This is a genomic window from Frigoribacterium sp. Leaf172 (assembly GCF_001424285.1).
Lineage (GTDB): Bacteria > Actinomycetota > Actinomycetes > Actinomycetales > Microbacteriaceae > Frigoribacterium.
Genome location: NZ_LMPB01000004.1, coordinates 115,344 through 161,686, shown reverse-complemented (window position 1 = coordinate 161,686; position 46,343 = coordinate 115,344). Strand labels below are relative to the sequence as shown.

51 protein-coding genes (1 of these 51 only partly in view) are annotated in these 46,343 nt (G+C 71.7%); 23 read left to right on the top strand and 28 right to left on the bottom strand.

What is annotated here, in order from left to right; translation table 11 throughout:
* Positions 1-203 precede the first annotated feature (203 nt).
* Positions 204-2,423 carry a choice-of-anchor I family protein gene (locus ASF89_RS13695; protein WP_200937191.1) on the bottom strand — a complete coding sequence of 740 codons (2,220 nt, stop codon included), beginning with the start codon at positions 2,421-2,423 and terminating at the stop codon, positions 204-206.
* Positions 2,424-2,552: 129 nt separating this feature from the next.
* Positions 2,553-3,461, bottom strand: coding sequence for a diacylglycerol kinase family protein (locus ASF89_RS13690; RefSeq protein ID WP_055815846.1), 909 nt, complete (start codon positions 3,459-3,461; stop codon positions 2,553-2,555).
* Positions 3,462-3,635: 174 nt separating this feature from the next.
* On the opposite strand from ASF89_RS13690, the gene ASF89_RS13685 reads away from it, so the two are divergent.
* The 3 genes from ASF89_RS13685 to ASF89_RS13675 all read left to right on the top strand — a co-directional run bounded on the left by ASF89_RS13685 (position 3,636) and on the right by ASF89_RS13675 (position 6,836).
* Positions 3,636-4,061, top strand: a complete 426-nt coding sequence (locus ASF89_RS13685) for a DUF4383 domain-containing protein (protein WP_055800880.1) — start codon at positions 3,636-3,638, stop codon at positions 4,059-4,061.
* A 237-nt stretch (positions 4,062-4,298) separates the two neighbouring features.
* Entirely contained in the window at positions 4,299-5,822 is a 1,524-nt protein-coding gene (locus ASF89_RS13680) for an ice-binding family protein (RefSeq protein WP_055815843.1), read from the top strand.
* 360 nt (positions 5,823-6,182) lie between these two features.
* The gene (locus tag ASF89_RS13675; protein WP_055815839.1) at positions 6,183-6,836 is read left to right on the top strand and encodes a heme oxygenase (biliverdin-producing); all 654 of its coding nucleotides are present in this window, start codon (positions 6,183-6,185) and stop codon (positions 6,834-6,836) included.
* A gap of 84 nt (positions 6,837-6,920) precedes the next feature.
* On the opposite strand, the gene ASF89_RS13670 is transcribed toward ASF89_RS13675, so the two are convergent.
* Complete coding sequence (locus ASF89_RS13670) at positions 6,921-8,249, bottom strand: ATP-dependent RecD-like DNA helicase (protein ID WP_055815836.1); 1,329 nt, start codon at positions 8,247-8,249, stop codon at positions 6,921-6,923.
* A 123-nt stretch (positions 8,250-8,372) separates the two neighbouring features.
* Between ASF89_RS13670 and ASF89_RS13665 the strand changes: the two genes are divergently transcribed.
* On the top strand, positions 8,373-9,374 hold the full coding sequence (locus tag ASF89_RS13665; RefSeq protein WP_156357436.1) for a hypothetical protein: 1,002 nt from the start codon (positions 8,373-8,375) through the stop codon (positions 9,372-9,374).
* Positions 9,375-9,400: 26 nt separating this feature from the next.
* Here ASF89_RS13665 and ASF89_RS13660 read toward each other — a convergent pair whose 3' ends face one another.
* The 3 genes from ASF89_RS13660 to ASF89_RS13650 are packed head-to-tail and all read right to left on the bottom strand — an operon-like array spanning position 9,401 to position 11,447.
* Positions 9,401-10,156 carry a hypothetical protein gene (locus tag ASF89_RS13660; protein WP_055815832.1) on the bottom strand — a complete coding sequence of 252 codons (756 nt, stop codon included), beginning with the start codon at positions 10,154-10,156 and terminating at the stop codon, positions 9,401-9,403.
* Positions 10,153-11,091, bottom strand: coding sequence for an ABC transporter ATP-binding protein (locus ASF89_RS13655; RefSeq protein WP_055815829.1), 939 nt, complete (start codon positions 11,089-11,091; stop codon positions 10,153-10,155). The genes ASF89_RS13660 and ASF89_RS13655 overlap by 4 nt, the downstream gene beginning before the upstream one ends.
* Positions 11,091-11,447, bottom strand: a complete 357-nt coding sequence (locus tag ASF89_RS13650) for a GntR family transcriptional regulator (protein ID WP_055815826.1) — start codon at positions 11,445-11,447, stop codon at positions 11,091-11,093. Before ASF89_RS13650 ends, ASF89_RS13655 begins: the two co-directional genes overlap by 1 nt.
* Positions 11,448-11,879: 432 nt before the next feature.
* Between ASF89_RS13650 and ASF89_RS13645 the strand changes: the two genes are divergently transcribed.
* Positions 11,880-12,614: a hypothetical protein gene (locus ASF89_RS13645; RefSeq protein ID WP_055800898.1), complete on the top strand. Its 735-nt coding sequence runs from the start codon at positions 11,880-11,882 to the stop codon at positions 12,612-12,614.
* Between the two features lies 1 nt (position 12,615).
* Complete coding sequence (locus ASF89_RS13640; RefSeq protein WP_055800901.1) at positions 12,616-13,314, top strand: hypothetical protein; 699 nt, start codon at positions 12,616-12,618, stop codon at positions 13,312-13,314.
* A 102-nt stretch (positions 13,315-13,416) separates the two neighbouring features.
* Here ASF89_RS13640 and ASF89_RS13635 read toward each other — a convergent pair whose 3' ends face one another.
* Complete coding sequence (locus tag ASF89_RS13635) at positions 13,417-14,367, bottom strand: GlxA family transcriptional regulator (RefSeq protein ID WP_055815873.1); 951 nt, start codon at positions 14,365-14,367, stop codon at positions 13,417-13,419.
* A gap of 170 nt (positions 14,368-14,537) precedes the next feature.
* On the opposite strand from ASF89_RS13635, the gene ASF89_RS13630 reads away from it, so the two are divergent.
* Together ASF89_RS13630 and ASF89_RS13625 are read left to right on the top strand one after the other, a co-directional pair.
* Positions 14,538-15,158: an HD domain-containing protein gene (locus tag ASF89_RS13630; RefSeq protein ID WP_055815824.1), complete on the top strand. Its 621-nt coding sequence runs from the start codon at positions 14,538-14,540 to the stop codon at positions 15,156-15,158.
* Positions 15,159-15,216: 58 nt separating this feature from the next.
* On the top strand, positions 15,217-16,035 hold the full coding sequence (locus tag ASF89_RS13625) for an ornithine carbamoyltransferase (protein WP_055815821.1): 819 nt from the start codon (positions 15,217-15,219) through the stop codon (positions 16,033-16,035).
* A gap of 52 nt (positions 16,036-16,087) precedes the next feature.
* Here ASF89_RS13625 and ASF89_RS13620 read toward each other — a convergent pair whose 3' ends face one another.
* From ASF89_RS13620 to ASF89_RS13610, 3 genes are all read right to left on the bottom strand, one after another.
* Positions 16,088-17,026, bottom strand: coding sequence for an NmrA family NAD(P)-binding protein (locus tag ASF89_RS13620; protein WP_055815818.1), 939 nt, complete (start codon positions 17,024-17,026; stop codon positions 16,088-16,090).
* A gap of 85 nt (positions 17,027-17,111) precedes the next feature.
* The gene (locus ASF89_RS13615; protein ID WP_055800915.1) at positions 17,112-18,320 is read right to left on the bottom strand and encodes an alcohol dehydrogenase catalytic domain-containing protein; all 1,209 of its coding nucleotides are present in this window, start codon (positions 18,318-18,320) and stop codon (positions 17,112-17,114) included.
* Between the two features lie 133 nt (positions 18,321-18,453).
* Positions 18,454-19,194: a ZIP family metal transporter gene (locus ASF89_RS13610; RefSeq protein WP_055800918.1), complete on the bottom strand. Its 741-nt coding sequence runs from the start codon at positions 19,192-19,194 to the stop codon at positions 18,454-18,456.
* Between the two features lie 124 nt (positions 19,195-19,318).
* Between ASF89_RS13610 and ASF89_RS13605 the strand changes: the two genes are divergently transcribed.
* A complete protein-coding gene (locus tag ASF89_RS13605) occupies positions 19,319-20,368 on the top strand; it encodes an LLM class flavin-dependent oxidoreductase (protein ID WP_055800922.1) in 1,050 nt (349 codons plus the stop codon).
* Between the two features lie 7 nt (positions 20,369-20,375).
* Here the strand turns inward: ASF89_RS13605 and ASF89_RS13600 are convergent, their stop codons facing one another.
* The 14 genes from ASF89_RS13600 to ASF89_RS13535 form a co-directional block, all read right to left on the bottom strand.
* Positions 20,376-20,702, bottom strand: coding sequence for an excalibur calcium-binding domain-containing protein (locus ASF89_RS13600; RefSeq protein ID WP_055800927.1), 327 nt, complete (start codon positions 20,700-20,702; stop codon positions 20,376-20,378).
* A 120-nt stretch (positions 20,703-20,822) separates the two neighbouring features.
* A complete protein-coding gene (locus ASF89_RS13595) occupies positions 20,823-22,805 on the bottom strand; it encodes a cytochrome c oxidase assembly protein (RefSeq protein WP_200937190.1) in 1,983 nt (660 codons plus the stop codon).
* Positions 22,806-22,990: 185 nt separating this feature from the next.
* Positions 22,991-23,278, bottom strand: a complete 288-nt coding sequence (locus ASF89_RS13590; protein WP_043595940.1) for an HU family DNA-binding protein — start codon at positions 23,276-23,278, stop codon at positions 22,991-22,993.
* 98 nt (positions 23,279-23,376) lie between these two features.
* Positions 23,377-23,682, bottom strand: a complete 306-nt coding sequence (gene rpsN, locus ASF89_RS13585) for a 30S ribosomal protein S14 (RefSeq protein ID WP_055800930.1) — start codon at positions 23,680-23,682, stop codon at positions 23,377-23,379.
* Between the two features lie 2 nt (positions 23,683-23,684).
* Positions 23,685-23,852, bottom strand: coding sequence for a 50S ribosomal protein L33 (gene rpmG, locus ASF89_RS13580; RefSeq protein ID WP_043595944.1), 168 nt, complete (start codon positions 23,850-23,852; stop codon positions 23,685-23,687).
* Complete coding sequence (gene rpmB, locus ASF89_RS13575) at positions 23,852-24,088, bottom strand: 50S ribosomal protein L28 (protein ID WP_022885355.1); 237 nt, start codon at positions 24,086-24,088, stop codon at positions 23,852-23,854. Before rpmB ends, rpmG begins: the two co-directional genes overlap by 1 nt.
* A gap of 240 nt (positions 24,089-24,328) precedes the next feature.
* The gene (locus ASF89_RS13570; protein ID WP_055800933.1) at positions 24,329-24,766 is read right to left on the bottom strand and encodes a Fur family transcriptional regulator; all 438 of its coding nucleotides are present in this window, start codon (positions 24,764-24,766) and stop codon (positions 24,329-24,331) included.
* A gap of 18 nt (positions 24,767-24,784) precedes the next feature.
* On the bottom strand, positions 24,785-25,678 hold the full coding sequence (locus tag ASF89_RS13565; RefSeq protein WP_055815815.1) for a metal ABC transporter permease: 894 nt from the start codon (positions 25,676-25,678) through the stop codon (positions 24,785-24,787).
* The gene (locus ASF89_RS13560) at positions 25,675-26,475 is read right to left on the bottom strand and encodes an ATP-binding cassette domain-containing protein (RefSeq protein ID WP_200913502.1); all 801 of its coding nucleotides are present in this window, start codon (positions 26,473-26,475) and stop codon (positions 25,675-25,677) included. Before ASF89_RS13560 ends, ASF89_RS13565 begins: the two co-directional genes overlap by 4 nt.
* A 74-nt stretch (positions 26,476-26,549) precedes the next feature.
* Positions 26,550-27,560 (bottom strand): metal ABC transporter solute-binding protein, Zn/Mn family, encoded by a 1,011-nt coding sequence (locus ASF89_RS13555; RefSeq protein WP_055815865.1) that lies wholly within the window; start codon positions 27,558-27,560, stop codon positions 26,550-26,552.
* 132 nt (positions 27,561-27,692) lie between these two features.
* Positions 27,693-29,279, bottom strand: coding sequence for a dihydrolipoamide acetyltransferase family protein (locus ASF89_RS13550; RefSeq protein ID WP_055815812.1), 1,587 nt, complete (start codon positions 29,277-29,279; stop codon positions 27,693-27,695).
* A gap of 11 nt (positions 29,280-29,290) precedes the next feature.
* Entirely contained in the window at positions 29,291-30,256 is a 966-nt protein-coding gene (locus ASF89_RS13545) for an alpha-ketoacid dehydrogenase subunit beta (RefSeq protein ID WP_055801264.1), read from the bottom strand.
* Between the two features lie 77 nt (positions 30,257-30,333).
* Positions 30,334-31,500 (bottom strand): thiamine pyrophosphate-dependent dehydrogenase E1 component subunit alpha, encoded by a 1,167-nt coding sequence (locus ASF89_RS13540; protein WP_055815808.1) that lies wholly within the window; start codon positions 31,498-31,500, stop codon positions 30,334-30,336.
* Between the two features lie 30 nt (positions 31,501-31,530).
* Positions 31,531-32,598, bottom strand: a complete 1,068-nt coding sequence (locus ASF89_RS13535; RefSeq protein ID WP_082490043.1) for a histidinol-phosphate transaminase — start codon at positions 32,596-32,598, stop codon at positions 31,531-31,533.
* A gap of 108 nt (positions 32,599-32,706) precedes the next feature.
* Here ASF89_RS13535 and ASF89_RS13530 point away from each other — a divergent pair, with 108 nt between their 5' ends.
* From ASF89_RS13530 to purB, 3 genes are read left to right on the top strand one after another with little or no spacing between them, the layout of a single operon-like run.
* Entirely contained in the window at positions 32,707-33,114 is a 408-nt protein-coding gene (locus tag ASF89_RS13530; RefSeq protein WP_055800945.1) for a phage holin family protein, read from the top strand.
* A complete protein-coding gene (locus ASF89_RS13525) occupies positions 33,111-33,623 on the top strand; it encodes a low molecular weight protein-tyrosine-phosphatase (RefSeq protein WP_255354992.1) in 513 nt (170 codons plus the stop codon). Before ASF89_RS13530 ends, ASF89_RS13525 begins: the two co-directional genes overlap by 4 nt.
* Positions 33,620-35,002 carry an adenylosuccinate lyase gene (gene purB / locus ASF89_RS13520; RefSeq protein WP_055815803.1) on the top strand — a complete coding sequence of 461 codons (1,383 nt, stop codon included), beginning with the start codon at positions 33,620-33,622 and terminating at the stop codon, positions 35,000-35,002. The genes ASF89_RS13525 and purB overlap by 4 nt, the downstream gene beginning before the upstream one ends.
* A 153-nt stretch (positions 35,003-35,155) precedes the next feature.
* On the opposite strand, the gene ASF89_RS13515 is transcribed toward purB, so the two are convergent.
* Together ASF89_RS13515 and ASF89_RS13510 are read right to left on the bottom strand one after the other, a co-directional pair.
* Positions 35,156-35,401 (bottom strand): hypothetical protein, encoded by a 246-nt coding sequence (locus tag ASF89_RS13515; protein WP_055800959.1) that lies wholly within the window; start codon positions 35,399-35,401, stop codon positions 35,156-35,158.
* Complete coding sequence (locus ASF89_RS13510) at positions 35,398-36,057, bottom strand: HdeD family acid-resistance protein (protein WP_055815799.1); 660 nt, start codon at positions 36,055-36,057, stop codon at positions 35,398-35,400. Before ASF89_RS13510 ends, ASF89_RS13515 begins: the two co-directional genes overlap by 4 nt.
* Positions 36,058-36,244: 187 nt before the next feature.
* On the opposite strand from ASF89_RS13510, the gene ASF89_RS13505 reads away from it, so the two are divergent.
* Positions 36,245-37,357, top strand: coding sequence for an acyl-CoA desaturase (locus tag ASF89_RS13505; RefSeq protein ID WP_055800966.1), 1,113 nt, complete (start codon positions 36,245-36,247; stop codon positions 37,355-37,357).
* A gap of 7 nt (positions 37,358-37,364) precedes the next feature.
* Here ASF89_RS13505 and ASF89_RS13500 read toward each other — a convergent pair whose 3' ends face one another.
* Together ASF89_RS13500 and idi are read right to left on the bottom strand one after the other, a co-directional pair.
* Positions 37,365-37,565 carry a hypothetical protein gene (locus tag ASF89_RS13500; protein WP_055800969.1) on the bottom strand — a complete coding sequence of 67 codons (201 nt, stop codon included), beginning with the start codon at positions 37,563-37,565 and terminating at the stop codon, positions 37,365-37,367.
* 153 nt (positions 37,566-37,718) lie between these two features.
* Entirely contained in the window at positions 37,719-38,294 is a 576-nt protein-coding gene (gene idi / locus ASF89_RS13495; RefSeq protein WP_082475383.1) for an isopentenyl-diphosphate Delta-isomerase, read from the bottom strand.
* Between the two features lie 19 nt (positions 38,295-38,313).
* Here idi and ASF89_RS13490 point away from each other — a divergent pair, with 19 nt between their 5' ends.
* The 10 genes from ASF89_RS13490 to ASF89_RS13445 all read left to right on the top strand — a co-directional run.
* Positions 38,314-39,384: a polyprenyl synthetase family protein gene (locus tag ASF89_RS13490; protein WP_055800973.1), complete on the top strand. Its 1,071-nt coding sequence runs from the start codon at positions 38,314-38,316 to the stop codon at positions 39,382-39,384.
* Complete coding sequence (locus ASF89_RS13485; RefSeq protein ID WP_055815795.1) at positions 39,381-40,274, top strand: phytoene/squalene synthase family protein; 894 nt, start codon at positions 39,381-39,383, stop codon at positions 40,272-40,274. Before ASF89_RS13490 ends, ASF89_RS13485 begins: the two co-directional genes overlap by 4 nt.
* Positions 40,271-41,971 carry a phytoene desaturase family protein gene (crtI, locus tag ASF89_RS13480; protein WP_200937188.1) on the top strand — a complete coding sequence of 567 codons (1,701 nt, stop codon included), beginning with the start codon at positions 40,271-40,273 and terminating at the stop codon, positions 41,969-41,971. The genes ASF89_RS13485 and crtI overlap by 4 nt, the downstream gene beginning before the upstream one ends.
* Complete coding sequence (locus ASF89_RS13475) at positions 41,971-42,342, top strand: lycopene cyclase domain-containing protein (protein ID WP_055815792.1); 372 nt, start codon at positions 41,971-41,973, stop codon at positions 42,340-42,342. Before crtI ends, ASF89_RS13475 begins: the two co-directional genes overlap by 1 nt.
* Positions 42,339-42,695 carry a lycopene cyclase domain-containing protein gene (locus ASF89_RS13470; RefSeq protein WP_055800984.1) on the top strand — a complete coding sequence of 119 codons (357 nt, stop codon included), beginning with the start codon at positions 42,339-42,341 and terminating at the stop codon, positions 42,693-42,695. Before ASF89_RS13475 ends, ASF89_RS13470 begins: the two co-directional genes overlap by 4 nt.
* Positions 42,692-43,666 carry a prenyltransferase gene (locus ASF89_RS13465; protein WP_055815789.1) on the top strand — a complete coding sequence of 325 codons (975 nt, stop codon included), beginning with the start codon at positions 42,692-42,694 and terminating at the stop codon, positions 43,664-43,666. Before ASF89_RS13470 ends, ASF89_RS13465 begins: the two co-directional genes overlap by 4 nt.
* A gap of 70 nt (positions 43,667-43,736) precedes the next feature.
* Positions 43,737-45,110: a glycosyltransferase 87 family protein gene (locus ASF89_RS13460; RefSeq protein ID WP_055815786.1), complete on the top strand. Its 1,374-nt coding sequence runs from the start codon at positions 43,737-43,739 to the stop codon at positions 45,108-45,110.
* Between the two features lie 79 nt (positions 45,111-45,189).
* Positions 45,190-45,621: a hypothetical protein gene (locus ASF89_RS13455; RefSeq protein ID WP_055800994.1), complete on the top strand. Its 432-nt coding sequence runs from the start codon at positions 45,190-45,192 to the stop codon at positions 45,619-45,621.
* Positions 45,614-46,042, top strand: coding sequence for a phage holin family protein (locus tag ASF89_RS13450; protein ID WP_055815783.1), 429 nt, complete (start codon positions 45,614-45,616; stop codon positions 46,040-46,042). Before ASF89_RS13455 ends, ASF89_RS13450 begins: the two co-directional genes overlap by 8 nt.
* Positions 46,023-46,343, top strand: the 5' portion of a protein-coding gene (locus ASF89_RS13445; protein WP_055815780.1) for a DUF3618 domain-containing protein. It continues 51 nt past the right edge of the window; the window shows 321 of its 372 coding nt (coding positions 1-321); the start codon lies at positions 46,023-46,025; the stop codon falls past the right edge of the window. The genes ASF89_RS13450 and ASF89_RS13445 overlap by 20 nt, the downstream gene beginning before the upstream one ends.

The following is a 46,343-nucleotide window of genomic DNA, read 5'->3' as shown; positions in this document are numbered from 1 at the left end:
GGCGAGGGAGAACACGAGGCGCCGGAGGCGACGATGCCGAGTCCGACCTTGGTGATCTTCTTGCGGGAGAAAGCGTTCATGATCAGGTCCTTTTCTGTGATTCCCGGTGGGGATGAAAAGGATTCGCCACCCTCGCCCGATCGGATGGGAACCGGATCGGCGAACACAGAAGACACTCAGGTTCGCCGATCCGGTCGACGGGGCTACTTCGAGGAGGCGCGGTGCCGGCGAGCGAGCATCAGCAGCCCGGCTCCGAGGGCGAGCAGCGCGGCGCCGACGCCCGCCGCGAGCCCCGCGGCGTCGGAGCCGGTGAAGGCCAGCGCACCGTCGTCGCCGTCGTCACCCGCGCCTCCTGCGTCCGCCGGGTCGGAGTCCTGCCCCGATCCCGAGTCCGAGCCGCCGATGCCGTCGGCCGAGCCGTCGGCGCCGTCGGTCGGAGCGGGGACCGGCGCGATCGTGCCGCCGTCATCGGGGTCTCCCGGCTGGGCCGTGGGGGTCGCGGTCGGCTCGGTGGTCGGCGGCGTGGTCGGGTCGACCGGCGGCGTGGTCGGCTCGGCCGGCGGGGTGGTCGGCTCGGCCGCGGTCGGCACGGAGATGGCGTACATCGTCGTCGAGCCCGAGACCTCGTTGCCGACGGCCAGCATCGGCTCGCCGGTGGGCGAGTCGTCGGCCGAGATGAAGGCGAGACCCTCGGGGCCGAGGTCGCCGGCGCGGGTCAGCACGTCGGCGGGGTCGGCTCCGGCGTCGATCTCGTCCTCCGCCGAGACGGCGAGGTCGCGGTTGTTGACGTAGGCGGTGAAGGAGGCGCGGGTCGGCTCGGTCACGTCGTACACGGCGATCCCGCCGACGCGCTCGAATCCGATGAACGCGTACGTCCGCCCGTCGATCTCACCCAGGGCGACGCCCTCGGGCTCCGGGCCCTTGTCGTCGCTGCGGCCGTCGACGCCCGTGGAGGAGTGGTTCGAGTTGAACGACTCGGGGGCGACCTCGGCGAGCAGCTGCTCGAACGCGTCGCCGGAGTCGAACACCGAGGCTCCGCCCGCGTCGAGGATGCTGAACGACCGGCCGCCGAACGTGTACAGCGTCTCGTAGCAGCTCTCGTCGGCGGAGAGGCCGTCGGCGGTCGTGATGTTGAGGCGGCCGAGACCGGCGTCGGTCAGCAGCGACGGGTCGATCGAGTCGCAGACGGGGGCGAGACCGTCGTCGCCGAGGTCCTTCACCCGGGCGACCTCGCTGTAGGCCGACCAGTCGCGCGAGTCGCCCTCGTTCGCGGTCACGATGTAGGTCTCGCCGTCGACCTCGTAGCTGTCGATCGTGTCGGGCATGAGGTACCCCTGCACCGGCCAGGTGCCGATCGCGACCGCCGGCCCGCCGTCGACGCCGTCGCGGTCGGACGGGTCGAACGGCACGACCGAGCGGTCGACCGTGCCGAGCGGCACGACGTCGGTGATGGTCGCCGAGGCGACGTCGACGAGGGCGAGCGCGTTCGCCTCCTGCAGCGAGACCCACGCGGTGGCGCCGTCGGCCGAGAACGTGGCGTACTCGGGTTCGAGGTTCTCGGACACGGGGCGCACCAGCGGGTCGGCCGCGGTCACCGTGCCGGCGTCGTCCCGCCCGCCGAAGATGCGCACGGCGGGGTCGACGGGGGTGGCGCCGTCGGCTTCGAACGCATGGAAGTCCGCCGTCCGCACGGCGGTCTGGGCCGGGACCGCCACGGTGGCGGGGACGTCGATCAGGCTGACGGCGCCCTCGGGGTCGGCCGAGTAGTCGTCGGCCGGCTCGCCCTCGTTCGCGACGATCACGCGGGTGCCGTCGGGCGAGAAGGCGACCATGTCGGGCAGGGCGCCGACGCGCACGGCTCCGAGGGCGTCGCCGTCGCCCGCGGCGTCGAAGAAGACGATCCAGCCGGCGTCGGTCTTGGGGCTCGACTCGACGGCGACGACGCCGAGTCCGTCGGCCCGCACCGCCACGGAGTTCGCGACGGCGTCGGCGGGCACGACCGAGCCGTCGGCGGCGAGCACGCCGGTGGTCTGCAGGTCGAAGAGCTTCGTCGGGGTGGTCGGATCGGCGACGTCGAGCACCTCGACGCGAGCGGCCGCGGCGTTGACGACCAGCAGACGCTGCCCGGCGGCGTAGTGGGCGACGATCTCGGCGGCGCTCTCGTCGAAGACGCCCGTCTCGTAACCGCCGACCGGCGCCATCGAGAACGCGTCGGCGTCGGCGAACGAGCTGATGGGAGCGGCGACGACGGCGGCCGAGGCCGGGGCGGTCGTGGCGCCGGGCCCGACGGCGGCGAGGGCCACGAGGCCGAGCCCCGTCAGACCGGCGGCGCCGGCGAGGGCGGTCCGACGGGTGCGCGGGCTGCGCGGAGCCGAGGAGGCGCGGGTCGCGTCGAGCGGGGAGGGGCGGCGGGCTGGTCGCATGGGAACGGTCCTTCGTCGGGGGTCGCGTCGACGGTAAGGACCACAGGTGTTGCGCACGTGAACCGCCGGTGTCGAGCGGGTGCCGCACCGCGCCTCCCGGCCGGCGCCGCGCCTCCGACCCGTGTCGCGCTAGGCGGGCGCGATGACGCGCAGCGCGCCCGGCACGACCTCGACGGTCACCGGCAGCGACCCCATCCGCTCGCCGTCGGCGAAGGCCGCGACGTCGTCGGAGTGGATCGTGACCCGCCGTGCGCGGTGCACGTGCACGCGCGGATCGGCGAGGTGCGTGCCCCGGGCGACCTGCGCGAACAGCCGCAGGAACCCGAGCCTCCCCAGCCGCTCGACGACCAGCACGTCGAGCAGCCCGTCGTCGACCAGGGCGTCGGGCAGCACGGTGATGCCCCCGCCGAACGAGCGGCCGTTGCCGACGCTGACGAGGGTGCCGTCGAGCTCGAGCGTCTCGCCGTCGATCTCGAGGCGGTACGACAGGTGCTTGAGCCGGATCAGTTCGAGGTACAGGGCGATGGTGTACCGGCTGCGGCCCCGGGGGCGCCGCATGCGGTTGGCGCGCTCGTTGACGACCGCGTCGAACCCGGCCGAGAGCATGCAGGCGAACCAGGTCGTCTCGTCGCCCCGGGTCACGCGCCCGGCGTCGACGACGCGGGCCGGTCGGTCGAGCTGCGAGACGAGGAGGCGCGTGGCCGACTCCGCATCGTCGTGCGGGATCCCCAGGGCCCTGGCCATGTCGTTCCCGGTGCCGGTCGGCACGAGCCCGAGGGGGACGCCGGTGCCGGCGACGAGGTTCGCGCCGAGGTTCATCATGCCGTCGCCGCCGACGACGACGAGGGCGTCGGGCGAGGCGGCGATCTCGCGGCGCGCAGCGGTCACGAGGTCGTCGAACGAGTCCTTCAGCAGCAGCGTGACCTCGTGGCCGGCGGCGGTCAGCGCCGAGACGACCGATGCGCCGACGTCGCTCCGTCGCCCGAACGACGCGGAGGGGTTGACCGCGACGACGAGGCGGAGGGGGGTGGGGCTCATCGTCCGATCATGGCACCTGGTCCGCCCGCGGGCGGGTCGGCGCCCGCGTTCCGGGGCGGATGCCCGCGGGGCCGGGGATGGGGAGGGATCGTGCCCGGCTCGCGCGCGCCTCCCGGGGGTGCTTGGATGGACGCCGGGCGTCCGCCCGAGAAGAGATCCGCAGGAGGCCGCAGCATGACCACCACCAGCACCGTTCCCGCCCCGAGCATCCGCGAGTCGCCGAACCGCGGTCTCACGCTCGCCCTCGGCACGATCGTGCTGCTGCTCGGGGTCTGCGGATTCCTCGCGCCCGACATGGGCTCGTTCTTCGACACGACCGGCGCCTCCCTCTTCGGCGTCTGGAACGTCAACCCGGCGCTCACGGTCATCTGGGTCCTCGCCGGCGCCGCGCTGATCCTCGGCGGGACGTCGGGCGTCTCGGCCGCCCGCTCGCTCGGCGCGGTCGTCGGTCTCGTCTACGTCGTCTTCGGCATCGTCGGCTTCTTCGTCGAGGGCACCGAGGTCAACTACCTCGCCGTGAACCTCGCCGACAACATCACGCACCTCGTGGTCGGCGGGCTGCTGCTCCTGACGGCGATCGGCGCCGACCGCCGCCGCTGAGGCGCGCGGCCGCGACCGCCGGCCCCCGAATCGCCGTGACGGCCCCCGAACGGCCGTGGCGGCCCCTGCTCGGGGGCCGCTCCGCTGGGTGTAGACCTTGAGTAGTCCTCACCCGGTTCGTCTGGTGGACAATGCGTCGACATCCCGGTCGAGACCCCGTAGACCTCAGTTAACGGGGAACACCGACACGGCCCGGTCGTGTGCTCAGGTGCCTCCTCTTCTCAGTCAGGTGCCTCCATGGCCCGCACGACGTCCCTCCTCCCATTCGCCCGGACGGCGCTGGTGCTCGGCGTCGCCGCAGCGCTCACCGTCGCCGGCGGCAGCGCGGCCCAGGCCGACACGATCATCGACGGGCCGGTGAACCTCCGGACGGCCGCGCCGTACGGGGTCCTCGCCGGGTCCACCATCACGAACACGGGCACGAGCGTCGTGCGCGGCAGCATCGGCCTCAGCCCGGGGACGTCCGTCACGGGCTTCTCCGGCGGCCCGGGCGTCATCGTCGGCGGGACGCAGCAGGTGAACAACGCTCCGGCCCGTCAGGCCAAGGCCGATCTCACGAGCGCCTACGGGGTCGCGCGCAGCCTGACCCCGCAGGAGAGCGGCATCTCCGAGCTGAACGGCCGCTCGCTGTCGCCCGGCGTGTACTCGGGAGGCGCGATCAATCTCGCGGACACCGGCGCGTTGGCCTTCGCCGGCGATGAGGAGTCGGTCTTCGTCATCCAGGCGGCGAGCTCGCTGACCATCGGGGCGGCGACCACCATGACCTTCTCCGGCGGCGCCAGCGCCTGCAACGTCTTCTGGCAGGTCGGCAGCTCGGCCACGATCGGCAGCGCCGCGCAGTTCCGCGGCACGGTCCTCGCGCAGCAGTCCATCTCGACGACCACCGGCGCGACCGTCATCGGGCGCCTCCTCGCCCGCACGGGCGCCGTCACGCTCGACACGACCAATATCACCGTCCCCCAGGGCTGCGCCGCTCCCGGCACGCCCTCGGCGACGAACGTCCCCACGATCACCTCCGAGAGCCCGTCCGACGGCACCGTGGGGACTCCGTACTCGTTCGAGGTCACCGCCTCGGGCAACCCGGCGCCCACCTTCACGGTGACGGCCGGCACGCTCCCCGCGGGTCTCACGCTCGACTCGGACTCCGGTGTCATCTCGGGCACGCCGACCACGCCCGGCAGCACCACGGTGACGATCGTCGCCGACAACGGCGAGAACCCGTCCGACAGCGTCGAGTACACGATCGACGTCGACGAGGCGGCGGTCGTGCCGGTGCCCAACCCGAACCCTGGCCCCTCGCCGGCGCCCAGCCCCGCGCCGAGCCCCGGCCCGTCGCCCGCTCCGTCGCCCGCTCCGTCGCCCGCTCCGTCGCCCGCGCCGAGCCCCGCGCCGACGCCCGACGTGCCGGCTCCCTCGCCGACTCCTGACGTGCCGGCTCCGTCCGACTCGCCGACTCCTGACGTGCCGGCTCCGTCCGACTCGCCGACTCCCGTCGTGCCGGCTCCGTCCGACTCGCCGACTCCCGTCGTGCCGGCTCCGTCCGACTCGCCGACCCCCGTCGTGCCCGTGACCGACCGCTTCGACGGCTTCGACGGCGGCTCCGGCTCCGGTTCGGACTCCGGAACGGGCGGCGACCTGGCCTTCACCGGCTCCGAGTCGACGGTGCCTCTGACGATCGGAGGCCTGGCGCTGCTCGCCGGGATCGCGCTCCTCGTCGGCGCCGCGGTGCGTCGACGTCGCGGGATGACGTCCGAGAAGTAGACCGCGCCTCCTCGGAGGGTCGGTGTCGTCGGTCCAGGCCGCCGGCGCCGGCCGCCTCGCAGGCACTCGCCTGGCCCCCTCGGGCCCGGCGGATGTGACCGCGTCAGAACGGCTATCACGCACACATGCGTGATAGCCGTTCGGCGTCGACATCCCCCGCAGCCCGCCACCTGCGCCACCGCCGCCACGCCGGCCACCCCCGCCACCCCACACCGCACCCCCGCACCGCACGCACCGCACCGCCCCGCACCCGTCCGACTCCTCGCCGTCTGCTGACGTTTCGCCGAACCCCATGGCCCTCGCGCGCCTCCCTCGCTATGGTTAGGGTCACCTAACCGACTCACGGAACGGAGGGGCCCGATGTCCGTCGTCATCCCCTTCTCGCAGGCCCTGCGAGAGCGCACCTCGGCGTCGAGCGCCACCGGCGACATCGGCTGCACGTTCATGGCCGACCTCATGACGGGTCGCGGCACGCGTGACGACTACATCGAGATGCTCGCCCAGCACTGGTTCGTGTACGAGGCGCTCGAGACCGCAGCGGCCCGGTTCGCCGGTGACGCCGTCGCCGCACCGTTCCTGTCGCCGGCGCTGACCCGGCTGCCGGCCATCACGGCCGATCTGGAGTTCCTGCTCGGCGACGACTGGCGGTCGCGGATCCGCCCGCTCGAGGTCACGAGCGACTACTGCGCCCGGATCCGCGCGGCGTCCGAGTGGGTCGGCGGATTCATCGCCCATCACTACACGCGGTATCTCGGCGACCTCTCGGGCGGGCAGCTGATCCGCGGCCTCATGCAGCGCCAGTTCGGGTTCGACACCAACGGCGTCGGGTTCTTCCTGTTCGCCGAGATCGCCGCCCCGAAGGAGTTCAAGTCCACCTACCGGCGGCAGCTCGACTCCGTCGACTGGAGCCCGGAGGCGCGCGAGCGGGTGCTCGACGAGGTCGCCGTCGCGTACCGGTTCAGCACCGAGCTCTTCGTCGAGCTCGCCGCCGCCAAGGCCGCCGCCGCCGCCTGACAGCGGCCATCGGCCAGCAGTCGGCGGGCACCGGCCAGCAGCCGGCAGCAGCGGCGAGCAGCCGGTCGTCCGCAGTCGGCCCCGCTACTCGCCCGCGGCCTCGGCACCGGCCCCGGCGGCGTCCGCCGCCGCGTGGATCGCCGGCACCCGCGTCGCCTGGCTCATGAACCGCCGCACGTCGAGGTCGACGATGATGTCGGCGGGTCGCAGCGGACGCGACAGATACAGCCCGTCGAGCGACGTGATGCGGCTCAGCGCCACGTACGTCTGCCCCGCGCTGAACACCCGTGATCCGAGGTCGACGATGGCGCTGTCGTACGTCTTGCCCTGCGACTTGTGGATCGTCACGGCCCAGGCCAGCCGCAGCGGGAACTGCGTGAACTCGGCCACGACGTCTTTCCGCAGCTGCTTCGTGGACTGCGAGTAGCTGTAGCTGTACTTCTCCCAGACGGCCGGCTGCACCTCGTGCTCCTCGCCGTCGACCTCGACGAAGACGGTGTCGCGCACCTTCGTCACCGTGCCCGTGGTGCCGTTGACCCAGCGCTGGTCGCTGTCGTTCCGCAGGAACATCACGCGCGCCCCGCGCTTCAGCTCGAGCGCTTCGTCGGCGGGGAACGACCGGCCGCCGAACTCGCCGCTGACCTCGGCCTTGGCGGTCAGCACCTTGCCGGGCAGCCGCTCGAGCTCGAGCTTGTTGATGCGGTTGACGGTGTCGTTGCGGGTGGCGAGGGTGATCGCGTCGGCGTCGGGCGGCACGGGCCGGGCGCCGGCGGCGTTCAGGTGACCGGCGATCTCGCCCGTGACCCGGCCGTGCCGCACGGCGTTGAGCATCTCCTTGAAGTCGCCCTCGGTCTGCCGGTGGATGAACGCCAGCTCGTAGATGCGCAGAGCCGCGTCGTTCCAGACGTGGGCGTCGAAGAACCACATCGACCGGTAGTTGTCTCGGAAGTACGCGCGCTCCTCGGCGTCGCCGGGCACCGGCGGCAGCTGGTACGGGTCGCCGAACAGCACGACCTGCACGCCGCCGAACGGCTCGGACCTGCGCTGACGCGCCTGGCGCAGCGACCGGTCGATGGCGTCCATCAGGTCGGCGTTGACCATCGACACCTCGTCGATCACGAGGGTGTCGATCGTGTTGAGCAGCTTGCGCAGCTCGGGCTTCTGGTCGATGTCGTGATCGGCGATCAGGCCGATCGACAACCGGAACAGCGAGTGGATCGTCTGACCGCCGACGTTCAGCGCGGCCACACCCGTCGGAGCGCAGATGACGACCTGCTTCTCGGTGTTCCACGACAGGTGGTTCAGCAGCGTCGACTTGCCGGTGCCCGCGCGGCCGGTGACGAAGATGTGCTCGCGCGTGTTCTCGATGGCGTCGAACACGGCCTGCTGTTCGGCGGAGAGGGCGACGGGCACGAGCGGGCGGGACCTTTCGACGGGACTCGGGGGAGCCGAGGAGGCGCGGGGAGCGGATCCAATCTACCCGCGCCTCCTCGGGTCCACGGCTTCCCGTGACCCGCGTCCACCTATGCTGTGGGCATGTCTTCTGCTGTGGGGGAGAAGAGACCCGCCTCACGGAGATGGCCCTTCGTCGCGATCTGGGGAGGCGCGGCCCTCTTCGTCGTCGTCGCCTTCGTCGTGACCGTCGCCGCGCTGAACGCGACCGTCTACAGCGCCGGCGGCTTCGCCCGCGGCTACATGGACGCCGTCGACCGGGGCGACGTGTCGAGCGCCCTCACCCTGGCCGGGGTCGAGGTCACCGACGACCTCGACGACAGCCTGCTCGAGGTCCCGTCGCTCGGCGGCCTCGACGACGTGCGCGAGGTGTCCGAGCTGCCGCTCGGCGACGGCACCCGCACCGTGACGCTCGCGTACACGCTCGACGGGGTGGCCGGCGAGTCGCAGTTCGTGGTGCGCGAGGCGGGCACGAGGTTCCTCGTCTTCCGGCAGTGGAGCTTCGCTCAGAAGCCCACGGCGACCATCGACGTGACTCCGCGCAACGACGCCCGCTTCGAGGTCGACGGCCGCGAGATCACGACCACGGGCGGCGACGTGGCGACGAGGTTCACGGTCCTCGCTCCGTCGCGCTTCGAGCTCTCGCACGACAGCACCTACCTGCACGCCGACCCGGTCGAGGTGAGCGCCCTCGGCGTCGCGTCGACGACGGCGGCGGCCGTCGACATCCGGCCCCGCGCCTCCTTCGCGGCCGTCCTGCAGCGGCAGCTCGACCGGCAGCTCGACGAGTCGTGCGTCACGCAGAAGGTGCTGCTGCCGGCCGGCTGCCCGTTCGGTCGTCCGGTCGACGACCGCATCGTCGACGAGCCCGTCTGGTCGATCGTCGACCACCCGGCCGTGACGGTCGTCCCGTCGTCGTCGACGCCGGGCCAGTGGCTCGTCGACGAGGCGCCGGGCACCGCGCATCTGGTCGTCCAGGCGCAGTCGCTGTTCGACGGCTCGGTGTACACGATCGACGAGGACGTCCCGTTCACGGTCAGCTACGCGATGACGATCGACTCCGACGACACCCTGAGCTTCCAGTAGCGGCGGGCCGAGGAGGCGCGGGTCGACTACCGAGCGGACGCCCGCCGCAGGAACGCGAACGTCCCGCCGATCGACAGCGCGATCAGGGCGACCGCGGCGACGGCGACCCACCAGGGCCGGAACGCCTCGGCGAGGGCGCCGAACGACGGCACCGCGAGCAGCACGCCCCCGGCCAGCACCAGCGCCGTGCCGAGGCTGATGGCCAACGGCCCCCGCGGACCGAAGCGCAGCCACGAGGCGCCGAACACCGAGCCGATCGAGAAGCACAGCAGCGAGCCGACGAACACCGTCGCCACGAACCTCACCGGGTCGCCGGCCCCCAGCAGGTCGACGTCGAAGACGTAGAAGCCGCCGAACCAGTGGTCGGTGACGAGCTCGATGCCGAGCAGCGCGACGAAGACCGCCGTGATGTAGAGCGACGCCAGCAGGTGCGCGAGCGTCGTGCCGAGGGCGAAGTCGCGGCGGGTCGTGCCGAGGGACGCCGCGAGGGGGAACGCCGTCGCGACGGTCGAGACCCCCAGGGCGATGAAGTAGCCGCTCTGCGCCCACGCGACGGCGGGGTTCATGCGGGCGCCCGGGGCGAAGTCCTCCGGCGTCGCCGCCATGGCGCGCTGGATGGCGATCTGGATGACGATCGTCACGAGGACGACGACCACCGTGATGATCAGCGGCACGACCAGCAGGCCGAGGCGGCGGACGAAGTGCAGCCGGGTGACGGCCAGCACACGGCTCGACTCGCGGGCGGGGACGCGCGAGGCGTCGGTGGCGGGCAGGGTGGTCATGACCGGGCTCCTTCGGGGTCGGCGGCGACCGCCGCGGTGAGTGCGGCGCCGGCGCCGGCGTGCGAGTCCGAGTCCGAGCCGACGGCGGCGACGACCTGCTGCAGCGAGACGCTCGAGAGCTCGACGCCCGCGTGGTCGGCGTCCTCCCGCACGCGGTCGTCGGCCGGCCCGTCGACCGTGGCCGTCATCAGGCCGCCGATCACGTGGGTCGACAGGGTGCGGCGGTCGGCGACGAAGGCCTGCACGGCCCGGGTGGTCCCGGCGACGGCGAAGGCCGACGCTCGCGCCTCGTCGACGTCGCAGTCGAGCCGGACGCGTCCGCGGTCGAGCACGACGACCCTCTCGAGCAGCGGCTCCATCTCGTCGATGAGGTGGGTCGAGAGCAGGATCGTGCGGGGGTGCTCGGCGTAGTCCTCGAGGAGGCGGTCGTAGAAGACCTGCCGGGCGGTGGCGTCGAGACCGAGATACGGCTCGTCGAAGATGGTCAGCGGTGCGCGGGAGGCGAGCCCGACGACGATGGCGACCGCCGATGCCTGGCCCCGCGACATCTTCTTGATGGCGAGCTTGGTCGGCAGGCGGAAGTCCGAGACGAGCGAGGCCGCGAGCCCGGCGTCCCACCGGCGGTGGAAGGCCGGGGCGATCGAGAGCAGGTGCGACAGCCGGAAGTCGTCGGGGTAGCGCTGATCGTCGCGGATGAACGACGTCTGCGACAGGACCGTCGCGTCGTCGACCGGGTCGTGTCCGAAGACGCGCACCGCGCCTCCTGACGGTCGCTCCTGCCCCGCGATGTGGGCCATGAGGGTGGTCTTGCCGGCTCCGTTGCGGCCGAGGAGACCGCAGACGGTGTTCTCCTCGACGGCGAACGAGACGCCGTCGAGAGCGGTGGTCGAGCCGTAGCGGCGGTGCAGATCGGTGATCTCGATCGCGATGCTCATCAGCTTCTCTCCTGTTCGATCAGGGTGACGAGGGTGGGGAGGTCGATCCCGAGGGCGGCGGCCTCGCGGATCAGGGGGCGCACGTACTCGGCGGCGAAGGCGGCGCGCCGCTGCTCGCTCAGGCGTTCACGGGCGCCGGGGGCGACGAACATGCCGACACCCCGGCGTTTGTAGAGGATCCCCCGGTCGACGAGCAGATTGACGGCCTTGCCCGCCGTCGCCGGGTTGATGCGGTGGAACGCGGCGAACTCGTTGGTCGAGGCCACCTGCTCGTCTTCGGGGTAGGTGCCGTCGAGCACACGTCGCTCGATTTGGTCGGCGAGCTGCACGAAGATCGGACCCGACTCGTCGAACATGCGCACCTCCTCTTCATAGGTTCGTTACTTGAGTAATGAACCTAGGAGGCGCGAGTGCGGCTGTCAAGGGCGTCGCCGTCGGCGACGGCGTCCATACCGCGGACGCAGCGCGGCGGGCGGAGACGGCAGGCGGAGACGGCGCGCGGAGGCGGCGTGCGGCGAGCGGCAGGCCGAGGAGGCGCGGGCCGGGCAGGAGCGCCCGCGCACGGCCCGCCCGTCGTAGGCTCGGCGGCAGTCGTCGAGCCGTCACCCCCGTGACGCACCCCTCTTGATGCCCTGGCAGTCGACCGTGCGCGGCGCTTCCCCGGTGTCAAGAATACATAGATCCTGCGAGAATGACAGAAGTCCGTCACTCTCGGGTGGTCAGAGTGCGCACACGGGCTCCGCAGGCCGCCGGCATCGACCCCCGCGACGACTCGAGAGGAGACGTGCATGTCCGTCCCCTCCGGCGAGTTCCGAGCCTGGGCCGCGTCCGTCGGCCTCCCCGCCGCCGCCCTCCCCCTCGCCCGCGCCCTCGGCGTCAGCCGCAGCACGCTGCAGGCGCAGCTGCTCCGCGGTCGGGTGCCCGAAGCGCAGATCGTCGCCGCGGCCCGGGTCGCCGGCGTCGCCCCCGTCGACGCGCTGACCGCCTTCGACCGCTACGCCGACCTCCGGGGTCCGGCGATCGAGCCGACCCCCGCCGAGGTCCTCGCGCAGGTCGAGCTCGCCGACGCCCTCGTCGTGCTGCTCGACCGGCAGGCCCCGGGTGCGCGTGCCGCTCTCTCGGGCGTCCGCGGCATGGCCGACCCGCCCCTCCCCGGCTCGGTGCGGCAGTGGATCGACGCGATCGACCCCGGGGGCCTCCGCGCCACCCTCGCCGAGCGCTGGCGCATGGCCCCCTCGAACGTCTCGGCGGCCATCAGCGCCTCGAAGCTGCGCCCGTCGCAGCTGGTCGAGATCGCCCGCATCGCCGGCACCTCGTGGACGGGCGGACTCGCCGCCGCAGGTGTCCTCACACTGGAGGAGGCAGGATGGAGGCGCGGCGCGAGATCCGACGCGCTGACGCGCCTCTCGGACGTCGACCTGAACGACCTGGTCGCCGATCGTCTCGCCGCGGCGCAACGCGAGGCGAGGCGTCTCGCGGCCGACACCGAGCAGGCGCACCGAATCCAAGACACCCTGGGGTGACATGACCATCGCATTCCTCGTGGTCGCCGTACTGGCGGCCCTGGCCCTCACACGCCTCCCGGGGGCGATCAGGGGGCGCAACCCGCTCGTCGTGGCGTCGGCCTTCGCGATCGCCCTGGCCTTCGCGCTGATCACGCCCGAGGTCTACCGGGCCGTCGACGGCGTCCTGCCGTTCGAGAACGCGACCGACCTGCTCGCCAAGCTGCTGCTCTTCACCGGCCTGCTGCTCGCCGGCACGCAGGTCGCCCGGGCCTACGACGCGCCCCGCACGCTGCGGTTCGTCTCGGGACCGCCCGGGGCGCTCGTCTTCGTCGGGGTGTTCGTCGTCGAGGTGGCGCTCTTCGTCGCATCCGAGCCGACGGGGCGTGCGGCCGATCTCGCCCTCGACCTGGACCAGGGGGTCGTGCGGCTCTACTCGACGGTGGCGACCGCCTACCCCGCGTACCTCTTCGCGCTGCTGCTGCCGCACGTCGTCCGGGGCGTGCGCAGCTCGCAGACGAGCGCTCGCCTCACGTCGCTGCTGCTCAGCGCCGGCGGCGTGCTCGCCATCGTCCGCTTCGCGATCGGGCTCGTCACGCTCGGCGTCCCGGCCGCCTACCCCGTCGGCCAGATCGTCAGCGGCCTCGCCGCCGTGCTCGTGGCGCTGGGGCTCGCCCTGGCGTTCTTCGCCCGCAGGCTGCGGAGCCGCGCCGCCCGCTGACCCGGCCGGCGCCCGCTGACCCGCCCGGCGCCTGCTGACCCGGCCGACGCCTCCCGACCCGCCCCGCGCCTCCCGACCCGCTCGGCGCCTCCCACCTAAGACCTACGCGCGCGCCAGCTCGGCCAGCTCGTCCGGGCCGGCGAACATCGCCCGGTACGAGCGCGGCGTCGTCCCCAGCACGCGTCCGAAGTGGTGCCGCAGCACCGCCGCCGACCCGAACCCGACCTCGCCGGCGATGGCGTCGAGTCCGAGGCCGGTGCTCTCGAGCAGCCGTTGCGATCGCAGGAGGCGCTGCGACGTCAGCCAAGCGGCCGGCGTCGTCCCGAGCTCGGCCTTGAAGCGGCGGGCGAACGTGCGCGGCGACATGTGCGCCCGCGCGGCCAGGACCTCGACCGGCAGGTCGCGGTCGAGGTGGGCGAGCATCCAGTCGGTCAGGGGGGCGAGCGACGAGTCGGCCTCCACCGGCATCGGCCGTTCGATGAACTGGCTCTGCCCGCCGTCGCGGTGCGCGGGCACGACCATGCGTCGGGCGATCACGTTCGCCGCCGCCGCGCCGTGCACCCGCCGTACGAAGTGGAGGCACGCGTCGATGCCGGCGGCGGTGCCGGCGCTCGTGATCACGCGGCGATCCTCGACGAAGAGCACGTCGGCGTCGACGGTGGTGCCCGGGTGCTCGGCCTGCAGACGATCGGAGTGCAGCCAGTGCGTGGTCGACCGGCGCCCGTCGAGCAGGCCGGCCTCGGCGAGCACGAAGGCGCCGCTGCAGACGCTGATCAGCCAGGCTTCGCGGGCCTCGGCGGCCACGAGCAGATCGCGGACGGCCGGCGACAGCGAGCCGTGGTCCGCGAGCGCGGGCACGCAGATCACGTCGGCGTCGGCGGCCGCCGACAGGTCGAGGTCGACCGTGATGCCGAAGCCCTGATTGGTGCGGATCACGCCGGGGTGCTCGGTCACGACGCGGTGGTCGAACGTCGGTCCGCCGTCGGCCGAGCGGTCGAGTCCGAAGACCTCGCAGAGCACGCCGAACTCGAACGGGGCGACGCCGTCGGCCACGAGGGTCGCGACGACGAGCCCGGCCGGCGGCGTCGGATGCCGGGGGAGGGGCCGAGAAGGGGCGGTGGCGGTCACGAGGGCTCCAGACGACGCGGGGTTGGCAGCTTCTCGAGCAACCGTGGCCAGACTGCCACTGGTGGCGCGATGCGTCCACTCGTAGATTCCCCACCATGACGGACTCCCGGGATCTCGACCGCCTGCTCACCCCTCCGACGCCCGTCGCCGCGCGTGCCCTCGCCGTCGTCTCCGCGCACGCCTCGCCGGCCCTCGCCGCTCACAGCCTCCGGTCGTTCGCCTTCGCCGCCGCGCTGGGCGACTCCGAGGGCCTGGGCGTCGATCGCGAACTGCTCTGGGTGGCGTCGATGCTGCACGACCTGGGGCTGTCGCCGTCGTTCGACAGCCACACGGTGCCGTTCGAGCGGGCCGGTGCCGACGTCGCGCGGGTGTTCGCGGCGGGAGCGGGCTGGGACGACGAGCGGGGGAGGCGCGTGGCCGAGATCATCGAACGCCACATGTGGCCGTCCGTGGCCGCCGAGCTCGACGTCGAGGGTCATCTTCTCGAGCGGGCCACGAGCCTCGACGTGAGCGGGGCGGCCCCCGGCGACTGGGAGCGCGGCTTCGTCGCGGCGGTCGTCGAACGGCTGCCCCGCGACGGCTTCGGTGACGAGTTCGCGACGCTCGCCGCCGCGCAGGCTCATCGCAAGCCCGCGTCGGAGGCGGGTCGGTCCGTCCGCGCGGGGCTGCCCGCCCGGGCCCGGGCCAACCCCCTCGACGCGGTGCCGCGCCCCTGACGGCCGCACCGCGCCTCCTCGGCCTCTGCCGTGCTCCGGCGTCTCGTACGGTGGCAGCATGCGATCTCTCATCACGCTCGACGACTGGGCCCCCTCCGACGTCGAGCAGGTCTTCGCCCTGGCCGACGCCTACCGCGACGGTCGAGGGCCCGTGACGACGGGCTGCGCCGTGATGTTCTTCCCCGCGACGAGTCTGCGCACCCGCGTGACGTTCGAACGGGGTGCGGCGCTCATGGGGCTCCAGCCGATCGTGCTGCCGGACACGACGCTCGACAAGGCCGAGGCGCTCGGCGACGTCGCCGCCTACCTCGACGCCTGGGCCGACATCGTCGTCGTCCGCCACCCCGACCTCGCCGTCGTGCAGGGGCTCGCCGACGCCGGGACCCTCCCGATCGTCAACGCCATGACCGATCGGAACCACCCGTGCGAGGTGCTCTCCGACCTCTGGTCGCTCCGGCGGCTGCGGGGCGGGCTCGAGTCGACCCGGTTCCTGTTCGTCGGGGCGGACGGCAACATCTCGCGCGCCTGGCACGAGGCGGCACGGCTGCTGCACCTCGACCTCGTGCAGTGCTGCCCGACGGGGCTCGCGTCGCCCGGCGCCCGCACGACGGACGACCTCGAGACGGCCATCCGATCCGCCGACGTCGTCCTCACCGACGGGCCGGGCGCCCACGCCGAGCAGCTCGCGCCGTACCGGATCACCGCCGCGCTGCTCGACACGGCGCCCGAGGGCGTCCGTCTGAACCCGTGCCCGCCGTTCGTCCGCGGGCGCGAGGTCGCCGCCGACGCGATCGACCACCCGGCGTTCGTCGGCCACGGCTTCAAGGCGTCGCTCCTGCCGGTGCAGCAGGCGATCATGGCGCACTGCCTCGCGTGACGGCCGTCGCAGCCCGCCCCGAGCATCCCCGGGTCGGACGGCGAGCCCGACCCTAGGCCGACCCCGACCCCGACCCCGACCCCGCTCCGCCCGTCGCGGCGACGTGCGCCGCCAGCACGTCGCGGACGTGCGTCCAATCGAGCACGCCGTACCGCTCGTCGTCGACGTGCCGCAGCTGCGCCTCGCCGCTGAACATGCTCACGAAGTACTGCATCCCCTGCCAGGCCGGGAACGTCGCGTCGCGGTCCGTCGACAGCAGCCTGCCGATCCGGCTCATCACCGAGAGCGTCCCGGCCGTGCCGGCCCACTGAACCCGGTGGGAGGCGCCGGTCACCTCGGTCATGATGCGCGCCACATCGCGGGCCGACAGGTGATCGCCCGCCATCTCGACGACGCGCGGGGCGCCGTCGTCGAGCACCGCGAGGGCCGTGACCCGCGCGACGTCGTCCTTCGTCGTGAAGTCGAGCACCTGGTCGGCCGACGACCAGAAGAGGACGAGCCGGCGACCCGACAGGATCATCGGGGCGTCGCCGGTGAGGAGCTCGGCGAACATGCCCGTGAGGATCGACGTCGCCCGGACGGGTGCGGCGTCGACCTCGGCGGCGAACTCGCGGCGCAGGTCGAAGTTGCGATTCGTGCCGGGCGTGATGCGCCGGTAGTCCGCCGAGTAGTCGGACGGGATGAAGCGCGGCACGCCCGCGGCGACCGTCGCCGCGAGGAGCGCTCGCTGCGCGTCGACGATCACGGGGCGGGTCCCGCTGACGGCCGACACGACGACGTCGGCCCCCGAGACGGCCGCCGTCAGAGACTCGTGGTCGTCGTAGCCGGCGGTGACGACGTCGACGCGCGGGTCGTCGCCGAACCGCGCGGAGGCGGCGCCGCCGCCCGGACGCGTGAGCACGCGGACCCGGACGTCGCGGGCGAGCAGCTCGCGGACGATCCGGTGACCGAGATCGCCGGTGGCGCCGGCGACGAGAGCGGTGGTGGTCATGGCGTGCGCCTCACTGTCGGGTGGTGGAGGGGCGCGGTCGACCCGCGCCTCCTCGGCCATCACACCACGTCCCGCGCCCGGGGCCCTACGACGCGACGAGCTCGACCTTCAGCCAGCCCGGCTCGCGTCGATCGAACGCCTCGTAGGCCTCGATGGCCGATGCGACGCCCTCGTGCTCGGTGATGAACGCCGTCGGGTCGAACCGGCCCGAGGCGACGAGGTCGATGAGCGGCGGCGTCACCGCGTGGTGGTCGCAGTTGCCCATGCGGATGGTGAGGTTCTTCAGCATCGCCTCGCCGAACGGGAACGAGGTGACGGTCGGCGAGTAGACGCCGATGACCCCGATGCGTCCGTACTTCGCGACGACCTCGACGGCCCACCGCAGCGCCTGCGTCGGTGCGTTCCCGGGAACCCACTGGTCGCCCGTGGGGTCCGCGTCGGGGGCGACCTGCTCGACCTCGGCCGCGAACTCGGCGGCCGTCGCGTCGTCGGGGGCCGCCGGCCCGTGCGCGGCGTGCTGCGCGTCGACGCCGACGGCGTCGATCACGGCGTCGACGCCCACCCCGCCCGTCAGGCGTTTGATGGTCTCGACGGGGTCCTCCTCGTCGAAGTCCACGATCTCGGCGTTCTGGGCGAGGGCCTGCGCGAGGCGGGTGGGCTCGCGGTCGACGACGAGCACGCGGCTCGCCCCCTGCTGGAACGCCGACGCGATGGCGAACTGGCCGACGACGCCCGCCCCGAAGACGGCGACGACGTCGCCGCGGGTGACCCCGGCGAGCTCCGCCCCGAACCAGCCCGTCGGGAAGATGTCGCTCAGCAGGATCGCCTGCTCGTCGCTGACCGTGTCGGGCAGCCGGTGCATCGTGTTCTGCGCGAACGGCACGCGCACCTGCTCGGCCTGCAGGCCGTTCACCGGCCCGGTCGAGGCGGGCCCGCCGAAGAAGCACGTGCCGGCGTCGGGGCCGTTCGGGTTGGCGACGTCGCACTGCGCCGTCTGCCCCATCCGGCAGTACCGGCAGCTGCCGCACGAGACGGTCGAGTTGATGACGACGCGGTCGCCGGGGCTGAAGCCGCGCACATCGTCGCCGACCTCGGTGACGACGCCGACGGCCTCGTGCCCGAGGATCGTCCCCTCGGTCATGGGCGCCATCGTGCCGCGGACGAAGTGCAGGTCGGTGCCGCAGATGGCGCTGCGGGTGATGCGGACGACCGCGTCGGTGGGGTCGATGATCGCGGGGTCGGCGACCTCGTCGAGTCGGATGTCTCCGATGCCGTGCCAGACGACTGCTTTCATGGTGGTCCTTCCTCTCGGGGCACTCGCGTGCCAGGCGCCACGGTAGGCGGCCCGGATCGCAGCCGACGTGTGTCGTTCCCGTGAGAACGGGGGACCGATCCCGAGGAGGCGCGGGTCGGCCGCCTGCCCCGCCTCAGCCGAGCTCGTGAACCGCGTAGCTCGCGATGAAGCCGACCACCGTCACGAGTCCGGTGAGCGTCTGCGTCCTGCGGAACGCCTCGGGGATCATCGTGTCGCAGATCATCGCGAGGATCGCGCCGGCGGCGAACGCCATGACGAACGACTGCCCGCCCTCGGCGACGGAGCCGAGCAGCGCGTAGCCGCCGAGGGCCGAGAGCGCGCAGACGACGGCGATGCCCGACCAGAGGCCGAAGACGTAGCCGGCCGAGCGCCCCGACGACTTGAGGTCGGCGGTGCTCGACATGCCCTCGGGGATGTTCGAGATGACGACCGCCACGAGGATCGCCACGCTCAGCGATCCGCCGCCGGTGAGGCTCACGCCCTGCACGGCCGTCTCGGGCACGCCGTCGAGCAGCGCGCCGAGTGCGATGCCGAGCCCGGTCCCGCCGGCGGCGCCTCCTCGGCTGTGGCGCTTCCGCCGGAACCCGCCGTGCTCGAGCAGCTGGTCGAGCACGACGTAGACGACGGCGCCGGCCAGCACGCCCACGATGGTCGGCAGCAGGCCGCCGCTGCTCGTCGCCTCCGCGACGAGGTCGAACGAGAGCGCCGAGATGAGCACGCCGGCGCCGAAGGCCATGACCAGGGCGATCACCTCGCGGGGGACCTTCACCCACCAGGCGACGGCCGCCCCGGCGACGAGCGACAGCCCCGACAGCAGGCCGGCCGCCGTCGCGAGCAGCAGAGGAGAGAGCACGGGTCCGGTCTAGTCCCGACTCGGCCGCGTGTCCGCAGGAGGTGCGGCTCCGCACCTGCTGGACGCGCGCCTCCTCGGGGCGTACAATTCATGCAAACGCATGAACAGCACGGTCAGGAGTCCCATGTCACACCCCCTCGAGTTCGGCCTCGACACCTTCGGCGACGTCACCGAGCGCCCCGCGGGCGCCGACGGAGCCGGCACCCTCATCAGCCACGCCCAGGCGATCCGCGACCTGATCGACCAGGCCGTCCTGGCCGACCGCGTCGGGCTCGACTTCATCGGCGTCGGCGAGCACCACCGCGTCGACTTCGCCGTCTCGGCCCCCGAGGTCGTGCTGGCCGCGATCGCCGCCCGCACCGAGCGCATCCGCCTCGGCTCGGCCGTCACCGTGCTGAGCTCCGACGACCCCGTCCGCGTCTACGAGCGCTTCGCCACCCTCGACGCGGTGTCGAACGGCCGGGCCGAGGTCATCCTCGGGCGCGGGTCGTTCACCGAGTCGTTCCCGCTCTTCGGCCTCGACCTGCAGGACTACGAGAAGCTCTTCGAGGAGAAGATCGAGCTGTTCGCCGAGCTGCTGAAGGACGAGCCGGTCACCTGGCAGGGCAGCGTCCGCGGGTCCCTCAGCGACCAGTGGGTCTACCCCCGACCCGAGTCCGGCACCCTCCCGACGTGGGTGGGCGTCGGCGGGTCGCCGCAGTCGGTGATCCGCGCCGCGCACTACGGACTGCCGCTGTTCCTCGCGATCATCGGCGGGCAGCCGGCCCAGTTCGCGCCCTACGCCGACCTGTACCGCCGTGCGCTGACCGAGTTCGGCAAGCCCTCGCAGCCCATCGCGATGCACTCGCCCGGCTTCATCGCCGACACCGACGCCGAGGCGATGGAGATCCTCTACCCCTACCAGGAGGAGCAGACCAACCAGCTCGGACGCGAGCGCGGCTGGCCGCCCTACTCGCGCCCGCAGTACGAGCAGAGCGCGAACCCGACCGGTGCGCTCTACGTCGGGTCGCCCGAGACGGTGGCGCAGAAGATCGCGAAGAACCTCACGCTGCTCGGAGCGTCGCGCTTCGACCTCCGCTACAGCATGGGCCGCCTGCCGCACGAGCACATGATGCGCAGCATCGAGCTCTACGGAACCGAGGTCGTGCCCCGCGTCCGCGAGCTGATGGCCTGAGGCCCGGTCAGCTCTTCTCGCAGGCGATGCCGTCCTTGTCGCGGTCCATCTTCGCGTTGGCGTCGTAGAGGGCCTTGTCGAACTTGACCGTGCCCTTGAGCTTGCGCTTCTCGACCGTGCCGTTCGACTTCTTGACGAGGTTGACCTTCACGCCGGGTCTGGCGATCCCGCCCGAGAACGCCTTCTGCACCGCGGTGCAGTTCGCGTAGGCCTTGGGGGCGGCGTGGGCGGGTGCCGCGCCGCCGAGGGTGAGTCCGCCCCCGAGGGTCAGGCCGGCGGCGACGGCGAGGGCGACGAACGTCACTCGGGTGCGGGCGAGGGCGGTGGTGGGCATGGGGTCCTCTCGACGTGCTCGGGCAGCACCTGTCGAGAATGCCTCACGTCATCGCCGCGGGACAGCCCCCGATCGGGTGTGCGCGTCCCGGGCGCCCCGAGCGCGGCGGCTGCGGTCGCTTCAGCGCCCTCGGTCGCTCCGCGCCAGCGCCCCGAGCTGCTCGTTGTACGCCTTCAGCTCGGCGTCGTCGTCGCGGTCGGCCTTGCGGTCCTTCCGCTTGGCCTCGCGGCTGTCGCTGCGGCTCCACATGATGGCGACCGCGATGGCGAGCGACACCGTCGGGATCTCGCCCACGCTCCAGGCGATGCCGCCGGCCGCGTACTGGTCCTCCATCGGGGTGGCGCCCCAGGTGCGGCCCATGGCGCCGTACCAGTCGGCGAGGAACAGCCCGGTGCTCGTCATGATGCTGAGTCCGAAGAACGCGTGGAACGCCATCGTCGCCAGCAGCACGAGCAGGCGCATCGGGTAGGGCAGGCGGCCCTTGACGGGGTCGATGCCGATCATCGACTGCACGAACAGGTACCCGACGATCAGGAAGTGCACGATCATCCAGTAGTGCCCGAGGTGCGTCGTCGTGGCCCAGCTGAAGAGCGACGTGTAGTAGAAGACGAAGAGCGACCCGGCGAAGAGGACGGCCGACACGATCGGGTTGCTGATGACGTGCGCGTAGCGCGAGTGCACCAGGATCATGATCCACTCGCGGGGGCCGCGGGTGCCGTCCGTGCGCTTGTGGATCGCGCGGAGGGCCAGCGTCACGGGGGCGCCGGGGACGAGCAGCACGGGAACGACCATGCCGAGCGCCATGTGGGCCAGCATGTGCGCGCTGAACAGGTACTCCTCGTAGACGTTCGGTGCGCCGCAGGTGATGTAGAACAGCACGACCATGCCGGCGACCCACGAGACGGTGCGTCCGGCCGACCAGCGGTCGCCCCGGCGGCGGAGGCGCACCACGGCGGCGAGGTAGAAGAAGACGCCGAAGGCGCACAGCAGCGCCCAGAGCATGTCGGGGTTCCACTCGGTGATCCAGCGCATCGGCGTGAGCTCGGGCGGCAGCAGCTCTTCCGTGAGGATCTCGGCCGGGGTGGGGTCGGCCAGATCGGCGGCGGCGACCTGCTCGACGGGGGTGGCCGTGCGACCGAGGGCGGCGGCGACCCCGGACGCGATGCCCATGAACGCGAGCTCGGCCGTGATGAACCACCAGAACAGCCTGGTGGTCGCCTTCGGGTGGGTGGTCATGCGCGCGACCAGGAACCGCCGCTGGACGACGCCGAAGAGCCCGAGCCCGACGAGGGCGAACGTCTTGATCAGCACGAGCACCCCGTAGCCCGTCGTCAGCGCCGACCAGCTGCCGATCCGCAGGGCGGCGCTGCCGATGCCCGAGACGGCCACGACGACGAAGCAGACGATGGCGAGGGTCGAGTAGCGCGAGAGCACGATGGCCAGGCGACCCGTGTCGAACGAGCCCCGCAGGAGCGCCAGGGCGATCAGGCCGCCGAGCCAGACCGAGGCGCCCACGAGGTGGAGGGCGAGGTTCGTGACCGCGGCGTCGTGCCCGCTCGAGCCGGCCGCGTGACCCTGCTGGGCGATGGGGATCAGCCCGCCCATGGCGAGCAGCGTGACGCCGATCAGCGCCCAGATGTTGCGGACGACGAAGCAGAGCACCGTGACGGCGGCGGCGATCAGCGTCGTGATGAGCCATGCGTTGCCGAGCTCGGTGTCGGTGAGGAAGAACGCGAGCGTGCGCCCGAACTGGTCGTCGAAGGTGACGGCCACGTTGGCGACGCTGAGGAACGTGAAGAACGTGGTGACGGCCGACGCGACCGCCCAGAACCCCGCGGCGCCGGCGGCGATGTCGAGCGCCCGGTCGTACTCGGGTCTGGTCCGCGCCAGGGCGAAGCAGGTCAGGGCCAGGGTGCCGATGGTGGCGGCGGCGCCGATGTTGTTCATCATCTTGGCGATCGGCAGCCCGTAGCGGACGACCTCGCCCGGGTCGACGACCAGCGGCGCGTCGGCGGCCCCACCCAGCTTCAGGGCGACGAGCAGCGACGCGAACGCCACGAGCACGAGGAGTGCGGGCCCTGTGATGCGGGTGAGTTTCGGCACGGGTTCCAGCCTAGGTCGGGTGTCCTGGGTGCGGACGCGGATCGTTCGGCTCCGAGAGACCGAGGCGGTCGCCGGGGCGGAGCCGAGGAGGCGCGGGTCGGCGACCGGCAGCACCCGCCGCCCGGCGCGCGAAAGGGGGTGCCGACCGAAGTCGACACCCCCTGGGCTTCGTGAGAAGCGGAGGACTACTTGACGGCGGCCTTGAGCTTGCTGCCGGCGCTGACCTTCACGCTGTCGCTCGCGGCGATCTCGAGAGCCTCACCCGTCTGGGGGTTGCGGCCCGTGCGAGCGGCGCGGTGCGTCTTCTCGAAGGCGATCCATCCGGGGATGGTGACCTTGGTGCCGTCGGCGACGGACTTCGAGACGACGGAGAAGAAAGCGTCGACGACGCCGCTGACGGCGGCCTGGCTCTGGCCGGACTCGGAAGCGACAGCTGCGACGAGCTCGGTGCGGTTCAGTGACTTGTCAGCCATGTGATTGTCCTCCTCGGACTTCGTTCGTAAGACGAGACGCGGCGTTCACCGCGTCCGTGCGGTAACAGGCCCGAGGGCCCTGTGGAACCGCGTAAAACCTACCAGGAAGACTTCGTGATGCCCGGAAGCTCACCGCGGTGAGCCATGTCACGGAAGCGGACACGGCTGATGCCGTACGCCTTGAGGTGACCACGGGGGCGTCCGTCGACCGAGTCGCGGTTGCGGAGGCGGACCGGCGACGCGTCGCGGGGCAGCTTCTGCAGACCGCTGCGAGCGGCCTCGCGGCTCTCGTCGGTGCCGTTGGGGTCGATGAGCGCCTTCTTCAGCTCGAGACGCTTCTCGGCGTAGCGGGCGACGATGACGGCGCGCTGGTTGTTCTTCGCGATCATGCTCTTCTTGGCCATTTTTAGCGCTCCTCGCGGAATTCGACGTGCTTGCGGATCACGGGGTCGTACTTCTTCAGCACGAGGCGATCGGGGTTGTTACGACGGTTCTTCTTGGTCACGTACGTGAAACCGGTGCCCGCCGTCGAGCGGAGCTTGATGATGGGACGGACGTCCTGCTGACGAGCCATTAGATCTTCTCCCCACGAGCGAGAAGGTCCTTCACGACCGACTCGATGCCACGAGCGTCGATGACCTTGATCCCCTTGGCGCTGAGCTGCAGGGTCACGTTACGACGAAGCGACGGCACGTAGTACGTCTTCTTCTGGATGTTCGGGTCGAAACGACGCTTCGTGCGTCGGTGCGAGTGCGAGATGTTGTGTCCGAAGCCGGGGATGGCTCCAGTCACCTGGCATGTTGCTGCCATGGTCTTTCCTCCGTAGATACCGTAGGGGCACCCCGTTCTGCGAACGGAAGTCCTCTACCCAAGGTCACTTGTCGGCGCGCGTCGTCCCGGTGACTCCGCAGGGCGGGGTCGATGTGGCTCGGGATTCGGTGCACATGGGCGCAGAGAGCGCCCAACCAAAGAGCAAGAGTACGCGACACGCCCGGGAAGACGCAACCCGCGCCTCCTGAGGGTCGACGGCGGCAGCCGAGGAGGCGCGGCTCAGTCGCGCGACGGAGCCCGCGTGACCGCCGGGTCGCGCCCCGCGGCCTTCTCGGCCGAGCACGCGGCGCAGAGGCCGAAGACGTCGACGATGTGCTGGGCCTCGGTGAAGCCGTGCTGTGCGGCGACCTGCCGCGCCCAGGTCTCGACGGCGTCCGCCTCGATCTCGACGGTGGTGCCGCAGACCCGGCAGATGAGGTGATGGTGGTGCGTTCCGGGGGTGCAGGCGCGGTAGAGGCTCTCGCCCTCCTGCTGCAGGGAGTCGGCCGACCCGTCGTTGGCGAGATCGGACAGGGCGCGGTAGACCGTCGCCAGGCCGATGGGCGATCCCGCCTCGCGCAGCTGGGTGTGCAGCGACTGGGCGCTGACGAAGCCCTCGCTGCTGCCGAGCGCCTCGCGCACGGCCTCGCGCTGCCACGTGTTGCGCCGGACTACCATTTCGCACCGCCGAGCATCTCAGGCCTCCTGTTTCGCGGCCAAGGCTACCCGCGCCGGTCGGCGGGGCCTGAGCGTCCGCGCGTCGCGACTTCGCCCGATGAGGCGGCAGACGAGCCAGATGGCGAACGAGATGGTGGTGACGTAGGGGCTGATCGGCAGGCCGCCGCCGAGCGCGAGCAGGATCCCGCCGACGACGGACGTCACGGCGAAGGCGATGCTCAGCAGCGGCACGAGGCGGGGGTTGACCGTCAGGCGCAGGGCGGCCGCGGCGGGTGTCACGAGCAGCGAGAGCACGAGCAGGGCGCCGACGATCTGCACCGACACGGCGACCGCGAGGCCGAGCACGAGCATGAAGACGATGCTCAGCGTGCGCACCGGCACGCCGGCGGCGGCCGCCACGTCGGGATCGACGCTCGCGAAGGTCAGGGGCCGCCAGATGACCAGCAGCGTGACGATCACGACGGCCGAGATGGTCATCAGCCAGCCCAGCTGCGGGTTGTCGACGGCCACGATCTGACCCGTGAGGAGGCCGAAGCGGTTGGCCGACCGGCCCTGGTACAGCGCGAGGCAGAGGATGCCGATGCCCAGGCCGAAGGGCATGAGCACGGCGATGATCGAGTTCCGTTCGCGCGCCCGCGAGCCGAGCAGTCCGATCAGCAGGGCGGCCACGACGCTGCCGACGACGGATCCGGCCACGACGTTCGCGCCGAACAGCAGAGCCGCCGACGCGCCGGCGAACGAGAGCTCGCTGATGCCGTGCACCGCGAACGGCATGTTGCGGGTGAGCACGAACGGCCCGATCAGACCGCCGACGAGACCGAGCACCGCACCGGCGATGATCGAGTTCCGCACGAGGGCGACGAGCTCGCCGAAGTCCTGGAACGAGAAGAGCTGGGCCCACAGGTCGGTCATCGCGGGCCTCCGCCGTCGTCGAGCGGTTCGAGGTGGTGGTCGTCGTGCCCGTGGCTCCCGACGATGACGATGCGCCCCATCGTGCGGATGACGTCGACGGGCGTCCCGTAGAGCTCGCTGAGCACGGATGCCTGCAGCACCTCGTCGGGCGTGCCGATGCGGAACGAGCCGCCGGCGAGGTAGAGCACCCTGTCGACGACGTCGAGGATCGGGTTGACGTCGTGCGTCACGAAGACCACCGCCGTCTCACGTGCACGGCGCTGTCGGTCGAGCAGCTCGGTGACGCCGCGCTGGTGGCGCAGGTCGAGCGAGATCAGGGGTTCGTCGCAGAGCAGCAGGGCGGGATCGGCGGCGAGGGCCTGACCGACGCGGGCCCGCTGCTGCTCGCCGCCCGAGAGAGAGGCGACGGGGGCATCGGCGAACGACGTGGCGCCGACCTCGTCGACGAGAGCGTCGATGGCGGCCCGCTCGCTCGGGCTCTCCCGGCGGAGGCCCCACCGGTGACCGGTGACGCCGAGGGCGATCATGTCGCGGGTCCGCAGGGGCGTTCCCGCCTCCATCAGACGCTGCTGGGGGACGTAGCCGATGCGGCGGTGGCCGCGGGCGACGGGCTGACCGAGGAACTCGATCGACCCCGTCGTGAGCTCCTGCTGACCGAGGATCGTCCGCAGCATCGTGGTCTTGCCGGCCCCGTTCGGTCCGAGCACGGCGATGAACTCGCCGGGGGCGACGTCGAGGTCGAGCCCCGACCAGAGGGTGCGGCCGCCGAAGCCGACGCCGGCGTCGCGCAGGCGCAGCACGGCGTCGCCGCCGCGCCCGGCCGAGGAGGCGCGGGTCGCGACGGCGGGGGAGTCGTCGGGGGATCCCTGGGTCACCGGTCGAGTGCCGCCTTGATCGCGTCGATGTTGCTCTGCTGCCACGAGATGTAATCATCCCCCTCCGGGAGGAGTTCCGTGACCGGCACGATCGCGACGTCGGCGTCGGTGGCGGCCTTCTCGACCGCCTCGGTCTCGGGGCTGGAGGTCTGCTCGTTGTACGCGAGCAGGTCGACCCGGCCGTCGGTGAACATCTTGAGCGTCTCGTTCAGCACCGCCGGAGACACGTCGTCGCCCTCCTCGATGGCCTCGGAGAAGGAGGCGGGGGTCACGTTCACGAGACCCATCTCGTCGAACAGGTAGCCGGGCACGGGCTCGGTGTAGGCGACCGACTCGCCGTCGTGGGCCGTCTTGATCTCGGCCGCCTGGGTCTCGAGGTCGGCGACGTCGTCGGCGAACGCGGCGGCGTTCGCGGTGAAGACGTCGGCCTGCTCGGGGTCGAGCTCGCCGAGTTCGTGCGCGATCTCGTCGGCGAGGGCGCCCATGCTGTGCAGGCTGTAGAACACGTGCTCGTTGAAGGCGCCGTGCTCGTGGTCGTGCTCGCCGTCGGCCTCGTCGGCGTGCTCGTCGTCGGAGTGGCCCTCGTCGGCGTGCTCGTCGTCGGAGTGGCCCTCGGCCTCGGGGTCGAGCCCCGAGACGTCGACGGCGTTCACGACGACCGCCGAGGTGTCGCTGGCGCTGATCATGGTGTCGACGAAGGCGTCGTACCCGCCGCCGTTCTCGATCACGAGGTCGGCGCGCGACACCGCGAGCTGGGTGCGGGCGTCGGCCTCGTACGAGTGCGGGTCCTGCGAGGGGTCGCTGATGATGCTGGTGACGTCGACCGCGTCGCCGCCGACGGTCCGGGCGATGTCGCCGTAGACGTTCGTCGACGCGACCACCGAGATCGCGCCTCCTGAGGTGTCGTCGCCCGTGGCGCCCGCGTCACCGCTCGACGAGCAGCCCGAGAGGACGAGGGCTGCGGCGGCGGGCAGCGCGAGCAGGGGCAGGGTGCGGCGGAGGCTCATGACGGCCACGCTATTGCTACTGATAATGATTGTCAAAACCGCCCCCGGCTGTCCCGCCGACGCGACACCCCGGAACCCGCGTTGCACCCCGGGATTCCGGGGTGCAACGCGGGTCCCGGGGTGTGACGCGACCTAGTCGAGCAGCAGCGCCGGCTCTTCGAGCACGCTCGCCACGTCGGCGACGAACCGGCTCGCGACGTCGCCGTCGACCACGCGGTGGTCGAAGCTCGCGCCGATGGTCGTCACCATGCGGCTGCGGACCTCGCCGTCGACGACCCACGGCTTCTGCTTGATCGTGCCGAGGGCGACGATGGCGACCTCGCCGGGGTTGAGGATCGGCGTGCCGGTGTCCATGCCGAAGACGCCGATGTTCGTGATGGTGATCGTGCCGTCCTGCATGTCGGTCGGCGTCGTCTTGCCGTCGCGGGCCGTCAGCGTCAGCTGCTCGAGCGCCTGGGCGAGCTCGAGCAGGCTCATCGACTGGGCCTCCTTCACGTTCGGCACGATCAGGCCGCGGGGAGTGGCCGCCGCGATGCCGAGGTTGACGAAGTGGCGGACGAGGATCTCCTTGTCGGTCCACGCGCTGTTGACCATCGGGTTCCGGCGCACGGCCCAGATGATCGCCTTCGCCATGATCAGCAGCGGCGACACCTTCACGCCGGCGAACTGCGGCGAGTTCTTCAGGCGCTTGACGAACTCCATGGTGCGGGTGGCGTCGACGTCGACGAAGAGGCTCACGTGCGGCGCGGTGAAGGCCGACGACGTCATGGCCCGGGCGATGGCCTTGCGGACGCCCTTGACGGGGATCCGCTCGATGCGCTCCTCGCCCCACTCGGGCGTCTCGATGTTGCGGAACACGCTCGCCTGCTGCGCGTGACGGATGACGTCGTCGCGGGTGACCTCGCCGGCGAGACCGGTCGGCTGGACGCTCGACAGGTCGACCTCGAGGTCTTTGGCGAGCTTGCGGATCGGCGGCTTGGCGATGATCGGCAGGGCCTGCGCGGCGGGGACCGACGTCGTCGGGCGCCGGCGGGCCTGCTCGGCGACGCGCAGCTGGCGCGCGTCGACCTCGCTCTGGGCGGGCTTGCGGCGACGGGTCGAGCCCGAGCCGCCCGCGGCCCCGTAGCCCACGAGCACGGCGCCCGAGCCGCCGTCGGAGGACTCGTCGTGGGCGGAGGCGACCGAGCCGGTCCCGCCGCTCGCCGCGACGGCGTCCGCCGAGGGGGCGGGTGCGGCGGGTGCGGCCGGAGCCGCGGCGGCCGCCGCAGGAGCCTGAGCCTGAGCCGCCGGTGCGTCGTCGGAGCCGCCCTCCGAGGAGGCGCGGGTCGTCACGACCGGGATCGACGCGGTGTCGAGGCCCCTGGCCCGCTGCTCGGACAGCGCCTCTTCGTTCTGCGAGATGATCTGGGCGGTGCGCGCCAACCCGCCCGACTCGGACGCCTCCGCCTCGGCGGCGCGATCGCCGGGGGTGCGGGGCGCTCCGCCCTCGCCGATGGTGATGATCGGGGTGCCGACGTCGACCGTCTCACCCGAGGCGACGAGCACGCTCTCGACGACCCCCGCGTACGGGGAGGGGAGCTCGACGAGCGACTTGGCGGTCTCGATCTCGACGAGCACCTGGTTGATCTGGACGGTGTCGCCCGGGGCGACGCGCCATTCGACGATCTCGGCCTCGGTGAGGCCCTCGCCGACGTCGGGCAGAGCGAATTCGCTGGTCATGAAGATCTCTCTCAGTACGCGAGTGCGCGGTCGACGGCTTCGAGGACGCGATCGGCGTCGGGCAGGTACAGCGTCTCGAGCTTCGCGGGAGGGAAGGGGGTGTCGAAGCCGCTGACGCGCAGAACGGGAGCTTCGAGCGAGTAGAAGGCCTTCTCGGCCACGGTCGCGGCGATCTCGGATCCGACGCTGACGAACCCGGGGGCCTCCTGGGCGACGACGAGTCGGCCGGTCTTGCGGACCGACTCGAGGATGGGCCCGTAGTCGACGGGGGACAGCGAGCGGAGGTCGACGACCTCGGCGCTGATGCCCTCGCCCGCGGCGATCTCGGCGGCCTGCAGCAGGGTGCTGACCATCGCGCCGTGACCGAGCAGGGTGACCTCGGTCCCGGTGCGGACGACGCGGCTGGCGTGCAGGGGGGCGTGCGGATCGGCGAGGTCGACCTCGCCCTTGGGCCAGTAGCGGCTCTTGGGCTCGAAGAACATGACGGGGTCGTTCGACCGGATGGCCTCTTGGATCATCCAGTACGCGTCGTGCGGGGTGCTCGGGCTGACGACCCGCAGACCCGCCGTGTGCGCGAAGTACGCCTCGGGGCTCTCCTGGTGGTGCTCGACCGCGCCGATGTGCCCGCCGTAGGGCACCCGGATCACGACGGGCATCTGGAGCGAGCCCTCGTGGCGGGCCGTCATCTTCGCGAGCTGCGAGGTGATCTGGTCGAAGCCCGGGTAGATGAAGCCGTCGAACTGGATCTCGACCACGGGGCGGAAACCGCCCATGGCGAGTCCGATGGCGGTGCCGACGATGCCCGACTCGGCGAGCGGGGTGTCGATGACCCGGTTCGCGCCGAACTCGGCCTGCAGCCCCTCGGTCACGCGGAACACGCCGCCGAGCGTGCCGATGTCCTCGCCCATGAGCAGCACGCGGGGGTCGTCGGCCATGGCCTTGCGGAGACCGGCGTTGATCGCCCGGCCGAGCGGCATGGTCTCGAGGGAGGAGCGGGTGGCGTCGCCGGTCGACGTCGCGTCGCCGCTCGTGATCGGGTTCGTGGCGGTGTCGGTCATGCGCGTCCTCCGTCGGTGGCGGCCGTGGTCGGGTCGGCGTCCTGGCCGAAGCTGCTCTCGTACGAGGCGAGCCACTCGCGCTGCTCGCGCATGACGGGGTGGGGCTCGGAGTAGACGTGGTCGAACATCGATCGCGGTTCGGGCTTCGCGAGCTCGAGGGTGCGTCGACGGATGTCGGTGCCGAGGTCGTCGCCCTCGGCGTCGAGACCGGCGAAGAAGGCGTCGCCTTCGCCTCGGGAGCGGAGGAACGCCTCGAACCGCTCGATGGGGTCGCGCGCGATCCAGCTCTGGAGCTCGTCGTCGGTGCGGTACTTGGTCGGGTCGTCGGACGACGTGTGGGCGCCGATCCGGTAGGTCATGGCCTCGATGAAGCGGGGCCCGGCGCCGCTGCGCGCGGCGTCGAGGTCGCGGCGGCTGACCGCGTAGCTCGCGAGCACGTCGTTGCCGTCGATGCGGGTGCCGGGCACGCCGAAGCCGATGGCCCGGTTGACGAGCGGGGTGCGCGACTGGGTCGCGACGGGCACGCTGATCGCCCACTGGTTGTTCTGCAGGAAGAACAGCTCGGGGGTCTGGAAGCTGGCGGCGAAGACGAGCGCCTCGCTGACGTCCCCCTGGCTCGTGGCCCCGTCTCCGAAGAACGTGACGACGGCCTGGTCGACCTCGGGGTCGCCCGTCGCGGTCTTGCCGTCGAGGGTCAGGCCCATCGCGTAGCCGGTGGCGTGCAGCGTCTGCGAGCCGATCACGAGCGTGTAGACGTGGAAGTTCCCGCGGTCGGCGGGGTTCCAGCCGCCGTGCGTGTGGCCGCGCAGCAGACGGAGGATGTCGACGGGATCGACGCCCTTGGCCAGGGCGACGGCGTGCTCGCGGTACGACGGGAACAGGTGATCGTGGGGTCGCGACGCATGGGCCACGCCCACCTGCGCGCCCTCCTGGCCGTGGCTCGGCACCCAGAGGGCGAGCTGACCCTGGCGGGCGAGAGCGGCGGCCTCGCGGTCGAACCGCCGGGTGAGCACCATGTCTCGGTGCATGGCCCTCAGCTGATCATCGCCTAGGGCGTCCACGTACGGTCGCAGCTCGGAGCCGGCCTCGGACTCGACGAGCCGACCCGCCGGATCGAGCAGTTGGATCGTCGTGACGCCGTGATCCGCATCGATGTAAGACATGTCGTCCAATATACCCGCGGCCACATGCCGTCAGAGTGATGAGTTCCGGCGCACCTGCTGGGCGGCGCGCAGCAGTCTGTCGACCGACGCGGGCTCGCCGATGGTGATCCGGATGCCCTCGGGGGCGAAGGGTCTGACGACGATGCCGTGGTCGGCGAACACCCCTGCGGCGGTCGCCGTCTGCTCCCCGGTCGGCAGCCAGACGAAGTTGCCCTGCGCCTCCGGGACGTCCCAGCCCTGGTCGACCAGCGCCTGCCGCACCTGATCGCGCAGCATGGCGATGCGGTCGACGCGGGTCATCAGCTCGGCTTCGTGGGCGAGCGACGCGAGGGCGGCCGCCTGACCCTGCTCGGTGACCGAGAGCGGGATCGCCGTGGCCCGGGCGGCGTCGAGCACCGAGGAGGCGCCGATCGCGTACCCGACGCGCAGTGCGGCCAGTCCGTACGCCTTCGAGAAGGTGCGGAGCACGACGAGGTTCGGGTGACGCTCGGTCAGCGACTCGCCATCGACGGCGTCGGGGTCGGTGACGAACTCGGCGTACGCCTCGTCGAGGATGACGAGCAGGTCGTCGGGCACGGCCGCCATGAACGTCTCGAAATCATGGGTCGACACCGTGGTGCCCGTCGGGTTGTTGGGCGAGCAGACGATGACGAGCCGCGTGCGCTCGGTGATCGCCGCCGCCATCGCGACGAGGTCGTGGCTGCCGTCGGCGCGGGTGGGCACCTGCACGCTGGTGGCGCCGGCGACGGTGACGAGCCCGGGGTAGGCCTCGAACGAGCGCCAGGCGTAGACGACCTCGTCGCCGGGGGCGGCGGCGGCCTGGATGAACTGCAGCAGCAGCGAGACGGAGCCCGCGCCGACGTGCACCTCGTCGATGGTGACGCCGGACTTCTCGGCCAGGGCGCCCCGCAGGGCCGAGGCCGTGGCGTCGGGGTAGCGGTTGACCGTGACGGCGCCGCGGAGGGCCTCGACGACGGCCGGCAGCGGCTCGAACGGGTTCTCGTTCGACGACAGCTTGAAGGCGTCGGGCGACGCCTGCTTGCCCTGTCGGTACGGCGGCAGGGCGGCGATCTCGGGGCGAAGTCGAACGGGAGTCATCACCCGGCCACCCTACGGGCTGCCCCCGACGGATGACGCGGCACCGCGCCTCCTCGGCCGGGGGCTCCGCACTACCGCGTGAGGGCGCCGGTTCGGCATGATGGGGGCATGACCCGATTCATCGTGAGGCTGCTCATCAACGCCGTGGCCCTCTGGCTGACCACGCTGATCGTGTCCGGGGTCGCCGTCGACCCCTACGGCCCCGGGGGCACCACCGAGACGGTGCTCACGTACCTCCTGGTGGCGTTCATCTTCGGGGTGGTCAACGGCATCGTCGGCACGGCGATCCGCGTCGTGGCGTTCCCCCTCTACATCCTCACGCTCGGGCTGGTCTCGCTGATCGTCAACGGCCTGCTGCTCGGCATCGTCGCCTGGATCTCGGGGCGGATCGGCTTCGGCCTCGAGATCGACGGCTTCTGGTGGGGCGTGCTCGGCGCCCTCGTGCTCGCGATCCTCGCGTGGCTGATCGGCATCGTCATCCGCCCGATCGTCGAGTCCGGCGACCGTCGGCGGTGAACCGCTTCAGCGTCTGCTTCGTCTGCACCGGCAACATCTGCCGGTCTCCGATGGCCGAGACCGTCCTGCGGTCGATCGCGGACGCCGCGGGGCACGGCGACGACCTCGTCATCAGCAGTGCGGGCACGGGCGACTGGCACGTCGGCGAGGGCGCCGACCCGCGCACGGAGGCCGCGCTCTCGGCTCGCGGATACGATGGCTCACGGCACCGGGCCAAGCAGTTCGGCGCCGACGACTTCGCCCGGCACGACCTGGTCGTGGCGTTCGACAGGGGTCATGAGCGCGTCCTGCGGTCGTGGGCGACGAACGACTCCGACCGCTCGAAGGTGCGACTGCTGCTGACCTTCGACCCGGCCGCCGCACCGCGCGCCGGCGTCCCGGGCACCGACGTGCCCGACCCCTACTACTCCGACGCCGCCATGTTCGACACCGTTCTCGACCTCGTCGAGCAGTCGTGCGCAGCACTCTTCCGCCAGATCGAACCAGCACTCCGCAAGGGACCCTCATGACGTTGCCCCCTCAGCCCCTCAGCCCGCTCGACGGCCGCTACCGCGCCTCCGTCGGCTCCCTGGGCGACCACCTCAGCGAGGCCGGTCTGAACCGCGCCCGGGTGCACGTCGAGGTCGAATGGCTGATCGCGCAGACCGACCGCGGGGCCTTCGGGTCGAGCCCGCTCGACGAGGGGCGGAAGGGAGCCCTGCGCGCGATCGTCGCCGACTTCGGTCAGGAGGCCATCGACGAGCTCGCCGGCCTCGAGGCCACCACCCGCCACGACGTCAAGGCCGTCGAGTACTTCGTGCGTGCGCGCCTCGCCGACCTCGGTCTCGACTCCATCGCCGAGCTGACCCACTTCGCCTGCACCAGCGAGGACATCAACAACCTCTCGTACGCGGTCACGGTCAAGGCCGCCGTCACCGACGTCTGGCTGCCCGCCTTCGACGCGGTGCTGGCCGCCCTGTCGCAGTGGGCGACCGACGCCCGCGACGTCCCGATGCTCGCGCACACGCACGGTCAGCCCGCGACCCCGACGACCGTCGGCAAGGAGTTCGCCGTCTTCGTCCACCGCCTGCAGCGTCTGCGCGCGCAGATCGTGGCCACCGAGTACCTCGGCAAGTTCAGCGGTGCGACGGGCACGTTCTCGGCGCACGTGGTCGCGGACCCCTCCGCCGACTGGCCCGAGATCTCGCGCGGCTTCGTCGAGGACAGCCTGGGTCTGGTCTGGAACCCCCTCACCACCCAGATCGAGTCGCACGACTGGCAGGCGGAGCTGTACTCGCGGGTCGCCCACGCGAACCGCGTGCTGCACAATCTCGCGACCGACGTCTGGTCGTACATCTCGATGGGGTACTTCACGCAGATCCCGCAGGCCGGCGCCACGGGGTCGTCGACGATGCCGCACAAGATCAACCCGATCCGCTTCGAGAACGCGGAGGCGAACCTCGAGCTCTCGTGCGCCCTGCTCGACTCCCTCGCGTCGACCCTCGTCACCTCGCGTCAGCAGCGTGACCTCACCGACTCGTCGACGCAGCGCAACATCGGCGTCGCGTTCGGGCACTCGATGCTCGCCCTCGACAACCTGCGCCGCGGCCTCGGCGAGATCGCCGTCGGCACGGCCGCGCTCGAGGCCGATCTCGACTCGAACTGGGAGGTGCTCGGCGAGGCGATCCAGACCGTCATCCGAGCCGAGGTCGTCGCCGGCCGCTCGTCGATCGCCGACCCCTACGCGATGCTGAAGGAGCTGACTCGCGGCAAGCGGACCGGCCAGGCCGAGCTCGTCGCCTTCGTCGAGGGTCTCGACATCGGAGACGACGCCAAGCGACGTCTCATCGCCCTGACACCGTCGACGTACACGGGCCTCGCGTCGCAGCTGGTCGACCGCCTGGCCTAGCCCGCCCGGCGGGGCCGCGGGACGATGCGGCGGGTCGCTGTCATCCGCGGCGGGTCAGCGCTGACCCGCCGCGAGTTACGGGAACCCGCCGAACCCGACGGAGGCGCGCAGGGCGGAGCCGAGGAGGCGCGGGTCGGCTGGGCGCGAGAAGCCTCAGTGGCCGCGGGGCTTGTCGGACTCGTCGAGCTCGTGCTGCTCGTCGTCGTTCGGCTTGGCCGCCAGCGCCAGCATGGCGATGATCACGAGCGAGACGATGAAGCCGATGCACAGGAAGATCAGGGCGAGGTCGAGCTCGCGGGTGGTGAGCAGCACGACGACGCCGATGAAGACGGCGAAGGCCGCGCTGAGGCCGAGGAACTCGGCGGGGCGGACGCGCTCGCGCCAGCTGGGTTGGGTCATCTCTGGGGTACTCCGTCTGAAGTGAGGTCGGTGGGGGCGCCGGTCGGGTCGGGCGAGGTCGTCTGCCACTTCAGCGACAGCCCGGCGATGACGAGGAAGACGCCGATGAGGGCACCGTACGCGCCGAGCAGTCCGACCAGGACCGTCGACGACGTCAGCACGCCCTCGATCCGCTCGATGCCGCCGAGCTCGCGGGCGTAGTCGGGGGGCACGAGCACGAAGGCCAGTGCCAGGACGAGGGTGAGCGCGCCCACGGTCGTCCAGTCTCTGGCGAGCGGCGACCGCCCGCGACGACGCAGCCCGGTGACGAGCTCGAGCGCCCCGGTCAAGAAGGCCCACGAGAGCACGGTCGCCACCAGGGCCGTGAGGCCCCCGGACGAGAACACGAGCGCGAAGGCGCCCGCGACGATGCCGACGGCCCCCTGGACGACGTGCAGCGTGCGGCTCGACGGGTCGGACGCCAGGCGCGTCATCGCGCCGACGGCCAGCACGAGCCCGCTCAGCAGGGCGGCCGCGCCGAAGAACAGCAGACCGATGCGCGGGGAGTGGTCGGGAGAGAACGTGATGATCACGCCCATCGCCAGGGCGGGCACCGCGCGGAGCAGCGGGACCGGCCAGTAGCGCGCGCTGCGGGCAGCGTCGGGATGGGCAGACACGGGACCTCTTTCGGGCGTCGGGGAACCCGAGGAGTTTACCGCCCCTCCCCTGACAGGCCTCCGGGACGATCACCCGTCGCTCACCCCTTCTCACGACGGTTACCCAGGGGGCTCCCCTACGTTCGCTACATCCAAGGGCGCATCGCTCACGACACGCGGCTGGGAAGTCGACCACCGCCGGAGCCCGATGACGTCCGTTGCACCATCCCCCACCGCCGCCCGCCTGACCGAGGCCGGGTTCCGACCCACCGTGGCCGGTCAGGTCAGCAAGCCCACCAGCACCTACTCGGCCCTCCTGAAGAGCGTGCGCGAGGCCGGGCTGCTGAAGCGTCGCACCGGCTTCTACATCACGGTGTTCGTGGTGCTGACGCTGAGCCTCGGCGGCGCGGCCACCGGCTTCGTCCTGCTCGGCTCCAGCTGGTTCCAGCTGCTGATCGCCGCAGCGCTCGGCGTCATCCTCACGCAGTTCGCGTTCCTCACCCACGAGGCCTCGCACCGTCAGGTCTTCGAGTCGGGCACCACGAACGACAAGGTGGGCCGGGTGCTGGCCGCCGGGGTCGTCGGCATCAGCTACGCCTGGTGGATGACGAAGCACAGCCGTCACCACGCGAACCCCAACACCAAGGGCAAAGACCCCGACATCGCCTTCGACACGATCTCCTTCCTCGAGGAGGACGCTGCCAAGCAGCGCGGCGTGCTCGGCTTCATCACGCGTCGCCAGGGGTACTTCTTCTTCCCGCTGCTGCTCGGCGAGGGCGTCAACCTGCACGTGACCTCGTTCAAGACCCTGCTCGGTCGCGAGAAGGTCGAGGGCCGCGCCCTCGAGATCACCCTCATCGCCGTGCGCCTCGCGCTGTACTTCGGCGTCGTGTTCTGGTTCCTGCCGCTCGGCATGGCCTTCGCCTTCATCGGCGTGCAGATGGCCGTCTTCGGCCTCTACATGGGCTCGTCGTTCGCGCCGAACCACAAGGGCATGCCGATCATCCCCGAGGGCGCCAAGGTCGACTTCCTCAGCAAGCAGGTCCTCACGTCGCGCAACATCACCGGTCGCTTCTCGACCGCGTTCATGGGCGGTCTCAACTACCAGGTCGAGCACCACCTGTTCCCGAGCATGGCCCGGCCGCACCTGCGCGCCGCCAGCCGCCTCGTGAAGCAGCACTGCGCCGAACACGACATCCCCTACACCGAGACGACCATCACGAAGTCGTACGGGATCGTCGTCCGCTACCTCAACCGCGTCGGCCTCGCCGCGCGCGACCCGTTCGACTGCCCGGCCGCGCAGGCGCTCCGCCCCCGCTGATCGCGGTTCAGCCGGTGCGCTCGTCCTGCCGGACGACCAGGAAGTCCATGTAGCGCAGGCGCGGGTCGACCTCGGGTCGGTTCCGCGCCTCCTGGGCGTTCCGCCGTCGTCGCTCGACGACCTCGTCGTAGGGCCGGGCCCTCGGCTTGCGGTAACCCACGATGCGGATCGGCTCCGTGGCGGGATCGCTGGTGTAGGTGCTCGTCACGATCGGTCCGCCTTCCGTCAGGAGCCCCGCCGAGGTGCGGAGGAGTCTTCACCTTAGATTTGGCGGGTAGATCGGGGTACGGGCTTGACAAGGCCCCCTCGGTGCTGATTCAGGAGTCGAGCCGAGGAGGCGCGGGTCGGGCGGGCCCGTCGCTCACGACGTCGCGGGCCACGCCTCCAGCTGCCACCCGAGCCAGGGGCTGAAGGCGAACGGTGCGGCCGCGACGGCCCGGCGGAGCTCGGACGGCTCGACCCAGGCCCACTCGGCGACCTCGTCGGGCGAGGGGTCGGGGACCCCGACGACCCGGGCCGTGAAGACCGGGCAGATCTCGTTCTCGACGACGCCGGAGGCGTCGGTGGCGATGTACCGGAAGTCGGGGAGGATCACCTCGACGTCGCTCACCTCGATGCCGAGCTCCTGCGAGGCCCGGCGGCGGACGGCCTCGGCCGGCGTCTCGCCGGGTGCCGGGTGACCGCAGTACGAGTTCGTCCAGACGCCGGGCCAGGTCTTCTTCGACAGCGCGCGACGGGTGACGAGCACGCGCCCGCGCTCGTCGACGACGTGGCAGCTGAAGGCCAGGTGGAGGGGCGTGGTCGCCGTGTGGACGGTCGCCTTCTCGGTCGTCCCGACCGGTCGACCCGCGTCGTCGAGGAGGACGACCAGCTCGGGCTGCGCCTCGGTGGCGATCGTGCCGACCTCGTCGGGCGCGGAGGGTTTCTCGGATGTCATGAGCGGTAGTCTGCCTAGCGTGGACGGTGAACTTCTCCGCGCGCGGACGCGCGAGCGACACGAGCGTGTCGATGCCGTCCTCGACGGCTTCTTCAGCCTAGCCAAGCGGCGGGCCGAGTCGGTCGGCTCGCGGTACGTCGACCTCTGGTCCGTGCTCGAGCGCAACAGCGCCGGGGGCAAGCGGTTCCGCCCGCGCATGGTCTTCACGGCCTACGACGCCCTGGGCGGCGACGACGAAGAAGCTGTCGCCGGAGTCGGCGCGGCGTTCGAGCTGCTGCACACCGCGCTGATCGTCCACGACGACGTCATCGACCGCGACTTCTCGCGTCGGGGCATCCCGAACGTCTCGGGCAGCTACCGCGACACCGCGACGACCGCCGGGCTCTCGACCCCCGCCGCCGAGCACCGGGGCATGTCGGCCGCCGTCATCGCAGGCGACCTCGCGCTGACCGGTGCCAGCCGCCTCCTCCTGCAGGTGAGGTGCGGCAGCGGAGTGCAGGCGCGCCTCCTCGACATCCTCGACGAGGCGATCTTCGTCAGCGCCGGCGGCGAGATGGTCGACGTCGAGCTCTCGCTCTCGGACGACGTCCCCACGGTCGACGAGATCCTGAACATGGAGCGCGCCAAGACGGCCGTGTACTCGTTCGAGGCGCCTCTCCAGGCCGGCGCCGTCCTCGCGGGTGCGGACGACGAGGTCGTCCATGCCGTCGGCGAGTTCGGGCGCGAGGTCGGCGTCGCCTATCAGGTGGTCGACGACCTCCTGGGCGTCTTCGGAACGGAGGAGAGCACCGGCAAGACGACGCTCGGCGACCTCCGCGAGGGCAAGCGCACCGTGCTCATCGCCCACGCGGCGACGACCGACCAGTGGTTCGCCGTGCAGCCGTTCATCGGCAAGGCCGACCTGACTCCCGACGAGGCGGCGCACGTCCGCGGCCGGCTCGAGGCCTGCGGGGCGCGCGCGTTCGCCGAGACCCTCGTCGAGGAGCACGCGCAGCGGGCCCTCGACGTCCTCGACGGCCCCGCCGTCGGAGACGCCCTGCGCGAGGCGCTGACGCCGCTCGTCGCGACCGTCCTCGAGAGGGTCCGATGACCGGTCTGGCGCTGTACGACACCGTCGCCGACGAGACCGCGTCCGGTGTCATCCGCCGGTACTCGACGTCGTTCGGTCTGGCCTCGCGCCTCCTCGGGGCCGATGTGCGGCAGCACGTCGAGAACGTCTACGCGCTCGTGCGCGTCGCCGACGAGATCGTCGACGGCCCGGCGGCCGAGGCCGGACTCGACCCCGAGTCGGCCGCGCGGTGCCTCGACGAGTTCGAGGCCGAGACCGAGCGGGCCCTCGAGACGGGCTTCAGCGCGAACCTCGTCGTGCACGCCTTCGCCCGGACGGCCCGCACGGCCGGCTTCGGCCACGAGCTGACACGGCCGTTCTTCGCCTCGATGCGCGCCGACCTCAGCGCCCGCGAGCACGACGCCGAGTCGTTCGACCGCTACGTCTTCGGCTCGGCGGAGGTCGTCGGGCTCATGTGCCTGCGCGCGTTCCTGCTCGGGCACGCGTTCCCGGCGACGACGGTCGCCGAGCTCGACGAGGGCGCGCGGCGCCTGGGGGCGGCCTTCCAGAAGGTGAACTTCCTCCGCGACCTCGCGGCCGACTTCGAGCAGCTCGGTCGCAGCTACTTCCCCGGCGTCGACGTCGGGTCGTTCGACGAGGCCACGAAGGCGAGACTCGTCGCCGACATCGACGACGACCTCCGGGTCGCCGGCGACATCATCCCCGTGCTGCCGAGCAGCTCGCGACGTGCCGTGGCCCTCGCCCACGGCCTGTTCGCCGAGCTGAACCGGCGGATCGAGGCGACCCCCGCCTCCTCGCTCATCCGGGCGCGCGTCCGCGTCCCCGACCCGGTGAAGGTCCGCATCGCCCTCGCGGCGGCGGCCGGCCGGACCACCCGCATCCCCGATCGCCCCGCCGAGAGGACCTCGTGAGCACACCCTGGCTCGACCGCGCCACCGGAGACACCACCGTCGAGCGGTACGGCTCCCGGGCCGTCGTCATCGGCGGCGGGATCAGCGGGCTGGCTTCGGCCGCGCTGCTGGCCCGCGAGGGCCATGACGTCGTGCTGCTCGAGAAGAACGACGCCGTGGGCGGTCGCGCCGGCTCGTGGAGCCACGAGGGATTCCGGTTCGACCTGGGCCCGAGCTGGTACCTGATGCCCGAGGTGTTCGACCACTTCTTCCGGCTGATGGGCACCTCGTCGGCCGAGCAGCTCGACCTCGTCGAGCTCGACCCCGGCTACCGCGTCTACTTCGAGCCGTCGGCCGACGGCGCGTCCGACGCGCCCATCGACGTCCCCCGCGGCCTCGAAGAGAACATCGCGCTGTTCGAGTCGATCGAGCCGGGCAGCGGCGACCGCATGCGCAGCTACCTGCGCTCGGCCCGCGACACCTACGAGATGGCCAAGCAGCGGTTCCTCTACACGAGCTTCGAGAGCGTCGGGCCCCTGCTGCGCGGAGACGTCGTCGTCCGCCTGCCGAAGCTCGCGCGCCTCCTGCTCCAAGACCTGGACTCGTTCGCGTCGCGGACCGTGAAGGAGCCGCGGCTGCGGCAGATCCTCGGCTACCCCGCGGTGTTCCTCGGATCGTCGCCGTTCAGGACTCCGAGCATGTACCACCTGATGAGCACGCTCGATCTCGACGACGGGGTGCTCTACCCGCGCGGCGGGCTCATCACCGTCATCGACGCCATCGAGCGCGTCGCCCGGCAGGCCGGCGTCCGCATCGAGACGGGGGCGTCCGTCACCCGGGTGCTCACCGCCGACCCCGAGGCGGGCCGCGGGTCGGGCAAGCCGCGCTCGCGCGGCGTCGCCACCGGCGTCGAGTACGCCGACGCGACGGGGGCGGTGCGTCGCCTCGAGGCCGACGTCGTCGTCGGCGCGGCCGATCTGCACCACGTCGAGACGACGATGCTGCCGCCGTCGCTCCGCACGTTCGACGGCGACTACTGGTCGAAGCGCGACCCCGGCCCCAGCGCGCTGCTGATGTACCTCGGCGTCGAGGGCGAGATCCCCGAGCTCGAGCACCACACGCTGCTGTTCGCGAACGACTGGCACGAGAACTTCGACCGCATCTTCGGGGCCGACAAGCGCATCCCCGACCCGCCGTCGCTCTACGTCTGCAAGCCGAGCACCGTCGACCCGTCGACCGCGCCCGAGGGGCACACCAACCTCTTCGTGCTCGTGCCGCTGCCCGCCGACCCGGCGCTCGGCGGCGGCGACCTGGACGGCGACGGCGACACGCTGATCGAGCGGCTCGCCGACCTCGTGATCGATCAGATCGCGAGCTGGACGGGCGTCGCCGATCTCGCCGACCGCGTCGTCGTACGCCGGACGCGCGGCCCCCGCGACTTCGTCGACGACGTCAACGCCTGGAGCGGCAGCATGCTCGGCCCGGCCCACACCCTCGACCAGAGCGCCATGTTCCGCGCCGGCAACACGTCCGAGCACGTCGAGAACCTGTTCTACGTCGGCGGCTCGGTGCGACCCGGCATCGGTCTGCCGATGTGCCTGATCAGCGCCGAGATCCTCCTCAAGAACCTGCGGGGCGACCGCAGCACCGAGCCGCTCCCCGAGCCGTCGGGGTCGGCGTCGGGCGTTCCGGCGACGCGAGCGGAGTCCGCGGCCTGATGGGCGCGCTGTACCTCGTCGCGCTCGGCATCTCGCTCTTCGGCATGGCCATGCTCGACCGCCGCTTCACCCTGTTCTTCTGGCGCGACGCCGGGCGGGCCTTCGTGACCCTGCTGATCGGCGTCGTGTTCTTCCTGATCTGGGACATCGTCGGGATCGACGCCGGGGTGTTCTTCCGCGGCGAGACGTCGTTCATGACCGGCATCCAGATCGCCCCCGAGCTGCCGCTCGAAGAGGTCTTCTTCCTGACGCTGCTCTGCTACCTGACGATGAACCTGCTGGCCGGCACCCGTCTGATCGTCGACCGCCGCGCCTCCGCTCGCGACGCCTCCGTCCGTGACGCCTCCGCCCGCCAGGGGGGCACGCGATGACGTACTGGGCGATCAACGCGGTGTTCCTCGCGCTCGTGGCCGTGGTGGCGGGGGCGGCCGTGCTGGCGGCCTGGCTGCGCGGTCGAGCCGAGCGCGCCTCCTCGGCGGCCCGGGCCGCCCGGGTGCGGGCGGCCGGTCTCGCGACCGTCGTGCTGCTCGTCATGACCGCCGTCTTCGACAACATCATGATCGGCGTCGGGCTCGTCGACTACGCCCCCGACCGCATCAGCGGGGTGAAGCTCGGCATCGCCCCCCTCGAGGACTTCGCCTACGCCGTCGCGGCGCTCGTGCTCCTGCCGTCGGTGTGGACGCTGCTCGGCAGTCGCCGGACCCCGAAGGAGGCGCGCTCGTGAAGACGGTGACCGCCCTGTTCTGGTCGTCGCGGCCCCTCAGCTGGATCAACACGGCGTTCCCGTTCGCGGTGGCGTTCATCCTCACCTCGGCGAGCGGCACCGTGTCGTACGGCGGGTCGTACGGGCCGGTCGGCCGGGACGGCTCGAGCGCCTTCGCGGTCCTGTCGTCGGGCGGGGCGACCGGCTTCTTCGACTTCTCGGCCGTGCCGTGGCTGATCGCGGTCGTCGGCATCGTGTACTTCCTCGTGCCCTACAACCTCGCGATGTACGGCATCAACGACGTCTTCGACTACGAGAGCGACCTCCGCAACCCGCGCAAGGGCGGCGTCGAGGGTGCGCTGCTCGACCGGAGCCTGCACCGCACGACGCTGTGGGCGGCCGTCGTCACGAACGTGCCGTTCCTCGTGTTCCTCGTCGCGGTCGGCGGCCCGCTCAGCTGGCTGGTGCTGGCCGTCAGCGTCTTCGCCGTCATCGCCTACTCGGCCCCCGGTCTCCGCTTCAAGGAGCGCCCGTTCATCGACTCGATCACGTCGAGCACGCACTTCGTGAGCCCTGCCGTCTACGGTCTGGCGCTCGCCGGGGCGACGGTCACGCCGCAGCTCGTCGCCCTCCTCGCCGCGTTCTTCCTGTGGGGGATGGCCAGTCACGCGTTCGGCGCCGTGCAGGACGTCCTCGCCGACCGCGAGGGCGGCATCGCGTCGATCGCGACCGTCATCGGCGCGAAGGCGACCGTCCGCTTCTCGGTCGTGGCGTACCTCCTCGCCGGTGTCCTGATGACGCTGACCGAGTTCCCCGGTCCGATCGCGGCCGTCATCCCCGTGGTCTACGCGCTCAGCTGCGCGCCGTGGTGGAACGTCGCCGACGCCGACGCGGAAGGCGTCAACCGCGGGTGGAAGCGGTTCCTGACCCTCAACTTCCTGTCGGGCTTCGTCACGACGATGCTCCTGATCTGGTGGGTGGCGCTGGCCTAGCCCGGCGTCTCGAGCCGACCCGCCGCATGCCGTTCACCTCCGTGACAGGCGACGACCCTAGGGTCGCCCCGTGAGCCCTCGCCTCGGACGATCCGCCGCCGCCGTGCGCCGTGCCCGCGCCTGGAACGACACCGGCCACAAGGTGGCCGAGCGCTGGGCCGTCATCCGGCAGCACCCGCACGCCATCTGGTGGGCCTTCGCGTCGCTCCACGGCACGGTCATGCTCGCGCTCACCCCGCTGATGGTCGCGGGCGACGTCACCGGAGATCTGCCCCTCTACCGGTCGTGGGCGAGCGGCGCCCTGGCCGACGGTCGCTGGCCCGTGCTCGACTACGACTGGGTCTACCCCGCCGGCGCTCTGGGGCCCATCGTCCTGTCGAACATCCTCGGCGAGTCGCTCTACCAGTTCGTCTGGCTGCTGCTGCTGACGGCGGCGAACGCCGGCGGGCTGTGGCTGCTGACCGACCGGGGCCGCAAGACCGTCGACGCCACGGCGGCCTGGTGGTGGCTGCTCATCCTGTTCCTGCTGGCGCCCGTCGGGTTCCTCCGGCTCGAGGGCTTCAGCGCCCCGATGATCGTGGCGGCTCTGCTGCTGCTGGCCACCCGCCCCCGCATCGCGGGCGTGCTGCTCGCCGTGGCCACCTGGATCAAGGTCTGGCCCGCCGCCGTCATCGCCGCCGCCGTGGCCGCCTCGAGGCGGCGCGGCACGATCGTCGGCGCCGGGGTGGCCACCAGCGCCGCGATCGTCGGGCTCGTCGTCGTCGGCGGAGGAGCCTCGCACCTCGACAGCTTCATCACGATGCAGTCGAGTCGCGGTCTGCAGCTCGAGGCTCCGATGTCGATGCCCTGGGTCTGGCTGTCGATGCTCGGGGTCCCCGGGTCATCCGTCTACGAGAACGTCGGCCTCGCGACGAACGAGGTCATGGGGCCGGGCGACGCCTGGCTCATCAACGGCAGCACGGGGTTCATGCTCGGCGTGCTGATCGTGCTGGCGCTCCTGACCGCCGTGGCCGCGAGGGGTCTGCCGGGCGCCCGTCGCGGGGCTCGCGCCGTCGACGAGACCGGCGTCGTCCTGCTCGGCGCCCTCGCCCTGACCACCACGTTCGTCACGCTCAACAAGGTCGGCTCGCCGCAGTACGTGCTGTGGATCGCGCCGGTCGTCGCCGTCGGGCTGGCGCTCCGCCCCGAGCAGTTCCGCGTGCCGTCGATCCTGGTCGCCTGGACGGCCGGTCTGACCACGCTGGTGTTCCCGATCCTGTACCTGGCGCTGCTCGATCTCAACCCGTTCGCGGTGGTCGTGCTGACGGTGCGCAACGCGCTGCTCGTCGTGCTCTTCGGGTGGTGCGCGCTCCGGGTGCTGTCCGAGGCGCTCTCCGCCGTCGGGCTGACCCGGCGCTCGCCGGTCGTCGAGCCCGTGGGCGCCGGACTGCGATCGCTGCGCTGACGGTGGATCTGGGCCTCCGGGGCCGTGTCGTGCCACCGTGGAGGGTCCAGAGCACGACAACGAGCAACTAGGAGCACTCATGAAAGGCAAGATCCTCTTCGTCGCAGGAGCGGCCGTCGGGTACGTCCTCGGAGCCCGCGCGGGCCGTGGCGCATACATCAAGATCAAGGACCGTGCCGGCGACCTGTGGGAGAACCCCTCCGTGCAGAAGACCGTCCACCAGGCCGAGGACTTCGTCAAGGAGAACGCGCCCGTCGTCGGCGGCAAGCTGAAGGACGTCGCGAGCGACGCCGCCTCGGCCGCCCAGTCCACCGTCAAGTCCGCGTCGAAGAAGGCCGGCAAGGCCTCCGACGCGGTCGCGGACAAGGCCGACGAGGTCACGTCGAAGACGTCCGGCTCGAAGGGCGCCTCGAAGGGCTCGTCCGCCGTCGGCGCCGACAAGGGGTCGGCCGACACCGACGACCGGGACAACGGCACCTCGAAGCTCCCGGGAGTGAGCGTCGGTGACTGACCTCAAGAACCCCCAGGAGAGCACGAAGAAGTCGCTCGGCTCGCTGCTCGGCAGCCTGCCCGAGCTGATCTCGCGGCTCATCCGCGGAGAGATCGCGCTGGCGAAGACCGAGCTCGCGACGAAGCTGAAGGAGGTCGGGGTCGGTGCGGGTCTGCTCGTCGGAGCCGCGCTCTTCGGCTTCTTCCTGCTCGCCGTGCTGCTGACCGCGGCCGTGCTCGGTCTGGCGACCGTCGTGGCCCCGTGGCTGGCCGCCCTGATCGTGGCCGCCGTCCTGCTGATCGTCACCGCCGTGCTCGCCCTGCTGGGCGTCAAGGCGCTGAAGAAGGGCGTCCCGCCCACCCCGGAGAAGACCGTCGCCAGCGTCAAAGCCGACGTGACCGCGTTGAAGGGGCAGGGTGGCTATGAGTCCGCGAAGCACTGAGCCGAAGCCCGACCCCGAACGCGAGCTCGCCGAGGCCCGAGCCGAGGAGGCGCGGGTCGAGAAGGCCGGCGCCACCGGTGACGAGACGCCCGCGGAGAACGAGAAGGGGCCGCGCCCCGGCGCGAGCATCCCCGAGATCGAGCTCGACATCGCCCGGACCCGCGAGGAGTTCGCGGCCACCCTCGACGCCATCGAGGACAAGCTGAGCGTCCCCGCTCACGCCCGTCGCCTGAAGGCGAGCGTCAAGCGGCGCTACGCCGATGACCCGAAGCCGGTCGTCGCCGCAGCCGCCGCCGGCGCG

Excerpts from the sequence above, each read along its gene's own strand:
- ASF89_RS13615 (WP_055800915.1), bottom strand. The coding sequence starts at position 18,320 with ATGAAAGCAGTCGTCTGGCACGGCATCGGAGACATCCGACTCGACGAG.
- ASF89_RS13625 (WP_055815821.1), top strand. The coding sequence starts at position 15,217 with ATGCGATCTCTCATCACGCTCGACGACTGGGCCCCCTCCGACGTCGAG.
- ASF89_RS13695 (WP_200937191.1), bottom strand. The coding sequence starts at position 2,423 with ATGCGACCAGCCCGCCGCCCCTCCCCGCTCGACGCGACCCGCGCCTCC.
- ASF89_RS13530 (WP_055800945.1), top strand. The coding sequence starts at position 32,707 with ATGACCCGATTCATCGTGAGGCTGCTCATCAACGCCGTGGCCCTCTGG.
- ASF89_RS13640 (WP_055800901.1), top strand. The coding sequence starts at position 12,616 with ATGACCATCGCATTCCTCGTGGTCGCCGTACTGGCGGCCCTGGCCCTC.
- ASF89_RS13590 (WP_043595940.1), bottom strand. The coding sequence starts at position 23,278 with ATGGCTGACAAGTCACTGAACCGCACCGAGCTCGTCGCAGCTGTCGCT.
- ASF89_RS13455 (WP_055800994.1), top strand. The coding sequence starts at position 45,190 with ATGAAAGGCAAGATCCTCTTCGTCGCAGGAGCGGCCGTCGGGTACGTC.
- rpmB (WP_022885355.1), bottom strand. The coding sequence starts at position 24,088 with ATGGCAGCAACATGCCAGGTGACTGGAGCCATCCCCGGCTTCGGACAC.
- ASF89_RS13570 (WP_055800933.1), bottom strand. The coding sequence starts at position 24,766 with ATGGTAGTCCGGCGCAACACGTGGCAGCGCGAGGCCGTGCGCGAGGCG.
- ASF89_RS13475 (WP_055815792.1), top strand. The coding sequence starts at position 41,971 with ATGGGCGCGCTGTACCTCGTCGCGCTCGGCATCTCGCTCTTCGGCATG.
- ASF89_RS13555 (WP_055815865.1), bottom strand. The coding sequence starts at position 27,560 with ATGAGCCTCCGCCGCACCCTGCCCCTGCTCGCGCTGCCCGCCGCCGCA.
- ASF89_RS13665 (WP_156357436.1), top strand. The coding sequence starts at position 8,373 with ATGTCTTCTGCTGTGGGGGAGAAGAGACCCGCCTCACGGAGATGGCCC.
- ASF89_RS13645 (WP_055800898.1), top strand. The coding sequence starts at position 11,880 with ATGTCCGTCCCCTCCGGCGAGTTCCGAGCCTGGGCCGCGTCCGTCGGC.
- ASF89_RS13680 (WP_055815843.1), top strand. The coding sequence starts at position 4,299 with ATGGCCCGCACGACGTCCCTCCTCCCATTCGCCCGGACGGCGCTGGTG.
- ASF89_RS13550 (WP_055815812.1), bottom strand. The coding sequence starts at position 29,279 with ATGACCAGCGAATTCGCTCTGCCCGACGTCGGCGAGGGCCTCACCGAG.
- ASF89_RS13630 (WP_055815824.1), top strand. The coding sequence starts at position 14,538 with ATGACGGACTCCCGGGATCTCGACCGCCTGCTCACCCCTCCGACGCCC.
- ASF89_RS13470 (WP_055800984.1), top strand. The coding sequence starts at position 42,339 with ATGACGTACTGGGCGATCAACGCGGTGTTCCTCGCGCTCGTGGCCGTG.
- ASF89_RS13600 (WP_055800927.1), bottom strand. The coding sequence starts at position 20,702 with ATGCCCACCACCGCCCTCGCCCGCACCCGAGTGACGTTCGTCGCCCTC.
- ASF89_RS13685 (WP_055800880.1), top strand. The coding sequence starts at position 3,636 with ATGACCACCACCAGCACCGTTCCCGCCCCGAGCATCCGCGAGTCGCCG.
- ASF89_RS13650 (WP_055815826.1), bottom strand. The coding sequence starts at position 11,447 with ATGTTCGACGAGTCGGGTCCGATCTTCGTGCAGCTCGCCGACCAAATC.
- ASF89_RS13675 (WP_055815839.1), top strand. The coding sequence starts at position 6,183 with ATGTCCGTCGTCATCCCCTTCTCGCAGGCCCTGCGAGAGCGCACCTCG.
- ASF89_RS13545 (WP_055801264.1), bottom strand. The coding sequence starts at position 30,256 with ATGCCGCTCGGCCGGGCGATCAACGCCGGTCTCCGCAAGGCCATGGCC.
- idi (WP_082475383.1), bottom strand. The coding sequence starts at position 38,294 with ATGACATCCGAGAAACCCTCCGCGCCCGACGAGGTCGGCACGATCGCC.
- rpmG (WP_043595944.1), bottom strand. The coding sequence starts at position 23,852 with ATGGCTCGTCAGCAGGACGTCCGTCCCATCATCAAGCTCCGCTCGACG.
- ASF89_RS13565 (WP_055815815.1), bottom strand. The coding sequence starts at position 25,678 with ATGACCGACCTGTGGGCCCAGCTCTTCTCGTTCCAGGACTTCGGCGAG.
- ASF89_RS13620 (WP_055815818.1), bottom strand. The coding sequence starts at position 17,026 with ATGACCACCACCGCTCTCGTCGCCGGCGCCACCGGCGATCTCGGTCAC.
- ASF89_RS13605 (WP_055800922.1), top strand. The coding sequence starts at position 19,319 with ATGTCACACCCCCTCGAGTTCGGCCTCGACACCTTCGGCGACGTCACC.
- rpsN (WP_055800930.1), bottom strand. The coding sequence starts at position 23,682 with ATGGCCAAGAAGAGCATGATCGCGAAGAACAACCAGCGCGCCGTCATC.
- ASF89_RS13690 (WP_055815846.1), bottom strand. The coding sequence starts at position 3,461 with ATGAGCCCCACCCCCCTCCGCCTCGTCGTCGCGGTCAACCCCTCCGCG.
- purB (WP_055815803.1), top strand. The coding sequence starts at position 33,620 with ATGACGTTGCCCCCTCAGCCCCTCAGCCCGCTCGACGGCCGCTACCGC.
- ASF89_RS13660 (WP_055815832.1), bottom strand. The coding sequence starts at position 10,156 with ATGACCACCCTGCCCGCCACCGACGCCTCGCGCGTCCCCGCCCGCGAG.
- ASF89_RS13505 (WP_055800966.1), top strand. The coding sequence starts at position 36,245 with ATGACGTCCGTTGCACCATCCCCCACCGCCGCCCGCCTGACCGAGGCC.
- ASF89_RS13540 (WP_055815808.1), bottom strand. The coding sequence starts at position 31,500 with ATGTCTTACATCGATGCGGATCACGGCGTCACGACGATCCAACTGCTC.
- ASF89_RS13485 (WP_055815795.1), top strand. The coding sequence starts at position 39,381 with ATGACCGGTCTGGCGCTGTACGACACCGTCGCCGACGAGACCGCGTCC.
- ASF89_RS13535 (WP_082490043.1), bottom strand. The coding sequence starts at position 32,598 with ATGACTCCCGTTCGACTTCGCCCCGAGATCGCCGCCCTGCCGCCGTAC.
- ASF89_RS13515 (WP_055800959.1), bottom strand. The coding sequence starts at position 35,401 with ATGACCCAACCCAGCTGGCGCGAGCGCGTCCGCCCCGCCGAGTTCCTC.
- ASF89_RS13655 (WP_055815829.1), bottom strand. The coding sequence starts at position 11,091 with ATGAGCATCGCGATCGAGATCACCGATCTGCACCGCCGCTACGGCTCG.